Source organism: Streptomyces sp. WMMB 714 (assembly GCF_900090125.1).
Lineage (GTDB): Bacteria > Actinomycetota > Actinomycetes > Streptomycetales > Streptomycetaceae > Streptomyces > Streptomyces daqingensis.
This window is the reverse complement of the sequence record NZ_FMHJ01000005.1, coordinates 113374-170144: the sequence shown is the minus strand read 5'-3', so window position 1 is coordinate 170144 and position 56771 is coordinate 113374. Positions and strand designations below refer to the sequence as shown.

Here is a 56771-nt window from a genome sequence, read left to right as displayed (position 1 = left end):
CGTCGCCGAGCTCGGCCATCGCACCGAGCACCGCCCACGTCCGTTTCCCCTGCCCCATCGCGGCCAGCGCGCGGAGCGCTGCCCGAGTGGACTCGGGGTTGGCGTTGTAGGCGTCATTGACGACCGTGACCCCGTCGGCGCGCTCGGTGACCTCCATCCGCCAACGCGAGAGCGTGCTCGCGGCGGAGAGCGCGGTGGCGATGTCCCCGGCGGGCATGCCCAGTTCGTGGGCGACGGCCGCCGCGGCGAGCGCGTTCGACACGTGGTGCTCACCGTACAGGCGCATGGTCACGTCACCGCACCCGGTGGGTGTGTGAAGCGTGAAAGTGGGCTGTCCGCGCTCCGTGAGCCGGACATTCTCGGCGCGGACGTCCGCTTCCGGCGCCTCACCGAAGAGGAGGACCCGGGCCTCCGTGCGTGAACTCATCGCCCGCACAAGGGCGTCGTCGGCGTTGAGCACGGCGACGCCGCCCCCGTCACCCGCGAGCGGGAGCGACTCGACGAGTTCGCCCTTGGCCTCGGCGATCTGCTCACGTCCGCCGAACTCGCCGATGTGAGCGGACCCCACGTTCAGTACGACGCCGATGCGGGGCGGCGTGAGCTGGGCGAGGTAGCGGATGTGGTTCTTGCCGCGGGCCCCCATCTCCAGTACGAGATGGCGGGATTCGGCGTCGGCGCGCAGCGCGGTGAGCGGCAGCCCGATCTCGTTGTTGAGGGAGCCGGGCGTCCACACCGTCGGCCCGAGGCGCTCCAGAAGCTGCGCGATCAGGTCCTTGGTGCTGGTCTTCCCGGCGGAGCCCGTCAACGCGACGACCTGGGTGCCCAGGCGCTCGACGACGTGCCGCGCGAGGGCGCCGAGGGCGCGGGTGACGTCGTCCACGATGACGGCGGGCACTCCGACGGGGCGGGTGGCGAGCACCGCCACCGCTCCCGCTTCTACCGCGCTTCGGGCGAAGTCGTGCCCGTCTGCGCGTTCGCCCGCGAAGGCGGCGAAGAGGCTGCCCTCCGCGACCTCCCGCGAATCGATGACGACAGGGCCGCTGACGTGGGCATCCGGGTCCGGTATGTCGCTCTGCTGTCCGTCGACGACAGCGGCGATCTCGGCGAGAGAGAGGGGGATCATCGGTCTCAGGCGTCTGTCCCGTTGGTAGGGGTTCTCGGCGGCATGGCGGCAGCTGCCGCCGCGCCTGCCTCTTCCTGCTTCAGCCGGATGGCCTCACGCAGCACTGCGATGTCGTCGAAGGGGCGCACGACACCCGCGATGTCCTGGCCCAGCTCGTGCCCCTTGCCCAGGACGAGCACCGTGTCGCCGGGCTCGGCGCGGGCGACGGCGAGGCGGATCGCGGCGCCCCGGTCCTCCTCCATCAGCACGGTGCCGCGCTCGTAGGCGGGCACCTCGGCGGCGCCGGCCAGCATGGTGGCGAGGATCGCGAGGGGGTCCTCGGAACGGGGGTTGTCCGACGTCAGCACGGCGGTGTCGGCGAGCCGCGCCAGCGCGGAGCCCATGGCCGGGCGCTTGTGCGGGTCGCGGTCGCCGCCGCAGCCCAGGACGGCGTGGACGCGCCCGTCGGTGACCTTCCGCATCGCGTACAGCACGGACTCGACGGCGTCGGGCTTGTGCGCGTAGTCCACGATCGCGAGGTAGTCCTGGCCGGCGTCGACGCGCTCCAGCCGGCCCGGGACGCCCGGCACGGACGCGATGCCGTCGGCCGCCGTCTGCGGGTCGATGCCCGCGACGACGAGGGCCGTCAGCGCGGCGAGCGCATTCGCGACGTTGAACGGCCCCGCGATCGGTGCGGCCGCGCGCACCGACTCGTCCTTGGGGCCCACGGCCGTGAACGTGGAGCCGAGCGGCCCCACTTGGACGTCCTCGGCCCGCCAGTCGGCGTCGGGATGGCCCTCCGCGGAGAACGTGGTGACGGGCACCTCGGACTCGGTCAGCAGCCGCTGCCCGTACTCGTCGTCGAAGTTGACCACGCCCGCACGGGAGCGGGCCCGGGTGAACAGCTGCCGCTTCGCCCGGAAGTAGTCCTCCATGTCCGGGTGGAAGTCCAGGTGCTCGGGGCTGAGGTTGTTGAAGACGGCGACGTCGAAGACGCTTCCGTCCACGCGGCCCAGGACCAGCGCGTGGCTGGAGACCTCCATCGCCACGGACGTCACGCCGCGCTCCCGCATCACCGCGAAGAGGGCCTGCAGATCGGTCGCCTCGGGCGTCGTACGCTCCGACTTCAGCCGCTCGTCGCCGATGCGGGACTCCACGGTGCCGATCAGCCCCGTCAGCTCGCCCGCCTTCTCGGCGGCCTTACGGAGCCCGCCCTCCACGAGGTAGGCCGTCGTGGTCTTCCCGGAGGTGCCGGTGATGCCGATCTGCAGCAGGTCCTTGCCCGGCTCGCCGTAGATCGCGGCGGCCAGCGCACCCATGCGGCCGCGGGGGTCGGGCACCGTCAGGACCGGCAGGCCCGTCGCCGCGGAGCGCTCGGTGCCCGCGGGGTCGGTCAGCACGGCGACGGCGCCGAGGCTGGCGGCCTGCGAGGCGAAGTCGGCACCGTGGAACCGCGCGCCCGGGAGCGCCGCGTAGACGTCACCCGGCCGCACGGCGCGCGAGTCGTGGGTGATCCCGGTCGCCGCGGCCTCCTCCGTGCCCGCGGGGGCATCGGTCCTCAGCTGGAGGGCCAGCTCCGCGAGCGGCACAGGCCGGACGTGTGCGGGGCGGGGCGGGCCCGACGAGACGTCCGTCGCCGGCTTCGGGGCTGGCTCCGGGGTGGGAGCGACCGCGCGGCCCCCCGCCGAGGGCGAGAGGGAGTTCTGATCAGCTTGTGGCACGGCGGTGAGCGTACCGGGCGCGGAGGGCGTGCCGCGAAGCGAGGGGCTCCCCGGAGGGACTGCGTCCGGCCCGTCGTGCTGGTTCTGAGCGTCCGTTCCCACCTGATGTACGTCCCCTCTGCGCCCGGTCTCCGTGGCTCATCGGCCCTTTTTCTTCCTGCTGTCCTTCTCGGCGCTGACGGGCAGCGGATCGGCCTTTGCTCCGGTCGGGGGGATCTGCAGGCTTTTCAGGGCGAACTTCATGACCTGCTTGTAGACGGGCCCGCACACGTCGCTGCCGAAGTAGCTGCCCTTCTTCGGATTCTGCACCGCGCAGTAGACCGTCACCCGCGGCTTGTCGGCGGGGGCGAAACCCGCGAAGGACGACGTGTACCCGTCGTACCGGCCGGTCTCGGGATCGACCCGGTTGGCCGTACCCGTCTTGCCCGCGACCCGGTACCCGGGGATCTTGGCCGTGGTGCCCGTCCCCTCCATGTCGCTGACGACGGACTCCAGCATCCGGGCGAGCGTCCTGGCCGTTTTCTCGCTGACGACGCGGCGGCTGTCCGGCTTGCGCGCCGGGGTGTAGGCGCCGTCGGGGCCCGTCGTGCCGCGCACGAGCGACGGCACTTCGCGGACGCCGCCGTTGGCGATGGTGGAGTAGATCGAGGCCGCCTGGACGGCGTTGAGGGACAGGCCCTGGCCGAACGGGATCGTGTACTGCTGCGACGCGCTCCACTTCTCGGGACGCTCGAGGATGCCGGAGGTCGCCCCGGGCAGCCCGAGCCCGGTGGGCCTGCCGATGCCGAACTCGCTCAGATAGCGGTGGAGGACCTTGTTGGCCTCCTTCTGCGTCTCGCCCAGCTGCTCCGTGGCGAGGATGGTGCCGATGTTGCTGGACTTGGCGAGGACGCCGTTCAGCGTCAGCTTCCAGGTCTCGTGGTCGACGTCGTCGGCGAAGGCGCGGTCGGCGCGCTTGAGGCGGTTCGGGACGGTCACCTTCGTCAGCGGCGTGGCCCTGCCCTCCTCGAGGACCGCGGCCATCGACATCAGCTTGCTGGTCGAACCGGGTTCGTAGACGTCCTGCGCCGCGGCGTTGCCCAGGGCGGCCGGGTCCGCACGGGAGATGTCGTTGGGGTCGAATCCGGGGGCGCTCGCCATCGCGAGCAGTTCACCCGTCCGGGTGTCCTGCACGACCACGTAGCCGCTGTCCGCGTCGGACTCCTCGATCTGCTCCCCGATGGCCTGCTGGGCCGCCCACTGGATGTCGCGGTCGAGGGTGAGCTGCACGTCCGCACCGGCGCGGGCGGGGCGTTCCCGCTCGCCCGCCGTGGGGACCTGGCGGCCGCCGGACTGCGCGTAGGTGATCTTCCCGTTCCGGCCCGCCAGCTTCTTGTCGAGCATGGCCTCGACGCCCGCGCCGCCCTTGCCCTCGGAGTTGACGAACCCGAGCACGGCGGAGGCCAGTTCACGGTTGGGGTAGACGCGCTTCGGGTGCTTCTCGCGGTAGACGCCGGCCAGGACGTCGGCGGCATCCTCCCCGGCCTTCCCCGCCTTTCCGGCCTTGTCCGCCTTCCCGCTCGCCGCCGCCTCGGACGCCTCCGCCGCGACCTTCCGCTTCAGCTCCCTGATCTGCTGCCAGGTCCGCGGCGTCTGCTGCCGCGCGAGCAGCACGTAGCGGGTGTTCTTCCGGGACAGCTTCCTGGTCAGCTCCTGCTCGTCCTCGTGGAGCACGGGGGCGAGGAGCGCCGCGGCGCGTTCGGGGGCGTCGCTCACGCCGGTCTGCTTGGACGTGAACAGGTACGGGTCGGCTGTGACGTCGTAGGCGTCGACCGTGGTGGCGAGGGCGGCGCCGTCCCTGGAGGAGATCGTGCCGCGCTCGGCTGCGAGCGGCACCGTGATGTACCGGTTGACGGCGGCCTTGTCGGCGAACGCGCTGGCGTCGACGGCCTGCACCTGCAGCAGCCGCACGGTGAACGCCAGCATCACCACCGTCAGGCCGAACGCGATCAGCCGCAGACGCGGACGGGCACGCGCGAGACGCAGCCGGCCGCCCTGGGACGGCAGGGGCGCCTTGGCGCCGACGGGCTTCGTACGGCCTGCGGCCTTCCCGGCGCCCTTGCCCGGCGCGGGCCTGGCCGCAGCCGCCCTGCCCCCCGCTCCCCTGCCCTGACTCCCGGCCGACTTGGGCGAGTTGGCACCGCGCGCGGAGCGGCCAGGACGTGACGCCGGACGGCCGGTACGGCGCGGGTCACGCGGGCGTTCGCTCACCGCTCCTCCTGCTTCGGGTCGCCGGTGGCCTTCTCCGGCTTGCCCTTCACGGTGCCGTCCGGTTCGAGGAAGGCGGGAGTGCCGCCGGGCACGAGGCCGAGGTCGCGGGCGCGCTTCTCCAGCGCCCCGGGCGCCGAGTAGGAGTCGACCTCCTGCTGCAGTGCCTGCTGCTCGTCGGTCAGCTCGCCCGTCTGCTTCTCCAGCTTGCTCAGTTGGAAGGACCCCTGGTTGACGGCGGCGTTCAGCAGCAGCAGGCCCAGCAGACCGGCGCCCAGTATCACGACGACCAGCAGCACGAACGGTGTACGGGCCGCGCTCGCTCCGGCCGGTACGAGCCGGGCGAGCCGGGACAGCCGCTGTGCACTCATGCCGTGTGCTCCTCCCTGATGCGCTCGGCGCCCCGCAGCCGGGCGGGGGCGGCGCGGCGGTTCTCGGCGATCTCGTCCTCGGTGGGGAGTTCGGCACCGCGCGTCAGCAGCTTGAGCCGCGGCTGGTACTGCTCCGGCACGACAGGCAGGCCGGGCGGCGCCGTGCTGCTGGCTCCCGCCGTCAACACCCGCTTGACGAGCCGGTCTTCCAGCGAGTGGTACGACAGCACGGCGATGCGTCCGCCGACGGCCAGCGCCCCCACGGCGGCCGGAATCGCGCGCTCCAGCGATTCGAGCTCGCCGTTCACCTCGATCCGCAACGCCTGGAAGGTGCGCTTGGCCGGGTTGCCGCCGGTGCGCTTGGCCGCCTGCGGCAGGGCCTCGCGGATCAGTTCGACGAGTCGCGCGCTGCTCGTCAGGGGCCGCTCGGCGCGTTCACGCACGACTGCCTCGACGATGCGCTTGGCCTGCTTCTCCTCGCCGTACACGCGCAGCAGCCGGACGAGTTCGCCCGGAGGGTAGGTGTTGAGCACGTCGGCCGCGCTGCGGCCCCGCGTCTGGTCCATGCGCATGTCGAGCGGGGCGTCCTGGGAGTAGGCGAAACCGCGCTCGGGCTCGTCCAGCTGCATCGAGGAGACGCCGAGGTCGAACAGGACGCCCTGGACGCGCGGCACGCCGAGGCGCTCGAGGACCTCGGGCAGCTCGTCGTACACCGCATGCACGAGAGTGGCCCGGTCCGCGTAGGGGGCGAGCCGTTCGCCCGCGAGCCGCAGCGCATCCTGGTCGCGGTCCAGGGCGATGAGGCGGGCGGCGGGGAAGGTGCCCAGCAGTGCCTCGCTGTGGCCGCCGAGGCCAAGAGTGCAGTCGACGACCGTCGCGCCGGGCTCCGCGAGCGCGGGGGCGAGCATGTCGAGGCACCGCCGCAGCATCACCGGATTGTGGCGTTCCCGGATTGCGGATTCCTCGTTGGCGGGCTGTTCCTCGGTCGTCATGCGCCCTTTCCTGCCCACGTGCTGCTTGGTCCCCGCCCGCTCTGAGGGGAAGTGGCCCGCGGTACCGGGGAAGAGGGGTGCCGGGGGCCGGAGCGGGAGGAGGCCGAGCCGCACGTACGCCCAGCGCACGCGGGGAATTCAGCTCCCGGGAGCGTCTCGCCTCCCACTTCGCGCCACTTTAGTCCACTCGTCCCTTCGGTCAACAAGCGCGCAGGCGCGTTGGGAGGGCGCCCGGCGGGCTGTGGGGTGCCTCACAGAACGGCCGTCCGACCGATTCGTCCTCACCCGGATGAAGCCATACGGGCCGAGCCGGTCTAACGTCGTCCACATGTCGACCTACCAGCGGAAATCTCCGCCATCCTCAGAATCCACCGCCGACAGCAGGAACGGCGCCGGGACAGTGACCGACCGCCTCGTCGAGGCCAACGCCCGCTATGCCGAGGGCTTCACCGACCCCGGCATGGACGCCCGTCCCGTGCTCAACGTGGCCGTGGTGGCGTGCATGGACGCCCGTATCGACCTGCACGAGGCCCTGGGGCTCGAACTCGGCGACTGCCACACGATCCGGAACGCGGGCGGAGTCGTCACCGACGACATCATCCGCTCCCTGACGATCAGCCAGCGCGCTCTGGGCACCAAGACCGTCGTGCTGATACACCACACCGGCTGCGGAATGCTCAATCTGACGGAAGACTTCCGGCACGAACTGGAACTGGAGGTGGGTCAGCGGCCGTCCTGGGCCGTCGAGGCGTTCCAGGATCTCGACCAGGACGTGCGGCAGTCCATGCAGCGGGTGCGGACCTCGCCGTTCCTGCTGCACAGGGACGACGTACGCGGTTTTGTCTTCGACGTGAAGACCGGCCTGCTCCGCGAGATCGACCCAGAGATCCCCCGGGAACGGTGACGCGGGACGCCGCGGGCGTGAAGAATGCGTGTACGAGCAGCAGATGAGCGACGGGGATGGCCGAGGAGTGCCGGTGACGACGTATGACGAGCGAGCGGACCTCAGCGATCTGAGCAGCACGGCGGATCGGGTGCGCCGCTCGATGGAGTCGGTGATCGAGGGGAAACCCGAGGTCGTGCGGCTTTCGTTGACCGTGCTCATCGCCGAGGGCCATCTGCTGATCGAGGACGTTCCGGGCGTGGGGAAGACCATGCTGGCCAAGGCGCTCGCCCGGTCGGTGGACTGTTCGGTGCGGCGCATCCAGTTCACGCCGGACCTGCTGCCGTCCGACATCACGGGCGTGAGCATCTACGACCAGCAGCGCCAGGACTTCGAGTTCAAACCCGGTGCGATCTTCGCGCAGATCGTGATCGGGGACGAGATCAACCGCGCCTCCCCCAAGACCCAGTCCGCGCTGCTGGAGTCGATGGAGGAGCGCCATGTGACGATCGACGGCCACACGTACGAACTGCCCGCGCCCTTCATGGTGGTGGCGACGCAGAACCCGGTCGAGATGGAGGGCACCTACCCCCTGCCCGAAGCTCAGCGCGACCGGTTCATGGCGCGGGTCTCCATCGGCTACCCCAGCCCGGCGGCCGAACTGGAGATGCTCGACGTGCACGGCGGCGCCTCACCGCTGGAGGACCTCCAGCCGGTGGCGCACGCCCACGAGATCAGCAAGCTGATCGAAGCGGTGCGCGGTGTGCACGTCGCCGATCCGGTGCGCCGCTACGCGGTGGACCTGGTCGCGGCGACGCGCACGCACCAGGATCTGCGGCTCGGCGCCTCGCCGCGCGCCACGCTGCACCTGCTGCGCGCCGCCCGCGCAGGTGCGGCCCTGGCCGGCCGCGACTTCGTGCTGCCGGACGACGTGCAGGCGCTGGCAGTCCCCGTGCTGGCGCACCGCCTGCTGCCCACCGCGCAGGCGCAGTTGAGCAGACGTACGGCGGAGCAGGTGGTCACCGAGATCCTGCACCGCGTGCCCGTACCGAGCGCGACGCAGGGAGGCGCGGGCACCGCGCCGCCCCCCGACGGCTACGGACAGCAGTCGCCGCGAGGCTACTGATGTCGGAGCGTACGGCTGCCGGAGCGGACGCCGCCCGTCGCGGGCGCGGCCGGAGCAGGGTGCGCCGCGGCGAGGAGCCTCCGGACGACGGGTCGGTGCCCGGCCAGGAAGAGAAGCAGCGCGGGCAGCTGCGCACCGCCCTCTCCGGGCTGACGACCCGCGGCCGGTCGTTCCTCGCGGCGGGCGTGGCAGCAGCCGTGTGCGCCTACCTGCTCGGGCAGGCGGACCTGCTGCGCGTGGGCATGCTGCTGATGGCGCTGCCTCTGGTCTGCGTGCTCGTCCTCTACCGCACGCGCTACCGCGTGGCCGGGTCCCGCAGGCTCTCCCCCGCGCGCGTGCCCGCGCGTTCGGAGGCGCGGGTGCATCTGCGCGTCGACAACGTCTCCCGGCTGCCGACGGGGCTGCTGATGCTCCAGGACCGGGTGCCCTACGTGCTGGGGCCCAGGCCCCGCTTCGTACTGGACCGCCTGGAGCCGGGCGGGCAGCGGGAGGTCTCGTACCGGGTGCGGTCCGACATGCGCGGCAGCTACCCCCTCGGGCCCATGCAGCTCCGGCTGACCGATCCGTTCGGGCTGTGCGAACTCACCCGTTCCTTCACCACGTTCGACACGCTCACGGTGGTGCCGCAGGTCGAGGCGCTGCCGTCAGGGCGGCTGTCGGGCGACACGACCGGTTACGGGGACGGACGGCAGAGGTCGCTGGCGCTCGCCGGCGAGGACGACGTCATCCCGCGCGGCTACCGCCACGGCGACGACCTGCGCCGCGTCCACTGGCGCTCGACCGCCCGCTACGGCGAGCTGATGGTGCGGCGCGAGGAGCAGCCGCAGAAGGCGCGCTGCACGGTGCTGCTGGACACGCGCCGCGACGCCTACACGGGCACCGGCCCCGACTCGCCCTTCGAGTGGGCGGTCTCCGGTGCCGCGTCCGTCTGCCTGCATCTGCTGGAGAAGGGTTACGCGGTGCGGCTGCTGACCGACACCGGCACGATGGTGCCCGGCCCCGAGGGCGTCGGCTTCGCCGGGGACTCCTCCGACACGGCCGGACTGCTGCTGGACACCCTCGCGTTGGTGGAGCACTCCACCGAGCCGGGGATGTCGTACGCCTACGACATCCTGCGTGGCGGCACCGGCGGCCAGGAGGGGCTGCTGGTCGCCTTCCTCGGCGATCTCGACGAGGAGCAGGCGCTCACGGTGGGCCGGATGCGGCAGCGCACGAGCAGGGCGGTCGCCTTCGCCGCGCAGCCCGCCTGGGACGGGGAAGACGCCGGCTACGCCCCCGAAGGCGCCTTCGCCCCGCCGGGCGGACCGGGGAGCGGGACGCCGTACACCGGTGACGCGCCGGCCCCGCAGCCGCGTCCCGAGGAAGGCGGGGAGCCCGCGCTGCGCGTGCTGCGCGAGTCGGGCTGGACGGCGTTGCGCGGCGGCCCCGGCGTCGCCATGTCCGCCCTGTGGCAGGAGGCCGACGACTCGACGGTGAAGGGGCTGGAGCGATGAGCGGACGCGGACGGCTCGCCCTCTGCGCGGCGCTGGCCACGCTGGCCGCGGCCTGCGCGCTGCTGCCGCTGGTGGACCCGGCCACGTGGCTGCTGCAGGCCGCGCTGCTGCTGGGGGGACAGACGCTCGTGGGCGCGGCCGCCCGCCGCGTCCCGCTGGCACGTGTGCTGACCGTGGCGGTGCAGGTCCTGGTGTCGCTGCTGATGCTGACGCTCTTCTTCGCCCGCGACGAGGCGCTCGCCGGGATTATCCCCGGGCCCGCGGCCCTGGAGGAGTTCCAGCGCCTGCTCAGCCAGGGCGGCCACGACGTGGGCCGCTACGCCATACCGGCGCCGGTGACGGACGGCATACGCCTCATGCTCGTCGGCGGCGTCCTCGTGATCGGCCTGCTCGTCGACGCGCTGGCGGTGACGTTCCGCAGCGCCGCTCCGGCCGGGCTGCCGCTGCTGGCGCTGTACTCCGTCGCAGCCGGTCTGGCGCGGGACGGCGCGGCCTGGCCGTGGTTCCTCTGCGCCGCCGGCGGCTACCTGCTGCTGCTGCTCGCGGAAGGACGCGAGCGGCTGTCCCAGTGGGGGCTGGTCTTCACCGACCGGGGACGCCCCGGCGCTCCGCCCGCACAGCCCGGGTCGGTCGAGGGCCCGGCGATGGCGCCCGTACGGACGGGCCGCCGGATCGGTGCCCTCAGCCTCGGCCTCGCGCTCATCGTCCCGGCAGTGCTCCCGTCGATGGGCAGCGGGCTGCTGGACGCCGCCCGCAACGGCAGCGGCGGCGTCGGCGAGAACGGCGGCACGGTCTCGGCGGTGAACCCCCTGGTGGCGCTGCAGGACAGCCTCAACCAGCCCGAGGACCGCACGGCGCTGACGTACACGACCAACACCCGCGACACGCAGGAGATGTATCTGCGGATCGTCGCCCTGGACCAGTTCGACGGCTCTTCCTGGAAGCCTTCCGAACGCCGCATAGACGCGGTACCCGATCCGCTGCCGTCGCCCCCCGGTCTCTCCCCCGACGTGGCCACGGAGCGGGTCCGCAGCACTGTCGTGGCGGCCGACTGGTACGCGCAGAACTGGCTGCCCATGCCCTATCCGGCGAGCCGCGTGAACATCGGCGGGGCGTGGCGCTTCGAACCGGAGGGCCGCACCCTCGTCGGCGACCGCGGGGAGACGACCCGCGGAGCGCGCTACGTGGTCGAGAGCCTGATGGTGCAGCCGACCGAGCAGCAACTGCGGCGGGCGGCAGACCCTCCGGAGCCGGTCGCCGAGGAGTACACGAAGGTCCCCGAGTCACTGCCGACGGTCGTACGCAGCACCGCCCTGCGCATCACGAGCGGCGCGACGAACGCCTACGAGCGGGCGGTGCGCCTCCAGGACTGGTTCGCGTCCGAGGGCGGGTTCACCTACGACACCCAGGCGAAGGCCGGCAGCGGGTCGGCCGCGATCGCCAACTTCCTGAAGTCGAAGAAGGGCTTCTGCGTCCACTTCTCCTTCTCGATGGCGGCGATGGCACGCACCCTCGGGATCCCCGCCCGCGTCGCCGTCGGCTTCACGCCGGGGACCGCCGGGGCGAACGGTCAGATGGCGGTCGGGCTGAAGGACGCGCACGCCTGGCCCGAGCTGTACTTCGAAGGTGTGGGCTGGACCCGTTTCGAGCCGACCCCGACGCGGGGCACCCCTCCGGCGTACGCGCAGCCGGACACCCCCGACCCGAGCGAGAACCCCGCCGAGCAGCTGCCCGACCGCGGTCAGAGCGCGGAGCCGACCCCCACGCCGTCCGAGTCGGACGAGTGCACTTCCGAGGAGAAGCGGCTCGACCCCGAGTGCGGCCAGGCCGCCCCGCCCCCGGACAGCGGCGGGACGGACGACGGCGCCCCGGTCGGCAGAGCGGCGGGGGTGGCCGCACTCGTGCTGCTCGCCGTGGGCGTGCCCCTGCTGCCGCTGCTGTGGCGCAGACGCCTGCGGGCGCGGAGGCTGCGCGCACGTGCCGCCCCCGGAGCCGATCCCGGGGATGCCGTCCTCGCGGCCTGGCGTGAACTCGTCGACACCGGCTGGGACTACGGGGTGGTCCCGGAGGACTCGGCGACTCCGAGGAAGGCGGCGGAGCGTATCGCCCGCATCGGCGACCTGGAGCAGGGAGCGGCGGAGGCCGCGTACCGGGTGGCTCTCGTCGTGGAGCGGGTGCTGTACGCGCCCGGGCCCCAGGAAGGGGCGGAGGTGCGCGCGGACGTGCTCGAGGTGAGCCGTGCGCTGCGGGACGCCGCCCCCCGTGGCCTGCGGATCCGCGCACTGCTGCTGCCGCCCTCGTCCATTCGGGTGATATGGCGTCTGACGGGGCGGCTGACGCGGGTGCGCGAGCGGTGGACGTCGGCCCTGCGGGTGCGCTTCGCCAAGTAGGCCGGGGCCCGACGCCTGTCCCAGCCCTGTCCCGACGCCTGTCCCGGTCCCGCCCTCGGCTGCGGCCGCGGACGTGCGGACGTGCCGGGCGGGGGCCGTGGCCCGCAGCGTCCTGGGGCCCTGGGTCAGTCGGCCCGGGTCCCAGGGGGCTGTCCGCGGGCGGCGCACCTGTACGGTCCGCCCGTCAGCGGCGGGCAGACGCCACGACATGGCTGTGGGGCTTCCTTCCGCGGTACGGAAGGAAGCCCCACAGCCATGTCACGTAGGAAGACGTCGCTCTCGGCGCTGTACTCGCCGGCTCACCGGCCGTGTGCCCCAGGGGCTACTGGCCTTCGTCGCGGCGGCGCTGCCACCGCTCCTCGATACGGTTCATCATCGAACGCCGGGCGCGTGGCTGACGGCGGGTGGGGGCCCCGCTGCCTCCTTTGCTGCCTTGGGCAGCTCCCTGCTCCTGCTGCTCGCCGTTCTTGGGGGCTTTCCGCCAGCCGGTCACCGCGAGCACGGCGCAGCCGAGCATGACGAGGAAACCGACGACGCTGATCCAGATCTGCTGCGCGACCATACCGGCCATGAGCAGTGCGATGCCCACCAGAAAGCCTGCGACGGCTTGGTAGACCCGCCTGCGGGTGTACCTGCGCAGCTCACTTCCCTCGAGCGCTGTCGCGAACTTGGGATCTTCGGCGTACAGCGCTCGCTCCATCTGCTCGAGCATGCGCTGCTCGTGCTCAGAGAGCGGCACGGAGTCCTCCTACTCGTCGGTCGCGGGGGCGACCGGATGCGACCATTCAAGGATAGGCAGGGAATCGCCCCCGTGAAACCCGCCCCTCTGCGCCAATACCTCTCACCAGGGCCGAGACGGCGGACGTGAGCGCGGGACCGTTCAATTCGTGCATTCCCGCACCGCCTTTCCGCCATGCCGAACCGCGTGCACCGATCATACGGCGGTCAACAGCTGATCGGGTGAGCTCCGATGCACTGCTGCGCCTGCCCGGTGGTCCCCGCCCCGTGGCGCGAGGGGCCGTTCGCTGTTCACCCGCCGTGGTACCGCGTCTCGGCGAGGACATGCAGCTGACTCGCGACCGCCTGGAAGGCGGGAAGTTCGGACGCCGCCGCCTCGAGTTGCGACAGCGCCGCCTCCGCGTCCGGCTCGGTGTCGATCAGGGCTCCGGGGACCAGATCGGCGAAGACCCGCACCCCGTGCACCGCTCCGGCCGTCATGCCCGTGGCCTCGATCAGCTCCGTCAGCTGCTCCGCGGTGAACCGGCGGGGCATCGGGTCGCTCTCGCCCCAGCGTCCGTCCGGTGCCGTGAGCGCGTGCCTCGCCTCCGTGAAGTGGCCCGCGATGGCGCGCCCCAGCACCGCGCCGCCGAGGCCGGCCGCGAGGAGGCTGAGCGTGCCCGCGCCGGGGCGCAGCGCCGCGACGACGTTGCGCAGGCCCTCGGCGGGGTCGTCCATGTACTCCAGGACTCCGTGGCAGAGCACCACGTCGTAGCCGCCGCGCTCGACGACGTCGAAGAGACCGTGGGCGTCGCCCTGGACCCCCCGCACCCTGGCCGCGACGCCCGCCTCCGCCGCGCGGCGCTCCAGGCCGAAGAGGGCGTCGGGGCTCGGGTCGACAACGGTGAGCCGGTGGCCGAGCTCGGCGACGGGCACGGCGAAGTTGCCGGTGCCGCCGCCCGTGTCCAGTACGTCCAGGGACTCGCTGCCGGACGTCTTGACCCGCTGGTCGAGAGCGCCCCGCAGGACTTCCCAGACCACGGCGGTGCGGAGTGATGCGCTGGGGCGGGACATTGGACGGTGCTCCTCGGCGGCTCAGGGGCGTGCAGGCCCCACCCTATTGCCTCCGTCGACCTGCCGATCCCCCTGAGCACGCAGGCCCGTTGCCGCCCCGGCCCGTACGGACGGCGCGGCGGCCGCCACGGCACGGCAGCGCACCGCACGGCCGCGCGTGAGGGCCGGCCTGCCCGGTGGCCGGCCCATCGCTCCGCCGCGTCAGCCCGCCCGCTTCCGGGGGTGACCCGCGCGGCCGCTCCGGGCCCGTATTCGCCCCGGAGCGCGGCCTGACGGGGGCTGGGCGCGGCCTGCCGGGCCGTTCGGCGCGCCCGCTCCGCCCTGCTCGTCGTCGGCCGGGGCGACGCGCGGCTGCGGCAGCGCCGGCTGCGAGACGAGCATCCGCTCCACGAGCCGCAGGAAGACCTCGGTGTCGCGTACGAGGTCGTCGGCTTCGCGCTGACCGACCGCGCCCCGGATGCCGGCCTCCGCCCGCGCCCGCTTCGGGGCGCCGGAGGCGAACAGCAGGCACCACTCGGACAGTTCGGGAGCCGCCTCGGGAAGCACCTCCCAGGCGCTGCGAATGGCGCGCCTGCGCCTCTCGCTGCTCTCGGGCCGGCCGCGGACGGCGAGCACGGCCGCGGCGGTGCGCAGTGCCGCCAGGTGCGCGATGGCGTACCGCTCGTTCGGCGTCTCCATCGCCGCTGCCTCGTCCAGGCCGTGCTGCGCCTGGGCCAGCAGGTCGAGAGCGGCCGGCGGGGCGGCCGCGCGGCGCAGCACTGGATGGACGTCGCTCGCCGGTGTCGCCTGTGAGGAGTTCGGGGGTGCTCCCCGAGGATGTCGCCGCACGGGAACCAACCTCCTGTCGTCGTCTGGCACTTCGCCGGTTCGGCCGTATGTGCCCATCGTGGAGGACACCACTGACAATCGACCCTGACCTGCGCAAACACCCACCGCTCAGGCGTGACCTCCTAGCCCGGGTCAGCTCGGGTCAGCTCGGACCCCGGCCCTCCGGGGTGCCGCCCCGAGGCCGCTGCGGTTGCGGCTCGTGCCCGTCCCGTACCCGGGGCGCCCTTTCAAGGGGGTGCCCGCAGGGGAGCGTTGCATGGTCGGGCATACTTTTGAACTGACCAGTCAGTTCAAAAGCTGCCCGCCCGCGACCGTACGAGCGGGGCGCGCGGCGGAGAGAGGCGGAAGCCATGGGCGAAGCGCCGGAGGAGTCCCGGCCCGGCGGCGGCTCGGGCGGCCGCGCGGGGGCGGAGGTCCGTGCCGAGGGCCTCGGCCTGACCGGCGCCCGGGGAGAGGTCTTCGGGGACATCTGCTTCTCCGCGCCACCGGGCTCGCTCGTCGCCCTGGAGGGCCCGTCCGGCTCGGGGCGCACCTGCCTTCTGCTGGCGCTCACGGGGCGCATGAGGACCACCTCGGGCCACGCGGTCGTGGGCGGGCACCGCCTGCCAGGGGAGCTGGGCGCCGTGCGCCGCATCAGCGCTCTGGGAGCCGTACCGGGGGTGACCGACCTCGAGCCCGGCCTGTCCGTCGCCGAACAGCTACGCGAACAGGTGCTGCTGCGGCGGCGGTTCGACGGTTCGCTGCGTGCCCTGCTCACTCCGCCCGCCCGTCGCGCCGCGGCCTCCCGCGCACGCCTCGACGCCTCGCTGTCCGCCGCCGGCCTCGACCTGGACTCCCTGCCGAAGGGCCCGCGCACGCTCGTACGGGACCTGGAGCGGCTGGAGAGCCTGCGGCTGTCCGTCGCGATCGCGCTGCTGGGCGAACCGCGGCTGCTCGCAGTCGACGACGTCGGGCTGAAGCTCACGGACGACGAAGCCGGGCAGGCCTGGTCGCTGCTGCGCTCTGTCGCCGAGGCGGGGACGACGGTTCTCGCGGCCTGCAGCCAGGCTCCCGGCGACGCGCTCACCGTGTGCACGGGCCGCGAGAACCGGGGCCCGTCCCGGAACGAAGGGGCCGGGGACGAAGGAGCCGGGAACGAAGAGGGCCCGGCCCGCGAGCAGGCCACGATCACGGAGGGGGACGCGGCGCATGCGCTCGCCGAAGCTTGCCGCGCTTGAGCTCAAGCGCTTCGGGAGGGGCAGGCTGCCCCGTGCGGCGATGGCGGCGATGATGCTGCTGCCGCTGCTCTACGGCGCGCTCTACCTGTGGTCGTTCTGGGACCCGTACGAGCGCCTGGACAAGGTGCCGGTCGCGCTCGTCAACGACGACAGGGGCAGCGAGGCGGACGGCGAACGGCTGGACGCCGGCGATTCGATCGTCGCAGGGCTGCGCGAGAGCGACACGTTCGACTGGCGCGAGACCGACGCCGCAGACGCACGGAGAGGCGTCGAGGACGGGCGCTACTACCTGTCGCTGACCGTGCCCGCCGACTTCAGCGACCGCGTGGCCTCCAGCTCGGGAGGCGACCCGCGGACGGGCGCCCTGAAGGTGCGCACGAACGACGCCAGCAACTACGTCGTGGGGCAGATCTCCCGCACCGTCTTCTCGGAAGTCCGGGCCGCCGCCTCCAGCAAGGCGTCACGCGGCTTCTACGACAGGATCTTCGTCTCCTTCTCGACGCTTCACGACCAGACGGCGAAGGCCGCGAAGGGAGCCGACAAGCTCGGCGACGGCATCGGCCGGGCCAAGAAGGGCACCGGGGAGCTCGAGGACGGCCTCGACAGGGCGGAGAAGGGCAGCGGCACGCTCAAGAACGGCACGGAGCGGCTGCACGACGGCGCGGGTGAGCTGAAGAAGGGCTCGCGGCAGGTCGCCGACGGTACGCGGAAGCTCGCGACGAAGGTCGACGGTGTCGCGGGCAGGGTCCGCCCGTTCCTCGACGAGCACGGGGACGACATCGGCAAGGCCGCTCGCGACGTCGCACGCCTCAGCGGGGCGCTGCGGGAGAACCTGGACGGTCTCCCCGAGAGGACGGGCAAGGCGGCCGCCGACTCGCGGAAGGCCGCGGACACCCTCGCCGGCCTCCACCGGGCACGCTGCGGGGGGCCTGCCGAACTGGACACCTCCTGCCCGCAGTTGAAGAAGGCGGTCGCTGCGGCGCGTACCGCGGCCGACGTCGCGGAGGATGTCGACGGCGTCGTGCGCGAGCAGGCGCATCTGGACCGGCTCGACGCCCGTCTGGCGAAGCTCCAGAAGCAGGCGGACGCCCTGGCCGACCGGGCCCCGCACCTCGCCGAGGATGTGGACGCGGCGGTCGCGAAGATCCACAAGCTCGACCGGGGCGCCCGGAAGGTCTCCGCGGGAGCGGCCAAGCTGGACGCGGGGCTCGTACGCGCCCGGAACGGCGCGGCACAGCTCGACGCCGGCCTGGGACGGCTGTCGGAGGGCGCGAACACGCTGAACGGCGGGATGTACCGGCTCGCCGACGGCTCCTCGCAGCTGTCGCACGGACTGCACGACGGCGCGAAGAAGATCCCCGACTACGGCAAAAAGGAGCGCGACGAGCGTACGGACGTGATGTCCGACCCCGTCGGCCTCTCCTCCGCCAAGGCACATGCGGCGCCCAACTACGGCACAGGGTTCGCGCCGTACTTCATCCCGCTGGCGCTCTGGGTCGGTGCGATGATCGCGTACATGTTGCTCCAGCCGCTCAACAAGCGTGCGCTGGCCGCCGGCGCCCCGGCCAGGCGCATCACCCTGGCGGGCTGGCTGCCGGTCGCGGCGATAGGCGTCGCACAGACCGGCGCGCTGATCGCGGTGCTGCACTGGGGGCTCGGACTGCAGTTCGCGCGGCCGGCGGCCGCCGCCGGGTTCCTGGTACTGGTCACCGCATGCTTCACGGCCGTGGTGCAGCTGATCAACGCCCGCTTCGGGCCGGCCGGGCGCATCCTCGTCCTCGCCATGCTGATGCTGCAGCTGACGTCGGCCGGCGGAACGTATCCGATACAGACCAGCCCCGGGTTCTTCAACGCAGTTCACCCCTACCTTCCGATGAGCTACGTCGTCGACGGACTGCGTCACCTCGTCACGGGCGGCGATCCGTGGCCGGTCTGGCGAGCCTGCCTGGTGCTGCTGGCCTTCACCGTGAGCGCGCTCGTACTGACCGCGTGGACGGCGCGGAGCAAGCAGGTGTGGACGCTGGACCGGCTGCACCCGGAGATCGCCCTGTGAGCCGCACCGCGCGAGGAGGACCGGACCGATGACGAGCAGCACCCCGGACGGCGGGCCGGGGACGGGCGGCTCCCGCAACGCGCAGGGCGGGAGCGCGCAGGGCGGGAGCGGCGGGGCGCGCGTCCGCCGCAACCGCGGCTCGACGCGCCAGAAGCTGTTCGGCGCGGCGGTCACGCTCATCGCCGAACAGGGCTTCTCCGCCACGACGGTGGAGGAGATCGCCGACCGGGCAGGCGTCGCCAAGGGCACCGTCTACTACAACTTCGCCAGCAAGAACGAACTCTTCGAGGAACTGCTGCGGTACGGCGTGGAGTTGCTCACCGCCGATCTGCGCGAGGCCGCCGGGTCGACCGCGCGGGCCGGGGGCGGGCGGGTCGACGCGCTCGATGCCATGGTGCGTGCCGGGCTGGCCTTCATCGACCGCTACCCCGCCTTCACGCAGTTGTACGTGGCCGAGCTGTGGCGGACGAACAGGGCGTGGAACTCGACGCTGGCGGTGGTGCGTCAGGAGGCCGTCGCCGTGGTGGAGGAGCAGCTGCGGGGCGGAGTCGAGGAAGGCGAACTGAGCGGCGAGATCGACATCGCGCTCACCGCGTCCGCCCTCGTCGGCATGGTGCTCGTGGCGGCACTGGACTGGAAGGCGTTCCAGCCGGAACGCTCCCTCGACGACGTGCACGCGGCACTGTCTCTGCTGCTGCAGGGACGGGTCGGAGGGTGTGCGCGGCCCCGGTAGCCGAGGCGGTGCCCGCAGTGGCTGCGAGCGTCCCGCCCGGCGACCCGGTTCGAGGGGCCGCGCACGGTCTTCCCCCACTCCCCCGTTTCCCCGTTCCCCCGCGGGCCCCCGTGACCCGCGTTCCCCCGGCAAGGGGTGCTGCCCCGTTCCGCCACCCCGTGTCGGCGGTGCCGGGGCAACTCCCCTTGCTGTGCGCATCACTCTGCCCTCCCGGTACGGCGCCGCCCATCCGCTCGGATACTCAACTGCTCCACTAGGTAGCGCTACTCAGCAGTCCGTGCTCCCGCCCGGGCGGAGAACACCAGAGACGTCCGCACGGCCCGGTCGCCGCGGGCCGCGAACACCCGGCGGGACACCGCCCGAACCGCGCTCGGGGCGCCCGGCTAAAGTCCCTCGTCATGGCACGTATCGCGGTGATCGGCGCCGGCCTGGGCGCACTTGCGGCGTCCGCACGGCTCGCCGTCGCGGGACACGAGGTGACGGTCTACGAGCGCACCGGCACGTACGGCGGCGGGGTGCGCAGCTACGAACGGGACGGATTCCGCTTCGACACCGGCCCCGGGCTGCTGCACCTGCCCGCCGTCTACCGCGACCTGTTCGTCAAGACCGGACGCGAACCGCTGGAGGAGCGCGTCGGCCTCGTACAGCTCGACCCCGCCGTGCGGCACGTCTTCCCGGACGGCACCGCGGTGTCGCTGCCGCACGCCTCCCGGGCGGGCACCGTCCGGGCGCTGGACGCGGCGCTGGGCCCGGGGGCCGGCGCGCGCTGGGCGGACCTGCTCGGCCGGGCCCGTGAGGTCTGGGAAGCCACCAGGCGGCCCCTCCTGGAGGAGCCGCTCAGCGCCGTCGGACCGCGGACGCACGCCTCCGCCGGGGACCACGACCCGTATCCCGCGCTGCGCGGCAAGGGCCTGCTGCGCCGGCGCGCTCCCACCCTCGCGGAGGTCGCCGGCGACGAACTGCGCGACCCCCGGCTGAGCGCCATGCTGAACAGCTGCGCCGACGCCTACGGCCTCGACCCGCGCACCGCGCCTGCGAGCGCGACGGTGCTGCCCTACATCGAGCACACCTTCGGAAGCTGGTACGTACGCGGCGGGATACGCGCGCTCGCTCAGGCGTTGTACGAGCGCTGCGTCGAGCGCGGGGTGGGCTTCAGATTCGACACGGAGGTGTCGGCCGTACGGGAGGAGGGCGGACGGGTGACGGGGCTGAGCCTGGCCGCGTCGCCCGACGTCGACGCGGACGCCGTGGTCGCCGGCTGCTGGTGGCCGCCGGACCGGACCGGCGCGCCTGCCGGGGCGGCCGGAGCGGCCCTGCCCGCCGTCCCCGCCCGTGCACGCCTCACGGTGCTTCTCGCTCTGCACGGCGGACGTCCCCCGGAAACCGTGCACCGCACCGTCGTCCACCGGGCGGACGCCCCGGGGCAGCCCCTCACCGTGCTGCGGCCCGACGACGCCTCCCTCACACCGGACGCCGCGCACGAGACGGCCGTGCTGTCGGTCTCGGTCGGCCCGGAGGGCGTCCCCGGGCAGGCGGAGGCGGAGCGGCTGGCCGGAGAGTTGATCGTCGCGGCCGACGCGGCAGGGCTCGGGCTGGGACCGCGGACGCTCTGGCGCGAGGTCCGCACGCCCCATGACGTCGAGGCGGAGACGGGAGCCCCCGCCGGGCTCGTCCCCGCCCCCGCCCTCGCCGGATCCCCGGGCGGCCGACGAGGCGGGCGCGGCACGGAACGCCGACCGCCCAACAGGACGGCGACGAAGGGCTTCTACAGGGCCGGCGGCTGGGCGCACCCGGGCGGTGGGCTCGCTCACGCGGGCATGTCCGGCGCGCTCGTCGCGGGGCTGATCGTGGAGGGCGACGACTGGCGCGGCTCGCACTGACGGCTCCCGCGGCGCACTGCGACCGCGGCCGGGACGCCCAACGGTGCGGCCGTCGGCCCGTGCGGGACGAGCCCCGCTCGCACCGGACGCGTGGCCGCTCTCAGCCGCGGCTCTCACCGCGAAAGCCTCCTGCCCGGTCATGCGGACCGGCAGGAGGCTTCCGGGCGTAGCCGGCGCGGCGCGCGCGGCGCTCAGTAGTAGTAGCCGTTGCCCCCGGTGCCGTACCCGTTCGGGTCGTACGGGTAGGACTGCTGCGGCTCCGGCTCCATCTGCTCGTTGGGGTCCCGCTGCTGGGGCACCCACACGCCGCCCCCGCCGGTGGGCGCCTGTGGGAAGTACGACTGCTCGGTGTACGTGGCGCCGCCGCCGTAGGAGAGGCCGTAGCCGTCCGTCGCGAAGCCGTCCGAGCCGTACCCGTACGGCGACTGCTGGGGCGGCTGCTGGGCGCTGTAGTCCTGCTGCTCGGGGCCGGGGTACCCGTAGCCGTCGAACTGGACGCCGGAGTACCCGCCGTTGGCGTCGTAGCCGTAGTACGGGTCCGCGTAGGCGGCGTACTGCTGCTGGGGGACGTCCTGGCCCTGGCCCGGGTACATGCCCGGCTGCTCGGGGCTGGGGTATCCGTAGCCGCCGAGGGTGAACTCGCCCGTCTCGTCCGGCATGGGGCCGGGCTGGTAGACGGGGACGGGCTCCTCCCCGCCGAGCTGCTGGCCGTAGCCGTTGACCGCCTGGAACTGGCCCGTGTCGTAGGAGACGGTCTCGTAGCCCTGGCGCTCGTAGCCGTTCGTGGCGAAGGTGTCGGCCGCGGGGAAGCCCTGGGTCTCGAAGCCGTTCGCCCCGGCGGCGCCGTCGTAGCCGTTGGCCTGGAAGCCGCTGGTGTCGAAGCCGTTCGCCTCGTACCCGTTCGCCTCGAAGCCGTTCGCCTGGTACCCGTTCCCGTTGATCTGGCCGTTCCCGTCGTAGCGGTTCGAGCCGTAGTCGTCCCCGCCGAAGCCGCTCATGCTCATGGCGGCGGTGCTCTCGAGGGAGTCGCTGTCGTACCGGTTGGCGCGCAGTCCTCCGGTCGTCTCCATCGGACCGGCGTCGTACCGGCTCATGCTCAGCGCGCCGGTGTTCTCCATGCTGTCCGCGCCGTAGGCGCCCATGCCCATGCCCATGCCGCTGGGCTGGAAGGCGTCGGAACCCGGGCCGGGGAGGGCGGCCTGCTCCGGCCCGCCCAGTTCGTTCAGCGGCGGGGCGGCGGCCAGCTCGGGGCCGTCCTCTTCGTCGTCACGGCGGCGGAAGTTCGTCCCCGGCAGACCGTTGAGCGCCCAGCCTGCCGCGAAGCCGCGCCGGTAGGAGAGGGTGACGAAGGTCTGGCCGGTGGCGAAGGCGGCGATGCCCACCCCGATCACGATCACCGAGGGGATCAGCGCCCCCGCCACCACGCCGAGAAAGCCGGTGAAGGCGAGCACGCGCCAGCGGAGTCGCGCCTTGTACTGCAGCAGGACCTCGCCCAGTAGCCACAGCGCGACGATACCGAACGCGATGTAGAGGACTGTCCAGCCCATGTAAGCCCCCTCTTCTCACTGCTTCGGCCGGCTGCTCCGACTAGGACCGTTCGTGGAGACCAAGATTCTGATGGATTTCCAGGGTTGCCGTGGAGTTGTTGAGCGTAATGAAGTGAAGTCCGGGGACATCCTCGGCCAACAGCCTCGCACACAACTCCGTCGCGCACTCGATTCCGACCGAGCGTACCGCCGCGGGGTCGTCCTCGACCGAACGGAGCCGCTCCGCCATCTCCGTCGGGATGGTCGCGTTGCTCAGCTCAGCGAACCGCTCGATCTGCTTCACGTTGGTGACCGGCATGATCTCCGGGATGATCGGAGTCTCGCAACCGGCCGCGACCGCGCTGTCGCGCAGCCGAAGGTAGTCCTCCGCGCGGAAGAACATCTGCGTGATCGCGTAATCGGCCCCCGCGCGGCACTTGTTGACGAAGTGTCGCACGTCGGTGTCCCAGTCGTCAGACCGCGGGTGCATCTCGGGGAAGGCGGCGACGCCGACGCAGAAGTCGCCGGACTCCTTGATCAGCTCCACCAGCTCGGACGCGTAGGTGAGCCCCTCCGGGTGCTTGACCCAGTCCCCCATCGGGTCCCCGGGAGGGTCGCCCCGCACGGCGAGCACGTTGCGGATGCCCGCGTCCGCGTACTGGCCGATGACGTTGCGCAGTTCCGACCGCGAGTGGTTGACGGCGGTGAGGTGGGCGACGGGGGTGAGTGTGGTCTCGGTGGCGATCCGCTCGGTGTTGCGGACGGTGCCCTCGCGGGAGGAACCGCCCGCGCCGTAGGTCACGGAGACGAAGGTCGGCGAGACCGCCTCGATCCGGCGCAGCGCGTTCCACAGCGAGCGTTCGCCCTTCTCCGTCTTGGGGGCGAAGAACTCGAACGAGTAGGAGCACTGTCCGGTCGCGAGCAGGTCACGCACCGTGGTCGTACGGTCTGTCCTGGTAGCTGAGATACCGATGGCCATGCTTGAAGGCTATCGGCCTTGGCTAGAGGGCAACCCGCCGTCGCCTGCCGTAATCGCCTGTTCCGTCCTGCTCGGCGCCCACATGTCCGCGGAGCGGAACGTACGGGGGCGGGGCGGCTCGACTCCGACCGGGGAGCGGAGAAGCCGCAGCTCACCACCCGGACGCCGGCGTCCCGTCCCGCTGAGGCCCGGACGGGCGGCGCCCGTCGCCCCTATTCGCCGGACGGTCGCCGGCCGTCCGCTTCGACCCGTTCGCGCAGCCGCACGGACAGCGCCGCGGCAGCGGCCTCCGGGTCCTCGGCGCCCGTGAGGACCCGGACGACGACGACCCGCCTGGCGCCCGCATCGAGTACCTCGTCGAGGTTGGAAGCGTCGATGCCCCCGATCGCGAACCAGGGCCGCGCCGGTGCGAGGGAGGCCGTGTACCGCACGAGCGGCAGCCCGGGGGCGGGACGGCCCGGTTTGGTGGGCGTCGGCCAGCACGGGCCGGTGCAGAAGTAGTCCACGCCCGGTTCCTTGACCGCCGCGTCGACCTCGGACTCGGCGTGGGTGGAGCGGCCGATCAGCACGTCGTCGCCGACGAGGGCCCGTGCCGCCGGTACCGGGAGGTCCCCCTGGCCGAGGTGGAGCACTGCCGCGCCGGCGGCGTGTGCCACGTCCGCGCGGTCGTTGACGGCGAGCAGCTTGCCGTGGCGGCGGCAGGCGTCCGCGAAGACCTCCAGGTGCTCCAGCTCCTCCGCTGCCTCCAGCGACTTGTCCCGCAGCTGCACGATATCGACGCCGCCCCGCAGGACCGCGTCGAGGAACTGCGGGAGGTCGTCCTGCTCCTTGCGGGCGTCGGTGCACAGGTACAGCCGCGCGTCGGCGAGCTGCTGGCGTATGTCGGCGTCGGTGCTCATGGCGTACCCCTGGGGCGTACGGGCCGGACGGATCACCGGCCCGTACGCCCGTGGATCGGTTGACGGACGGACGGAGGGAGAGAGGACGGGTGCGGCCGCGGGGCCGCGGGACGTACCGCAGCGCATGGGCACTGCCGTGCGCCGCGCTGTGTCGCGCTACGCGGGCCCGGGGCGGTGGCGGGACCGCGGCCTGCCGGGGCGCCCGCTGCCCGGGCGCCCGGTCACACGGCCGTCCGGCGGCGGTTCACACGGCGAGGGCCTGGGCGCGGCGCTTCACCTCGGTCCCGCGGTTCTCACGGAGGGCCTGCGCCGGGGTGCCGGGCAGGCTCTCGTCCTCCGTGAACAGCCACTCCAGCATCTCCTCGTCGCTGAAGCCGTCGTCCTTGAGGAGGGTGATCGTGCCGACGAGGCCCTTCACGATGCGGCCCGCGCCGATGAAGTCGGCGGGGACCTGGAGGGTTCTCCCCTCTCCTCGGCGGACGGCGATCAGCTGGCCTTCCTTGACGAGCTGCCGGGCGCGGGTCACCGGTACGTCCAGCTTCTCCGCGACGTCCGGGAGGGTGAGCCAGGCGGGGACGAGAGCATCGGTTTTCGCATCAATCTCGGTCACGCCTTCCAGCGTGCCATCCCGGTGTGACAGTCACTACTGTGCGGCGGCCACTGCGCGGGCTTCTTCGTCTACTTGACGGCTTTCTTCAGCGGCGTTTCCGCGTCGGCCAGCACGTTTTCGTCGACCTTCAGCCCGCGTTCCATGATCTTTCTGCCCTGGGCGAGGTCGCGCGGGCGGCCCACTGCCAGCAGTGCGGTGAGAGATCCCTCACGCAGCCAGCAGACCGACCAGGCGGCCTCCGTCGGGTCGCCGCGGTAGACGGTCTCGTCCTCCGCCGCATGGTGTCCGGCGTACTGCACGAACCTGCCGAACTGCTCCGACCAGAAGTAGGGGACGGGGTCGTAGACGGACCGCTCCGCCGCACTGTCCGCGAAGCGTTCGGCCGTGATGTTCTCCGCAACCACGCGCGGCCCCTGCAGGGCGTTGTCCCAGTGGTGCACGAGCAACCGCTCGCCGTAGCGGGCGGAGGGGAAGGACGCGCAGTCGCCGACCGCGTAGACGTGCGGGGCGGAGGTCCGCAGCCACTCGTCCGCCCGGACAGCGCCGCGCTCGTCCAGTTCGACGGCGGAGTCGGTGAGCCAGCCGGTGGCGGGCCGTGAGCCGATGCCGACCAGCACGGCGTCGGCGTTCAGCCGCGTACCGTCGGCGAGCTGCACGGCACCGGGTTCGACTGCCCGCACGGCGACGCCTGTGCGCAGCTCCGCACCGCTCTGCGCGTACCAGTCGCGCATGTGCGACGCGACCTCCGCGGGCAGTGCGCCGGGCAGCGGCTGCCCTGCGGCTTCCACGACGGTGACGGCGCAGCCGGCTTCCCGTGCGGCGGTGGCGAACTCGGCGCCGATCCAGCCGGCTCCCACGACCAGGACGGTGCCCCGTGCGGCAAGCACGGGCCGGAGCCGGGCGGCGTCGTCCAGGGTGCGCAGCAGATGAACGCCCTCGACGCCATCGCTGCCGGGCAGTGTGCGCGGTGCGGCGCCGGTGGCGATGACGAGCTGGTCGTAGGGCACCTCGCCGGAGCCCGTCTCCACCAGCTGCTCGGACGTGCGCAGGCCGGTCACACCGCGCCCGAGTTCCAGTTCGACGTCGAGCGCGCCGAAGTCGATGCCGAAGGACGAGCCCTCCGCCTTGCCCAGCAGCACCGCCTTGGACAACGGCGGCCTGTCGTACGGCGGATGCGACTCGTCGCCGATCAGCCTGATCGCGCCGGGCCATCCACGCTCGCGCAGTTGGACGGCCGTCTGCGCTCCCGCCATTCCCGCACCGACGATGACGACCCGCTGGCTGCTCCGACTGTCGCTCACACGGCCAACTCTATTCCGCTGCGCGCACCCGGAGAGACGGCCACCGGGCGTCTGTCCGCACGGGGCAGCCCACAGTTGCGGGACGGCGCAGTACGCTGGCGGAGGTGCCTCCTGCGCGACGAGCAGGAGGCGGCCGAACAGAGACGACATACGCGGGAGTCCGGCGCACCGGGCTGAGAGGGAGGCGGGCGGCCTCCGACCGTACGAACCTGATCCGGGTCATTCCGGCGAAGGGAGACACAGCGTTTCCATGCGCCCCAGCAGCACACCGCAGACCGCCGGTTCCCCGCGTGACTCCGGCGCCGTCGCACGCCCAGAGGCCCGATCCACTGTCCGTGGCGAGGCGCACCCTGGTGGACGTCCCGACGTGGTGGTCGCCGGCGGCGGTCTCATCGGACTCGTCACCGCCTGGCGAGCGGCTCAGCGCGGCCTGGCGGTCGCTGTCGTGGACCCCGCACCGGGCGGCGGCGCCGCGCGTGTGGCGGCGGGCATGCTCGCCGCGGTCACCGAGCTGCATTACGGCGAGGAGGCGCTGCTCGGCCTCAATCTCGCCTCGGCCGCGCGCTATCCGGACTTCACCGCGGAACTCGAGGAGGCGAGCGGGGAGGAGACCGGGTACCGCGCCTGCGGCACCCTGGCCGCCGCCTTCGACGCCGACGACCGCGCCGCCCTGCGGGAACTGCACGCGCTGCAGCAGCGGTGCGGGCTGGAGTCGCAGTGGCTCTCCGGCAGGGAGTGCCGCCGGCTGGAGCCGATGCTCGCTCCGTCGGTGCGGGGCGGGCTGCGCGTGGACGGCGACCACCAGGTGGACCCGCGGCGGCTGGCTGCCGCGCTGCTGACAGCGTGCGAGCGGTCGGGGGTGCGCTTCGTCCGCGCGTCCGCCGCGCACCTGTCCGTCGAGCGCGACCGGGCGACCGGCGTGGTGCTGGAGGACGGCACTGTGGTGCGGGCCGCGCAGACAGTGCTCTCGCTCGGTTCGTACGCGGCGCGGCTGGAGGGGATGCCGCCGGACGTCGTTCCGCCGGTGCGGCCCGTCAAGGGGCAGGTGGTGCGGCTGCGCATGCCGCCGTCCGGTCACGGCCCGTTCCTCTCGCGCACCGTTCGCGCTGTCGTACGCGGCGGCCACGTCTACCTGGTGCCCCGCGCCACCGGCGAGCTGGTGATCGGTGCGACGAGCGAGGAGATGGGCTGGGACACGACCGTCACGGCGGGCGGCGTGTACGAGCTGCTGCGCGACGCCCACGAGCTCGTCCCCGGCCTGACCGAGCTGCCGCTGGAGGAGACCTGTGCCGGGCTGCGGCCCGCGTCGCCCGACAACGCGCCGCTGCTGGGGCCCACCGCACTGCCGGGCCTCCATCTGGCGGCCGGCCACTACCGCAACGGCGTCCTGCTCACGCCGGTCACGGGCGACGCCATGGGCGAGTTGCTCGCCACGGGCGAACTTCCCGAGCTGGTACGGCCGTTCAGTCCCACGAGGTTCACCCGGGAGCAACCGGACCACACACCGGGTTCCGTGCCCGCGCCCACCAGCAGCACGTGACAGGAGCTACCACCATGACGACCTCCGCGTCCCCCTCGGCGACCGTGACCGTGTCGGTGAACGGCGCGTCCCGCGACGTCGCCCGCGGTTGCACCCTCGGCGAGCTGGTCGCCTCGTTCACGGCGGCGCCCTCCGGAGTCGCCGCCGCCGTGAACGAGGCCGTCGTGCCGCGAGGAGAGTGGCCCGTCCGGGAGCTCGTACAGGGCGACCGCGTAGAAGTACTGACAGCCGTCCAGGGAGGCTGACCCGCCATGACAGACACCGCTTCCTTCACCCAGGCCGCGCCGGCCGCCCCCGCGCCCGCCGCACCCCCCGCCGGGGACCCGCTCGTCATAGGCGGCCGCTCGTTCACCTCCCGGCTGATCATGGGGACGGGCGGCGCGCCCAGCCTCGACGTGATGGAGCAGTCCCTGCTGGCGTCGGGCACCGAGCTGACGACGGTCGCGATGCGCCGCCTCGACCCGGGGGTCCAGGGCTCCGTCCTGTCCGTCCTGCAGAGGCACGGCATCCAGGTGCTGCCGAACACCGCGGGCTGCTACACGGCCGGGGACGCGGTCCTCACGGCCCGGCTCGCCCGTGAGGCGCTCGGCACCGACTGGGTCAAGCTCGAAGTGATCGCCGACGAGCGCACCCTGCTGCCCGACCCCGTCGAACTCCTGGACGCCGCCGAGACGTTGGTGGACGACGGTTTCACCGTGCTTCCGTACACCAACGACGACCCCGTGCTGGCCCGGAAGCTGGAGGACGCCGGCTGCGCGGCGGTCATGCCGCTGGGATCGCCGATCGGGTCGGGGCTCGGCATCCGCAATCCGCACAACTTCCAGCTGATCGCGGAGCGTGCCACTGTCCCCGTCGTCCTCGACGCGGGTGCCGGAACGGCGTCGGACGTCGCCTTCGCCATGGAGCTCGGCTGCGCGGCGGTGATGCTGGCCTCGGCGGTGACGCGGGCGCAGGAGCCCGTGGTGATGGCCGAGGCCATGAGGCACGCGGTGGCAGCCGGCCGGCTGGCCCGGCGGGCCGGACGGATCCCGCGCCGCCACTACGCCGAAGCGTCCTCACCCACGGAGGGCGTCGCCGCCTTCGACCCGGAGCGGCCCGCCTTCGGCGGCTGAGACCCGGGCAGACCTGGGGAAGGCCCGGGGAAGACCCGGGGAAGAGGGGCACGGGCGCCCGGGAGTCCCCGCCGTGCGGGAGGACACGGAATTCCATGCGGGATTCGGGACACACTTTCCGTATCTAAAACCCAAAAAGGGCAATACGGACTATTCGTGTCACCGTTCGGCTTCATTGCCCGTTCCGCGGCCCTCCACGGATTTTCGTCCGGTGCACGACTCGTAGACTCGTCCGCGATGGATACGAGCCTTCAGGACCACTCCTCCGGAGCGGCCGGGGAGACACCGCCGGTCGGCCAGGTGCTCGACGGCCGCTACCGCGTCGAGTCACGCGTCGCCGTCGGGGGCATGGCCACGGTCTACCGCGCCGTGGACCTGCGGCTCGACCGCGAGCTGGCCCTGAAGGTCATGCACCCCTCGCTCGCTGCCGACGCCTCCTTCGTGGACCGCTTCATCCGCGAGGCCAAGACCGTGGCCCGCCTCGCGCACCCCAACGTCGTCGGCGTCTACGACCAGGGCACGGACGGCACGTACGTCTACCTGGCCATGGAGTACGTGTCGGGCTGCACGCTCCGCGACGTACTGCGCGAGCGCGGCGCACTGCAGCCGCGCGTCGCCCTCGACATCCTCGAACCGATGCTGGCGGCTCTCGGCGCCGCCCACCACGCCGGCATGGTCCACCGCGACATGAAGCCGGAGAACGTGCTGATCGGCGACGACGGCCGCGTGAAGGTCGCCGACTTCGGTCTCGTGCGGGCAGTCGACAGTCAGACGTCCGTCGGGTCGGACTCCATCCTCGGCACCGTCTCCTACCTCGCCCCCGAGCAGATCGAGCAGGGCACGGCCGACACCCGTACCGACCTCTACGCGTGCGGCGTGATGCTCTACGAGATGCTCACGGGAGCGAAACCGCACGCGGGAGGAACGCCCGCCCAGGTGCTCTACCAGCACCTGCAGGAAGCGATGCCCGTCCCCTCGGCGTCCGTACCGGGACTGGCCCCGGGTCTGGACGCCCTGGTCGCACGGGCCACCGGGCGCGACCCCGACAGCCGCCCGTACGACGCGGGCGCGATGCTCTCCGAGACCCGCGCCATGCGGGCGCTGCTCACGGACGCCGAGCTGGACGCCGTCCCCCCGCAGGCCACGGGCGTCGGGACGGGCCACGCCGGGCCGGAGGAGCGTACGAGCGTGCTCCCCCGCCCCGCGGACCGGTACGGCTCCTACAGCCACGGCAACGACGACGACCTCAACCGCACCGCCCGCTTCGCCGCTCCCCCGCCGGACGACCCGCCCCACGCACACCAGGGCGGCCCCGGCGGACGGCGCGCCGGAGGGCGGGTCTTCCTCGTGACGCTCGCCGTGGTGCTGCTGATGCTGGTGGGAACGGGCGTCTGGTACATCAACTCCGGCCAGTTCACCCGCACTCCCGCCGTGCTGGACAAGACCGAGGCCGAGGCCCGGAAGGTCATGGACGGCTCCGGGCTCGACGTCAGGATCAGCCGCGACTACAGCGAGCGCGTCGACCGCGGGCACGTCATCGACACCAACCCGGATCCGGGCTCCCGCATCCGCAGGACGGGAACCGTCACGCTCGTCGTCTCGCGCGGCCCGGAGATCGTGAAGGTCCCCGACCTGGCCGGTACGCCGCTGGCCGAGGCGAAGAGCAAGCTCAAGCGGGCGGGCCTGGAGCCCGGCGTGGTGAAGCGCGAGTTCAGCGAGGACACCGCGCAGGGGGCCGTCGTCGGCACCCGGCCCGGCAGCGGCTCCGAACTGCGCCCCGGCAGCCCCGTGGCGCTGACCGTCTCCAACGGCACCCCGGTCGACGTGCCGGACGTGGTGGGGGACGACGAGGACAGCGCCCGCGAGGACCTCGAGGAAGAGGGGCTGAAGGTACGGGTCGCCGAGAAGCGCGTGTTCTCCGAGGAGGACGAGGGCGAGGTCGCCCGCCAGTCCCCGTCCGAGGGCAGCGAGGCGGCCGAGGGCGACACCGTCACGATCACGATCTCCAAGGGCCAGGACCTGGTGGAGGTCCCCGACGTGGAGGAGCTGGGCAAGGACAAGGCCCGCCGGAAGCTGCGGGAGGCGGGCTTCGACGTCACCGTGCGCCGCCTCTTCATCGGCGACAAGGTCTTCAACCAGTCCCCCGACGCCGGCGAGGAAGCTCCGCGCGGCTCCCGCGTGACCCTCTGGCTCCGCTGACCGAGCCCCCACGCGGGGAACGGAACGTACGAGCCCGCAGGGGAGGCACGCGCGAGACGCGGAAACGGGCGCGGAGCAGCAGCTTCCCGCCCCGTTCAGGCCCCGGGAGCAGCGGCCGGTTCCCGTCCGGGAGCCGGGAAAACCCCTCTCCGCATGTGACACCGGACATACGGCCCGGATCACGTACGAGGTCCTTTAGTGCCTCCGGAGCGCCCCATCTCGCGCGCGAAGCACGGGAAATGAGCTCCTTCCCCGCCCGGAACTCGTCCGGTGATAACGAGCCGGGATAGTACGTCACACCTTTGTGTTGTCTTTTACGAACCTCTAAGAATTGCCTTCGGTCGCATACGCCGGGGTCCCGAACCCGGCGTACACCGCCTTTCCCGGCCTCTGCGACGCACGCAATGTTGAAAGGTTCGCTCACAATGCCCAGCATTCTCGGCTACGTCCGCAACCCCAAGTTCACGCGTATCTCCGCCGCAGGTATATCGGCCGCCGGTGCGGCAGCTCTCGCGTTCACCGTCATTCCCGGCTCGGCGGACGCAGGCGACAAGTCCCAGTCGGCCGCCAAGAAGGTCACGGCCTCGCAGAATTCATCCAGTCCCGACTCGCCCCGGGACAGGGCCGAGCTGAAGGCCGCCAAGCAGGGCACCCTGGACTCCGACGTCCAGCGCTCGGGCGACGTCGTCGCGGCCCAGAAGGAGGGCGTGGCCAAGCAGAAGGCCGTGGCCTCCGAGCGCGCCGCCGCCGTCAAGGAGCAGGCCGACAAGAAGATCGCCGCCGCCGAGAAGGCGGAGAAGGAGCGCAAGGCCGAGGCGAAGGCCAAGGCCTCACGTGCCGCCAAGCGGGCCGCCGCCAAGCCGACCTACCCGAACAACCTGGACGGGTGGATCCGCGAGGCCATGGCCATCATGAAGAAGCACAACATCCCCGGCTCCTACGAAGGCATCAAGCGGAACATCATCCGCGAGTCCGGCGGCAACCCCAACGCCGTCAACAACTGGGACATCAACGCGCAGAACGGCACCCCGTCGAAGGGTCTGCTGCAGACCATCAAGCCGACCTTCGACGCCTACCACGTCGAGGGCACCTCCACCGACATGACCGACCCGGTGGCGAACATCGTGGCCGCCTGCAACTACGCGGCCGACCGCTACGGTTCGATGGACAACGTCAACTCGGCATACTGAGGGTGTGACGGACAAGCGACAGCGCAATCCCATTGGCGGCCACGTCCCCGTAGCAGGGGGGCTGGCCGCCTCTGGCATTTCCTATGCAGACGACATCGGCGCGGAAGCGGTTCAGGTATTCGTGGCCAACCCGCGCGGCTGGGCGACGACTTCCGGAAAGCCAGAACAGGACGAGAAATTCCGCGACGCGTGCGCCGACCGCGGGATCCCCGCATACGTCCACGCGCCCTATCTCATCAATTTCGGCTCGCACACCCAGGCGACCGCGGACAACTCCGTTTCCTCCCTTCGCCATTCACTGCGCCGCGGCCGGGAAATCGGAGCGCGGGGCGTCGTGGTGCACACGGGCGCGGCCACCGGCGGCCGGTCCCGCGAAACCGCCCTCGCCCAGGTGAAGTTGCTTCTCCGGCCGGTGCTCGACGACCTGACGGACGACGATCCGTGGCTGCTGCTCGAACCGACCGCGGGACAGGGATTCTCCCTCTGCTCCCAAGTCGGCGAGCTGGAACCGTACTTCGAGGCCCTCGGCCGCCATCCGCGGCTCGGTGTCTGCCTCGACACGTGCCACGTCTTCGCCGCCGGCCACGATCTGGCCGCTCCCGGCGGGGTGAAGCGGACGCTCGACGAGCTGGAGGCCGTGACGGGCCCCGGGCGTCTCAAGCTCATCCACGCGAACGACTCCAAGGACGTCGCGGGCGCGCACAAGGACCGGCACGCGAACATCGGCGCGGGCCACATCGGCACGGAGGCGTTCGCCGAGCTGATGGCCCACCCGGCCACCGAGGGCGTGCCTCTCGTCATCGAGACCCCCGGCCGCAAGGAGGGCCATGCGGCGGATGTGGCGCGGCTGAAGGAACTGCGGGAGGGCCGAGGATGACGCGGGAGCACACTCCGGCCCCCTGGGGGACGGCGGCACGGGCGACGCTGCACTGCCTCACCGGGTGCGCGGCCGGCGAGGTCGCCGGCATGGCCATCGGCACCGCGCTGCGCTGGCACGACGTGCCGACCATGGCGACGGCCATCGCTCTCGCCTTCGTCTTCGGCTACAGCCTCACCGTCTTCGCGGTGCTGCGTGCGGGACTCGGGCTGCGGGCCGCCGTCAAGGTGGCCCTGGCCGCGGACACCGTGTCGATCGTGGTCATGGAGGTCACCGACAACACGGTCCTCGCGCTCGTCCCCGGGGCGCTGGACGCCCACTTGGCGGACGGGCTCTTCTGGGCGTCCCTCGCGGCGTCCTTCGCGGTGGCCTTCGCCGTCACGACACCCGTGAACCGCTGGCTGATCGGGCGGGGCAGGGGCCACGCGGTGGTCCACGCCTACCACTGAGAGCCCTGTGCCCGGCCGCCGGTCCGCGCCGGCCGGGCACCCGCACCCGGGTGCCGCTCCCCGGAGGGCGGGCCCGGGCGCCTACAGCTCGGGGCCGTCGCCGGGTTCCTCCTGGTAGGAGTACCGCTGCTCCCGCCAGGGGTCGCCGATGTTGTGGTAGCCGCGCTCCTCCCAGAAGCCGCGGCGGTCGGTGGTCATGTACTCCACGCCGCGCACCCACTTGGGGCCCTTCCAGGCGTAGAGCTGCGGGACCACGAGCCGGAGCGGGAACCCGTGTTCGGCGGTGAGGAGTTCGCCCGCGCGGTGCGTGGCGAAGAGCGTGGTGCGCGCCTCGAAGTCCGCCAGGCGCAGGTTCGAGCTGAAGCCGTACTCCGCCCAGACCATGACGTGGGTGACGTCCTCCGCGGGCGGCGCCAGTTCCAGGACCTCGCGGGCGAGGACACCGCCCCACTCGACGCCGGTCATGCTGAACTTGGTCACGCAGTGCAGGTCGGCGACCACGGTCTCGTACGGCAGCGCCGACAACTGCTCGTGGTCCCAGGAGTGCTTCTCGCCGTCCGCCGTCGCTCCGAAGACCCGGAAGTCCCACTTCTCGGGCCTGAACTTCGGCACGGGGCCGTAGTGCGTGACCGGCCAGCCGCGCTGGAGGCGCTGACCCGGCGGAAGCGGTTGCCGCTCCCCCTCACGACTCTCCGGCTCGCCCATCTCCCCATGGTGACAGACCCTGCCGCAGCCGCTTTCCCGCACCCCGCCCGCGCGGTGTTCGATGCGCTTCCGCATGCCAATTCGGGCGAATTCGGTAAGCCTACTCTTACTGGACCAGTCCGCCGCACGGTGCGAGGATGCGCAGGCGCGCGCATGTCCGTGATCTTTCCGATCCCTGGAAGGAGCCCGCAGCTATGCAGGGCGATCCCGAGGTCATCGAATTCCTCAACGAGCAGCTGACCGCCGAGCTCACAGCCATCAACCAGTACTTCCTGCACGCCAAGATGCAGGAGCACAACGGCTGGACGAAGCTCGCGCGGTACACCAGGGCCGAGTCCTTCGACGAGATGCGTCACGCCGAGCGCCTCACGGACCGGATCCTGTTCCTCGACGGGCTGCCCAACTACCAACGGCTCTTCCATGTCAACGTCGGGCAGACGATCACCGAGATGTTCACAGCCGACCGGCAGATCGAGGTGGAGGCCATCGACCGGCTGAGGCGCGGCGTCGAAGTCATGCGCGCCAAGGGCGACATCACCTCCGCGAACATCTTCGAGGAGATCCTCGCCGACGAGGAGCACCACATCGACTACCTGGACACGCAGCTCGCGCTGATCGAGAAGCTGGGCGAGCCGCTCTACATCGCGCAGCTCATCGAGCAGGAGGCGCCTTCGGAAGGCTCCTCGGCAGGCTGAGGCGGGCACTCCGCCTCCACGGAAACGGCGGCCCCGTCCGCACGCACAAGCGTCCCGTGTCCTCATGGACACGGGACGCGCTGCTGAGTACGGCGGGCCGGGGCGAGAGGCCCTAAGCCGCTTCGGCGACGCCGGCCCTTTCGTCCTGACCGCGGAAGGCCTCGGCTGCGAGTGCGGCCGGCACGCTCACCGCCGGCTCGGTCTCCTCCAGCTGCCTGCGCGGGCAGCCGCCGCGTCCGAGGAGCCCCTGGATGCGGCGCACGCACGATCCGCAGTCGGTTCCGGCCTTGCTGGCCGAGGCGATCTGGCGCGGTGTACAGGCTCCGGCCTCCGCGTGCTCGCGGACCTGCCGCTCCGTGATGCCGAAGCAGGAGCAGACGTACACGCGCATCTCCTTCGCCCGGGGCCTGGCCGGGCGGGGTCGACTACCGCTCCGGCCTGATGAGGTTAACCTAACCTTACCTTCCACGGGCTGTCCAGAAACACGGGATGGGGCCCGCATCACAGCAGTGGTGCGGGCCCCGTCGCGCGGTGCCGCGTCACTGGTCCCGGTACATCTCCGCGACCAGGAAGGCCAGATCGAGCGACTGGCTGCGGTTGAGCCGCGGGTCGCAGGCCGTCTCGTAGCGCTGGTGCAGATCGCCGACGAAGATCTCGTCGCCGCCGCCCACGCACTCCGTGACGTCGTCGCCCGTCAGCTCGACATGGATGCCGCCGGGGTGGGTGCCCGAGCCCTTGTGCACCTCGAAGAAGCCCTTGACCTCGTCCAGTACGTCGTCGAACCGGCGGGTCTTGTGCCCACTCGCGGCCTCGAAGGTGTTGCCGTGCATGGGGTCGCAGACCCACACCACCTGCGCGCCGGAGGCGCTGACCTTCTCGACGAGGGTGGGCAGCCGGTCGCGGATCTTGTCCGCTCCCATGCGGGTGATGAAGGTGAGCCGTCCGGGCTCACGGTCCGGGTCGAGGCGGTCGATGAGCGTGAGCGCCTCCTCCGGAGTGGTGGCCGGACCGAGCTTCACCCCGACCGGGTTGCGCACCTGGGAGGCGAACTCGATGTGGGCGCCGTCCAGTTGGCGCGTGCGCTCACCGATCCACACCATGTGGCCCGAGACGTCGTACAGCTTGCCGCTGCGCGAGTCCGTACGGGTCATGGCCGACTCGTAGTCGAGCAGCAGCGCCTCGTGGGAGGAGAAGAACTCGACGGTCTTCAGCTCCTCCGGGTCCGTGCCGCAGGCGTGCATGAACTTCAGCGCCTGGTCGATCTCGCGCGCCAGCGCCTCGTACCGCTGCCCGGACGGGGAGCGCTTCACGAAGTCCTGGTTCCACGCGTGCACCTGGCGCAGGTCGGCGTAGCCACCGGTGGTGAAGGCGCGCACCAGGTTCAGCGTGGAGGCCGACGCCTGGTACATCCGCTTCAGCCGCTGCGGGTCCGGCCTGCGGGCCTCCTCGGTGAACTCGAAGCCGTTCACCGAGTCGCCGCGGTAGGACGGCAGCGTCACACCGTCACGCGTCTCGGTCGGCTTCGAACGCGGCTTGCTGTACTGCCCGGCGATCCGGCCGACCTTGACGACGGGCACGGCCCCGGCGTAGGTCAGGACGGCGCCCATCTGGAGCAGCGTCTTCAGCTTGTTGCGGATGTTGTCCGCGCTGACCTGGTCGAAGGCCTCCGCGCAGTCGCCGCCCTGGAGCAGGAACGCCTCTCCCCGGGCGACGGCACCCAGACGGGCGCGCAGCTGGTCGCACTCGCCCGCGAAGACGAGGGGCGGATAGGACTCGAGCTCGGCGACGGTCTCGCGCAGAGCCTCGTGGTCCGGCCAGTCGGGCTGCTGCGCCGCGGGAAGGTCTCGCCAGGTGCGGGCACCGGCGTCGGGGTTGGCGTTCACATTCACGCGCCCCAGGTTACGGGGTCACCCCGGCGGTCCCACCCGGCCGCCCGAGTGCTGAGACGGAGAGCACCCTCGCGGCCCGGCCTGCTGTAGGCTCCGCGCCATGCTCGCGCAGACCCGCCCCGTGCTTCCGGCGGAAGCACTCCCGACCAGCTGGTGGTGGACCGCTCATCCGGCGGCCCACTGACTGCGCGCGCACCACGACAGACCGACGACGCGATGGCCGCCCGAGGGGCGGCCATCGGCGTTTCCGCGGCCGTTCCTCCCTGCCTGACACCGCAGTGACCAGGAAGGAACGATCAGATGACCCATTCCGGCGAGAAGCCCGGCCCGGCCGTGGAAGGAGCCGAGAACGGAGCCGGCGGGGGCAGCCCGTGCGGGCCCGCCGCCGCTGCCGCGCTCGTCCGGCGCCTGCTGCACGAGGACGCTCCGCCCTTCGCGCTGCTGCGGAGACGTACTCCCGGACGTGACGCGGAGACCGTCGAGGTCCTCATCGGCCCGGTGCGGGAGGTGTCCACGCTCGCCGGGATCCCCGGCGGCCCGGGCGCCCTCGCGCTCGTGCCCTTCCGGCAGATCCGCGAGCGGGGCTTCGACGCGCGCGACGACGGCACACCCCTGGTCGTCCTCGTCCCGGAGGAGGTCCACGAGCTGCCGCTGGGGGACGTCGTGGCGGCGCTGCCCAGTGGCCCGGTGAAGGTGGAGGACGGCGGGTTCGACGTCAGCGACGAGGCATACGCGGAGACGGTCCGCCGCGTCGTCGAGGAGGAGATCGGCACGGGCGAGGGCGCCGACTTCGTCATCAGGCGCACGTACCGGGGCCGCATCGACGGGTTCGGGCGCGGCCACGCCCTCTCGCTGCTACGGCGCCTGCTGACCGAGGAGAGAGGCGCGTACTGGACGTTCGCCGTGCACACAGGGGAACGCGTCCTGGTCGGGGCGAGCCCCGAGGCCCACGTGCGGGTGAGCGGCGGCACCGTGGTGATGAACCCCATCAGCGGCACGTACCGGTACCCGCCGGAGGGCCCCTCGGTGGAGGGCCTGCTCCGCTTCCTCGCCGACCGCAAGGAGCGCGAGGAGCTGTCGATGGTCGTCGACGAGGAGCTGAAGATGATGTGCGCCGTCGGGGACATGGGCGGGGTGGTGGTCGGCCCGCGCCTGAGGGAGATGGCGCACCTGGCGCACACCGAGTACGAACTGCGGGGCCGCAGCACGCTGGACGTGCGCGAGGTGCTGCGCGAGACGATGTTCGCCGCGACGGTGACCGGCTCGCCCGTGGAGAACGCCTGCCGCGTCATCGGCCGCCACGAGCCGGACGGCAGGGGCTACTACGCGGGAGCACTCGCGCTGATCGGCCGGGACGCGGGAGGGTCCCGGACCCTCGACTCCCCCATCCTCATCAGGACGGCCGACATCGACGCCCGCAGCGGGCAGCTGCGGGTCCCCGTCGGCGCCACGCTGGTCCGCGCCTCCGACCCGGCCGGCGAGGTCGCCGAGACGCACGCGAAGGCGGCCGCGGTGCTGAGCGCGCTCGGCGTACGCGAAGCTCCGTCCGGGCGGCCCGGGGCCGTGCGGAGGGAAGCGCCGCGGCTGGCCGGCGATCCGCGCGTGCGTGCGGCGCTCCAGGCGCGCAGGGCCGACCTGGCGCCCTTCTGGCTGCGGATGCGGACGGGCGAGGAGCCCGGCCCCTCCGGCACCGGGCGGCCCGGCCACGTGAGCACAGGACGGGAGGGCGCCGCGAGCGCCGGCGTCCTGGTCGTGGACGGGGAGGACAGCTTCACCTCCATGCTCGCCCATCTGCTGCGCACCACCGGCGCCCGCGTCGAGGTGCGGCGCTACGACGAGCCGGGCCTGGACGGGGTCGCGCTCCGTCACGGCGGTCCGGTCGTGCTCGGGCCGGGCCCCGGCGACCCCCGGGAGGCGTCCGCGAAGATGCGCGTGCTGCGGGAGCTTGCGGCTCTGCTGCTGCGCGAGCACCGGCACGGGCTGCTGGGGGTCTGCCTGGGGCATGAACTGCTCGGCGCCGAACTGGGGTTGGAGATCGTCCGGAAGGCGCGGCCCTACCAGGGAGCGCAGGAGGAGATCGACCTCTTCGGGCGGCGGGAGACCGTGGGCTTCTACAACTCCTACGCCCTGCGCTGCGGCCCGCAAGGCGGCACCCCGGGTCCTGGTGCCGTACCGGCAGGGGTGGAGGTCAGCCGCGACGCGGCGAGCGGGGAGGTGCACGCACTGCGCGGGCCGGGCTTCGCCGGCGTGCAGTTCCACCCGGAGTCGGTGCTGACCCTCGACGGACCGGGGATCGTCTCGGAGCTGCTGGCCGGGCTCGTGCCGGCCGGCCGCACCGGCAGCCGCTGAAGGGGAGGCCGTCCCGCCGCCGCAGTGGTCTGCGGCGGCGGGACGGGGCGCCGAACCGGTCACCGGCGGCCGGCCGGGCTTCGTGCGGACCGGCCGGCGAGGGGCCGTGCGACGCCCCCGCCGCTCAGACGCCCCCGACCGCTCAGCCGAAGAAGACGCTTGCCTCCTCGTACAGCTCCGGGTCGACGGTCTTCAGCTGCGCCGTCGCCTCCGAGATCGGCACCCTGACGATCCTGGTGCCCTCGAGCGCGACCATCTTCCCCCAGTCCTGGTCCCGCACCGCGTCGATGGCGTGCAGCCCGAAGCGGGTGGCGAGCCAGCGGTCGAAGGGCGTCGGGGTCCCGCCGCGCTGGATGTGGCCCAGCACTGTCGTACGGGCCTCCTTGCCGGTCCGCTTCTCGATCTCCTTGGCCAGCCACTCGCCGACGCCGGAGAGCCGCACGTGGCCGAAGGAATCGTGGGAGTCGTCCTTGAGGACCATGTCGCCGTCCTTGGGCATGGCGCCCTCCGCGATGACGACGATGGGGGCGTAGCTCGCCTTGAACCGGGACTGGACGTAGCCGCAGACCTCGTCGACGTCGAAGCGCCGCTCGGGGATGAGGATGGAGTTGGCGCCGCCCGCGAGGCCGGAGTGCAGGGCGATCCAGCCCGCGTGCCGCCCCATCACCTCCACGACGAGCACCCGCATGTGGGACTCGGCCGTGGTGTGCAGCCTGTCGATCGCCTCCGTGGCGACGTTGACCGCGGTGTCGAAGCCGAACGTGTAGTCGGTGGCGGACAGGTCGTTGTCGATCGTCTTGGGCACGCCGATGCACTTGACGCCGAACTCGTCGGTGAGACGGGCCGCGACACCGAGGGTGTCCTCGCCGCCGATCGCGATGAGGGCGTCCACCTCGAACTTGGCGAGGTTGTCCTGGATACGGCGGACCCCGTTCTCCTCCTTGAAGGGGTTCGTACGGGAGGAGCCGAGGATCGTGCCGCCGCGCGGCAGGGTGCCGCGCACCGCGGGGATGTCCAGCCGGACGGTGTCCCCCTCCAGCGGGCCGCGCCAGCCGTCCCGGAAGCCGAGGAACTCGTAGTCGTACTCCTGGACGCCCTTACGGACGACGGCCCTCATGACGGCATTGAGCCCGGGGCAGTCGCCGCCACCGGTCAGCACTCCGACCCGCATGGGATCTCCCTTCTCACCGCCGCGCGACGCGCGACTCCGTACGCAACTGCGCACACGCTAGCGGTGATCCACATCACATGGGACGGTGCGGCGTGGATCTTTTGCGGGCGGGACGGTGCGGGACGCCGACACCGCTGATCAGCGGCCCTGCGCCCGCCCGCACCACCGGAACGCCGCCGGAGCCGTCCGCGCCGCACAGCGGCCACGGCGGGCGGCCGTCACTCCTCGTCGAGGCCCCGCTGGATCGCGTACCTCACCAGCTCCACGCGGTTGTGGAGCTGCAGCTTGCCCAGGGTGTTCTGCACGTGGTTCTGGACCGTGCGGTGCGAGATGACCAGGCGCTCGGCGATCTGCCGGTAGCTCAGCCCCTTCGCGACCAGCCGCAGAACCTCCGTCTCGCGGTCGGTCAGGTGCGGCACGGCGGGCTCGTCCGGCCCGGCCGGGGGCGCGGGGTCGGAGGCGAGCCTGCGGTACTCGCCGAGCACCAGCCCCGCGAGACCGGGCGTGAAGACGGGATCGCCCACGGCGGTACGGCGGACCGCGTCCTGCAACTCCTCCATGCTCGCCGACTTCACCAGGTAGCCCGTGGCGCCGGACTTCACCGCCTCCAGGACGTCCGCGTGCTCGCCGCTCGCCGACAGCACCAGCACCCGCAGTTCGCTGCCCGCGCCGACCAGCCTGCGGCAGACCTCGACTCCCGGCAGGCCCGGCAGGTTGAGGTCGAGGACGAGGACGTCGGGTGCCGCCGCCCGCGCGCGCCGCACGGCCTGCGGGCCGTCGCCCGCCGTGGCGACCACGTCGAAGCCCGCCTCGCCGAGGTCGCGGGCGACCGCGTCCCGCCACATCGGGTGGTCGTCGACGACCATCACCCTGACCGGGCGCTGCTCGGGGCGCTGCTTCTCGTCTTCCTGCGCCTTGTCCGTCTTCTCCATCGCGGTGTCCCCCGACGTCGTGGCATCCGTCATGATCGCGCGGACCTCCCGGCCGCCGTCTTCGGCAGCCTCAGCTCCACCTCCGTGCCCTGGCCGGGCACCGACAACAGCTCGGCACCGCCGCCCAGTTCGCGCATCCGCCCGCGGATGGACAGCGCGACGCCGAGCCTTCCCTCGGCCTCCGCGGCCGCCAGCCGCCCCTCTGACAGCCCCGGGCCGTCGTCCCGTACGGTCACGAGCACTCCGTCCGGTTCGTCCTCCAGCGAGATCCACGCGTGGGCGGGCCCGCCGGCCGGGCCCTTCGCATGCTGCCGCACATTGTCGAGGGCGGCGCTGACAGCGGCCGCCATCTCCCGCGCCGCGTGCTCCGGCAGCAGCACGGGCGCTCCCGGCTCGACGAAGGTGACGCCCGCCCCGGCATGCCGGGAGAGCAGCGGGCGCAGATCGCACTCCGGGCCGCCGGACGCGTCGCCGCTGCCCGAGCCGCCGGTGCCCGCGGCCGCGCCGGTACGCCCGTTCCCGCCGTCCTCCGCGCCGGCACCGCGCCCCGGCCGGCGTCTCACCGCCGGAAGGAGCCGCCTCCGTCCGCCGGAGCCGCCGCGCGCGGCCTCCGCCGCCGGCGGACCGTCCTGCTCCCGGGCGGGGGCGGAGCCCTGGGCGGGGACGAGGCCGCCGGAGACGAGCGTGCGCAGCGCGACCTCCTGCTCGCCGGCCATCCTGCCCAACTCGGCGGCCTCGCCGCCGAGCGCCGTCCCGCGGCGCTGCACCATGGCGAGGACCTGCAGGACGCTGTCGTGGATGTCGCGGGCCAGGCGTTCCCGCTCGCGTGTGGCGGCCTCGATCTGCAGCGCCTGGGCCAGGGTGCGCTCGCTGGCGCGGACGACCTCGACGACGTAGCCGATGCCGATGCTCGCGACGCAGACCAGCAGGACGTTGTGGAGGGTGGGCCGGGTCACGTCGCCCTGCTCGAGGATGTTGGCGATGCCGACGAGCACCGACGCCCCGGCCCCCCAGCGCCAGCCGCCCTTGAGCGCGAACGCCAGGACGGGCCCGGCGACCCAGATCGTGGGGATGGTGGGGTTCACGGCCCCCGCCCCGTCCACGTACACCGACAGCAGGATCCCGCCGACGGCGAGGGTGACGTCCACCGCGAGGAAGCGCTTGGTGCAGCGCCGCGCCGAGGAGACCCGGGAGAGGGTCGCCAGAGTCCAGACGGTGAGCACCGCCAGGTAGACGGCGCCGGGGACGGGGTGGCGGAACCGGTCGAGGGCCCACACGTAGATCGTGATCGCGTAGCCCACGGCGAGCAGCCGATAGCCCGTCAGCGCGTGCCACAACGGCTGTTCGACAGACATCTTGGTGACCAACTTCGCTGCCCCCGCCCCCTGATCGCCTTGCTCTGCCGTCGTCCACCGGTCCTGCGCGAGTGCCGGTGTGCTGTGTGCCGGTGTGCTGTGTGCCGGTGTGCTGTGCCGGTCTGCTGTGTGCCGGTGAGGTGTGCCCGGTGTGCTGTGCAGTGTGCCGTGTGCCCCGCGTCCTCGGCACGCGGTACCGCGAGCGGGACGGTGCGAGGGCTACGCGGCCCTGTCCTGCTCGTTCCGCGCGGGCCTCGCGGGCGGCGGTCCGCTGCTCGGCCCGTGCCCCGGCCCGGGATTCGTCGGGGGCTCGTCGTTGCCCGGTCCTCCCGGGCGGGGGCTCCTCCGCGGCCCCTTCTCCGCCGCCCCGGCCTTCTCCGCCTCGGCCTTCCGCTTGGCCTCCTCGGCCAGTTGCCGCTTGGCGGCGGTGGCGTACATGTCGACGTACTCCTGACCGGAGAGCCGCATGATCTCGTACATGACCTCGTCGGTCAGCGCCCGCTGGATGAAGCGGTCGTTCTCCATGCCCTGGTAGCGGCTGAAGTCGAGCGGCCGGCCGATGCGGATGCCCGGCCGCATCAGCCGGGGCACAACCTGGCCGGGTGGCTGGATCTTTTCCGTATCGATCATCGCGACGGGCAGTACGGGAGCCCCCGAACGCAGCGCGACACGGGCGAGCCCGCCGGGCTTTCCGCGGTACAGACGGCCGTCCGGGGAGCGCGTCCCCTCCGGATAGATGCCGAACAGCTCGCCGCGGGAGAGTACTTCGAGGCCGCTGCGGATGGCCGCCTCGCCCGCTCCCCGCGCACCGGAGCGGTCCACGGGCAGCTGCCCGACGCCCTTGAAGAAGGCCGCCGTGAGCTTGCCCTTCACGCCGGGTGAGGTGAAGTACTCGGCTTTCGCGATGAAGGTGACCTTGCGGTCCAGGACCGCGGGGAGGAAGAAGGAGTCCGAGAAGGACAGATGGTTGCTGGCGAGGATCGCCGGGCCGTGCTCCGGCACATGCTCAAGCCCCTCGACCCAGGGCCGGAAGGCAAGCTTGAGCCCGTTGCCGACCGACAGTTTCATCGCTCCGTAGAACAACCGAGGACCTCCTGTTTCCGACATGGCGACCCTATCTCGCCATCGAGGAAGCAGCGCTCCTCCGTCAGGCACAGCGGAACTACCCGGTCCCCCGCCCCCGCGCGTAGGCTTGCAGACCCGTCCCCCAGGGGCGGGGAGCCCTGCCCCAGCACCGCGGGGCCGTGCCGCAGCACCGCACCGAGACGCCGACCGATCCGAGACAGACCGGCTGGAGGCCGACGTGTCCATCCTTCCCGGAGCCGAGCCCATGCGACATGACGGATCGGAGACGGGCGTCCTGGTCTGCCACGGCTTCACAGGCTCCCCGCAGTCCGTGCGCCCGTGGGCCGACCATCTGGCGGCGCAGCGGCTGACGGTCTCGCTGCCGCTGCTGCCGGGGCACGGCACCCGCTGGGAGGACCTGGCCGTCACCGGCTGGCAGGACTGGTACGCGACGGTCGACCGCGAGCTGCGCGACCTCTCCCGCCGCTGCGAACAGGTCTTCGTCTGCGGACTCTCCATGGGCGGTGCGCTGGCCCTCCGCCTGGCCGCGCGGCACGGCGACGCAGTGAGCGGGGTCGCCGTGGTGAACCCGGCCGTCACCTTCCCGCGCCTCCAGGGGTACGCGCTGCCGCTGGGCCGCTTCGTGCTCCGGTCCGCGAAGGGCATCGCGAGCGACATCGCCAAACCCGGCTCGCAGGAGGTGGGTTACGAGCGGGTGCCGACCCACGCCGCGTACTCCGCGCGGGACTTCTTCCGCCGCGTGCTCGGCGAGCTGCCGCAGGTCACCCAGCCGCTGCTGGTCATGCACAGCCGCGTCGACCACGTCGTGCCCCCGTCGGACTCGGCACTCGTGCTCAGCAAGGTCTCCTCCGGCGACGTGACGGAGACCGTCCTCGAGGACAGCTTCCACGTGGCGACACTGGACCACGACGCGGAGCGCATCTTCGCCGACTCCTACGGATTCATCACCCGGCTCGCAGCGAGGAAGACAGCACGTGATGGAGCGTAATCCCGACGCGGAAGACCACAACTCCGGCGAGGATCCCGAGAGCGGACGGGACCCGGATCCCGCGCTGCCGCTGGACGAGGCTGCCGCCTGGGAGCAGATCGTCGCCGGATACGGCGAGGCGCCCCAGGCGGACGACCTGGCGCCCGCCGGCGAACCCGGCGGCGACGCGCGCACCGCGGCCCTGCCCACCTCCAACGCCGGCCCCGGCCCCGGCTCGGACGGCGAGGGCGAGGGCGACGAGGGCGGCAAGGCCGTCCGCAGCTTCACCGTCTACTCGGCCGGGGCGGGGCCGCGGGACTGGACGGCACCCGGGGCCGAGAGCGAGGACGGAGGCGAGAGCGACGAGGACGACGAGGGCCATTTCGTCCCGCCCGAGCCTCCGCCGCTGCCCCAGACGGACCCCACGACGAAGTTCGCGTGGCTCGGCGTCCTCGGCGGCCCCCTTCTGCTGATCTTCACGATCCTCTTCCAGCAGGACCTGACGTGGTGGATCACGACCCTCGGCGTCGGCGGCTTCCTGGGCGGATTCGCCACTCTGGTCGCCCGGATGAGGGACGGCAGCGACGAGGACGACTGGGACGACCCGGGCCGCGGCGCGGTCGTGTGACCCTCCCGGGGCGGTGTGATCCCCGGGGCGCGACGACAGGACGGTACGCACTTCCGCCGGGCCCGCGCGCCCGGCGCGGCAGTGCCGGCCATGTCGGCCGCCCCGGTGCGCCGCGCGGTGTTCAGGCCCCGGCGGCGGGCGGTACGCGCAGGGCGGCCAGTACGGGCAAGTGGTCCGTGGCGGCACGCAGATCGGATGCCGTGATCCCGTCGAGGCCGTCCGGCACACCGCAGCCGAGCACCTCCACGCCTCGGGAGGCGAGGACGGCGTCGATGCGCTGGTGCGGATCGCGCGGCGTCGAGGTGTACTCCCCGCCCCAGGGCTTCACGGCCCAGCAGTCCTGCAGATTCGACGCGAGAGCCCGGAACGTCTTCCCCCGGGGACGCTCGTTGAGGTCCCCCGCGGCGACGGTGTGCTCGGTCCCCAGAGCTCCCAACTCGTCGAGGAGCATGCGCCCTTGCGCCTGACGCTCGTCGGTCTGCAGGCTCAGATGGCAGCTCAGCACGCCGAGGCGCGCCGAAGTCCCGAAGCGCAGCACGGCCGTGGCGAAGCCCCGGCGGTGCAGCCCGGGTGTGTGCGGAAGCAGCACGTCCCGCGTGCTCTCCACGGTGGGGCGCAGCGTGGAGAGGATCATCGGTCCGGTGGCCGTGGCGCCGCCCGTGACGTGGACGAGCCCGCTCTCGCGGGCCAGCCACGCGGCGTGCTTGCGCCAGCGGAAGAAGCGCGGGGCCTCCTGGATGCACACGACGTCGGGGGCGCACGCCCGGATGACCCGGGCGAGCGCCCTCCTGTCGTCCCGCATGGAGCGGATGTTGTAACTGAGCAGACGGACGACGGCGGAACCGTCCGTCCCGGTCCGTCCTGCCGGCAGATCCGCGAGCGTCATCGGCGCGGTTCTCATCTCTCTTTCCGACCGGCCCACGGCGACCGCGCCGGGGCATCCCGGCCGTGCCGCTCAGCCAAGTACCTGCGTGCTACCCGTAGTTCAGCCTTGCCTGGCGAGGTCCGCCACGCCCACCATGCCCGCCTTGCCGCCGAGCCGGGCCGCGAGCACCTCGGCGTGCGGCCGCCAGCGGCTGCCGACGAGCCAGCGGCGGTACGACTTGCGGATCGGGTCCAGCACGAGGTCCCCCTCGTCGGAGACGCCGCCGCCGACGATGAACGCCCCCGGGTCGAAGAGGGACGCGAGGTCGGCCAGGCCCGCGCCCGCCCAACGGGCCAGCTCCCGGAAGGAGTCGACGGCAACGGGGCAGCCCTGCCTGGCGGCCTCGCTGATGTGCTTCCCCTCGACGCCCTCGGGAGTGCCGTCGCCCAGCCCCAGCAGGATCGTGGCGTTCTCCGGCGTCGCGGTGGCGCGCTGCCGCGCGTACCGCACGAGGGCGCTTCCGGAGGCGTACTGCTCCCAGCAGCCCTGGTTGCCGCAGCCGCACAGCAGCCCGTCCGGCACCATGCGGATGTGGCCGAACTCCGCGGCCACGCCGAAGCGTCCGCGGTGCAGCTTGCCCCCGATGATGACGCCGCCGCCCAGACCGGTGCCGATGGTGATGCAGACGACGTCCTCGTGGCCGGTGCCGATGCCGAACTTGTACTCGCCCCAGGCCGCGGCGTTCGCGTCGTTCTCGATGACGACCGGCAGGTCGATGCGCTGCTCGACCTTGTCCTTCAGCGCCTCGTGGCGCCAGGTCAGGTTCGGCGTGAACAGGACGGTCGCCCGCTTGTCGTCGACGTAGCCCGGCGCGCCGATGCCGACGGCGTCCACCTCGTACTCGGCGCTGGCGTCCCGCACCGCGTCGGCGATCGCGTCGATCACGTGGTCCGCCGTGGGCGGGGTGGGCACGGTGCTGGTTTCCAGAATCGTTCCGTGCTCATCGACCACGCCGGCTGCGATCTTGGTGCCGCCGATGTCGACGCCGATTGTGAGTCCCATGTGTCCCTCGGTCTTCCGGTCCTTCCCCGCCGCGGAACACCGTACCGGAGGCCGTGCGCCGCGATTTCGTGCCCGGTGGCACGGTGGTCACCCGTCGTCGCCCGGACCCCCGCCGGTCTCCGGCCCGGCGGGCCCGGGGCGCTCCGGAGACCCGGCCGGTCCGCGGTCCTGCGTGCGCGGCCCGTCATGGCCTTCGCCGGCCCCGGCCGTCTCGGCGTCCGCGTGCGTCCCGCCGCTGGCGGACGTGCCGGAGCGCCCGGACGTCCCGCGGTCCCCGGACGTCCCGCCGCCCGCGTCGGGCCCGGGGCCCGCGGAGTCCGACGGTCCCTTGTCCAGGTCGATCCGCTCCACCCCGGCCGGCCCGCCGGCGTCCGGGCCCGCGGCGGTGATCGCCGGGCCCGTCCCGTCCGGTTCGCCTCGCTCGCCCGCCGGGTCGCCGGTCTGCGGGGCCGCGCCGCCCGCTCCGGCCGTCCACCGCCCCTCGGCGTTCTGGACGGCGGCGCGGTAGGCGGCGAGCAGCTCGCCGCCCGCCGCCGCGATGTGGTCGAAGACCCCCGGATTGCGCTCGACGACCGGCTCGATGGCCGCCCTGGCCTGGGCGATCAGCTGCTGCGCCGCACCCTGCGCGGCGGCGGAGGCCACCGTGCCGCCGAACGGCCTGCCCAGTTCGGCGACCCTGTCGGAGACCGCGTCCGCGAGCCGGCGCAGCTCCTCGGCCGCGCTCAGGGGCGGCTGCCCGTACTCCTCGCGGCGCCGCGCCTTCTCGGCGGCCAGGTCTTCCTCGCAGGCCGTGGCCCAGGCGTCGGCCTCGGGCTCGCGGGGATCGGCGGCATCGCTCATGGCGGCGGCTCCTACGGAGGGAATTCGGAGGGAATCCGAAGGGAGGGGGTACGGGAAGGGGGCGAGCGCGGCGCTCCACTCCCGACGTTACCCGAACGGCCGGGGACCGTAGAGGGACTGCCGCACGCCGGTACGAGCGGAAGCACCGCATCCGCGCGGGCAGGCCGGGCGGACCGCGCGCTGGATACCGGCCGCGTCACCGCGCCGCCGGGACGTGCCGTCGCCGCCCCGTCGGACGCCCGTCAGCCCTTCGGCTCCTCCGGCCACAGCGCCGGGTCGGGCTCGCAGCGCACCCGCAGCACTCCCCGCTCCAGCGCGGCGCCCGCCACGCGGCACCTGCGCAGCGCGGAGGGCAGCGTGAGGACGCGCCGGTACGGGCCGACGCTGAGGATGAGCTCGTCGCCGCGCCGTACGAGGTCCAGCTCGTCCTTGCGCACGGCGGGCAGGGGAAGGTGCCACACCAGCAGCCCCTCGCTCGCGATCCGGTTCTCGACCTCGCCGGCGCCCTCGCGGCGGCCGCTCCCCGCGGCGTCCGCCGCCCCGCCGGGAAACCCGGCCGCACGGGCGATGCGGTCCAGGTCCTCCACGCCGAGCGGGTCGCGCCCCAGGTGCGGCACCTCGAGCAGCGGCACGTCCTGCGCCGCGCATTCCTCGCGCAACGCCGCCAGGACGTCCCGCTGCAGCCCGGACAGGCCTCTCAGCCACGGGTCCGAACTCTCCAGCGGCAGGAGGCGGTTGGCCACCACTGCCGCCAGCGGCAGCCCGTACAGGCCGGTTCCGGCACGCGCGAGGCGCAGCGCCTCCGCCGGCAGCGTCCCCGGTTCCGCGACGAGACGGACGGACGTCCCGGGCGACTCCAGCATCTCCTCGACGGCGGCGAGTTCACCGTCCCAGCGGGCCGTCGTCCCGTACAGCGCGGCCGTCGGCATCGGCACGCCCACGAGCTGGGCCAGAGCGGGGCGCAGGGCGCGTGCGGCCTGGCGCTCGGGCGGCAGCAGTCTGCGCAGGTACCGGCGCAACTGGCCTGGGAGAGCGAGCAGTTGGAGCGCCGCCGGAGTGGGCGGCAGGTCGACGACGAGGGTGTCCCACGCTTCGACCGCGTGCGCGGCCCGCAGCGTGCGCAGCAGGGCGAACGCCTCGGCGCCGGGGAGTTCGGTCAGTTCGTCCTCGTCCAGGGCTTCCGCGCCGACCATGCCGAGCGCCGGACGGATCCGCTCCTGGAGGGCCCTGCCGCCGCTGCGGAACTGCGCCCCCGCGTCGATCCGCGCGACCCACAACCGGCCCTCGGTGGCGGGCACTTCGGCCGGCCCCTCCTGGGCGGGCAGGGCACCGGAAGCGCCCGCGGTCGCCAGGGTCGCGGGCTGTGGCACGCCGAGCAACGGCGCGAGCACGGCGGGCGGTTCGCCGCTGAGCAGGAGCGTCCTCCTGCCGCCGCGGGCCTCCGCCAGCGCGCTCGCCGCGGCGACGGTGGTCCGGCCCGCGCCACCCGGCCCCGTGATCAGGAGCGTACGCACCGGAGAACTCCGGGACGGTCGGCCCGCCGCCTCCACCCGCTGCTCCCCCTCGTACCGGCCCTCGTACGGGCCCTCGTGCTCGTTCTCGTGCTCCCCGCCGGGCTCCGCCCGGAACGCGCCGGCTCCGTCGGCGCCGCCCGCCCCGGTGCCGTACGCGGTGGGCCGGGACACCCGCGCCTCAGCCTTTGGCGCCGCCCGGGCCGGCGGTCGCGCCGCCGCCCGACTCGACACGCTTCTTCAGACCTGACAGGGCGCGGTCGATGATGACCTTCTCCGCCTTGCGCTTGATCATCCCCAGCATCGGGATCTTGACGTCCACCGTCAGCTGGTAGGTCACCTCGGTGCGCTCGCCGCCCGCGAGCGGGGCGAGGCGGTAGACGCCGTCGAGGGAGCGCAGCATCTGCGACTTCACCAGGGACCACCGGACCTCGTGCTCCCCGTGCCACTCGTAGGCGAGGGTGTGCTCGTCCTTGATGGCTCCGGCGTCCAGCAGCAGCCGCACCTGCTCGGCACGGCCGGCCTCGTCCTCGGAGAGGACTTCGGCCTCCTTCACCTCGTCCGTCCACTCCGGGTAGCGCGCGAAGTCGGAGATCACCCCCATCACGGCAGACGGTGCTGCATCGATGGTGATGTTCGAACTGGTGTGTTCCGCCATCGCCGTGGCTCCTCCATTGCTGCGAGCTGGCCCCCGATTGCCGCTCGAAGGCTACCGCGCGTGCTCACCCGCCGACGCGGGGGTCCTTCCCGCTGCCGGCGGACCCGCGGCCCTTCACCACTCCAGCACCCAGGGAGTGCCCGTCGCGTTGAAGTGGCCGACGTTCACGCACTCCGTCTGCCCCACCCGCATCCGCTGAACCAGCGGCTGGTGAACGTGCCCGAAGAGGTGGTACCGGGGCCGTACCGCGTGCACCGCCTCCAGCAGCGCCTCGCTGCCCCGCTCGAACCGGCGGGCGACCGTGTCGTAGCACAACTCCGGGACGTCGGGCGGTATATGGGAGCAGAGCACGTCGACCGGGCCCAGCGCGGCCACCTTCGCGGCATACGTCTCGTCGTCGATCTCGAAGGGCGTGCGCATCGGCGTCCGCAGCCCCCCTCCCACGAACCCGAAGCGCAGCCCGCCGATGTCGGCCGTCTCGCCGTCCAGCACGGTGGTGCCCTCCCTCGCGTACTCGGGCCACAGAGGCGGCATGTCGACGTTCCCGTAGGTGGCGTACGTCGGGGCGGGGAAGGCGGCGAACATCTCGGTGTACTGCGCGCGGACGGCCGCCTCGGTGGCGGCGACGCGGTCGATGCCCTCCCAGAGCCGTGCCGAGAGCTCCCGCGCCTCCGCGAAGCGGCCCTCCGTGCGCAACTGGACGATGCGGTCGGCGTTTTCGACACCGAACAGGTCCGGAAAGATGCCGCGGGAGTGATCCGCGTAGTCGAGGAAGAGGATCAGGTCGCCAAGGCAGACGAGTGCGTCGGCACCGTCACCCGCCGTGGCCAGGTCGCGGCTGTTGCCGTGTACGTCACTGACTACGTGGACTCGCATGGGCCCCACCCTAGGCCGGAGTCCGCCCCGTACGGCACCCGATGACAAGGGCCCCGCCCCACCTGCGGTTACTTTTCCGTCGGCACCCTGAGGGATTAGGCTGCCGCCGACAGACCGGTGTCGTGTGACGCAGCAGACATCTCGGTGACAACCCCTATCCCGCCGCCCCTACCCGTGGGTAACGTCCGGGCCGTCATTCACTCGGGATCCCTCCGGAGATCCTGATCCGTGCCGCTGGAGGCCGCCCTCGGAGGCCACCGTGTCCGGCGCCGACGAGGAGCAACAGTCTTGCGCGAGTTCAGCCTTCCCGCCCTCTACGAGGTGCCGGCCGACGGAAACCTGACGGATCTCATCCGCCGCAACGCGGCTCAGCATCCCGAAGTGCCCGTCGTCGCCCGCAAGCGGGAGGGGCAGTGGACGGACGTCACCGCCACCGAATTCCTCGCCGAGGTGCAGGCTGCCGCCAAGGGTCTGATCGCGGCGGGCGTCGAGCCGGGCGACCGCGTGGCCCTGATGTCCCGCACGCGCTACGAGTGGACGCTGCTGGACTTCGCCGTCTGGAGCGCCGGGGCCGTCACCGTCCCCGTGTACGAGACGAGTTCGCCGGAGCAGATCGCCTGGATCCTCGGCGACTCCGGTGCGGTGGCCTGCCTCGTGGAGACGGCCGCGCACTCCGCGGCCGTCGAGTCCGTACGCGACCGGCTCCCCGCCCTGGAGCACATCTGGCAGATCGAACCGCCGCGGTCCGGCGACCAGTCGGAGGGTGCGGTGGCACGGCTGGCGGAGGACGGCGCCCGCGTCCCCGACGCGGAGCTCAAGGCCCGCGGCGCCACCGCGAACGCCGACTCCCCCGCGACCATCGTCTACACGTCCGGCACCACGGGACGTCCCAAGGGCTGCGTACTCACGCACCGCAGCTTCTTCGCGGAGTGCGGGAACGTCGTCGAGCGGCTCCGCCCCATGTTCCGCACGGGAGAGTCCTCCGTGCTCCTCTTCCTGCCCACGGCCCACGTGTTCGGGCGGCTCGTGCAGGTGGCGGCCGTCATGGCACCCATCAAACTGGGGCACGTCTCCGACGTGAAGACGCTGACCGACGAACTCGGCGCGTTCCGCCCGACGATGGTGCTGGGCGTCCCCCGCGTCTTCGAGAAGGTCTTCAACTCCGCCCGCGCACACGCCCATTCAGGCGGCAAGGGCAAGATCTTCGACAAGGCGGCCGAGACCGCGATCGCCTACAGCCGCGCGCTGGACGACCCTTCGGGCCCGTCCCTCCAACTCAAGCTCCGCCACAAGCTGTTCGACCTGCTGGTCTACGACAAGCTGCGGGAGGTGCTGGGCGGGCGCGCGACGCACGCGATCTCGGGCGGTGCTCCCCTGGGCGAACGCCTCGGGCACTTCTACCGCGGCATCGGATTCACCGTGCTGGAGGGCTACGGCCTCACGGAGTCCTGCGCGGCCACGTCGTTCAACCCCTACGACCGGCAGAAGATCGGCACGGTCGGGCAGCCGCTCCCCGGATCCGTGATCCGCATCGCCGACGACGGCGAGGTGCTGCTGCACGGCGAGCACCTCTTCACCGGCTACTGGAACAACGAGGAGGCAACGCGCGAGGCCCTCTCGGACGGCTGGTTCCACACCGGTGACCTCGGCACCCTCGACGCGGACGGCTACCTCACCATCACCGGACGCAAGAAGGAGATCCTGGTGACGGCGGGCGGCAAGAACATCGCACCGTCCGTCATCGAGGACCACATCCGCGGGCACGCCCTCGTCGCCGAGTGCATGGTCGTCGGCGACGGACGCCCGTTCGTCGGCGCGCTGCTCACCCTCGACGAGGAGTTCCTGCCGCGGTGGGCGGAGGAGAACGGCAAGTCGGACCTCAGCCGTGCCGCTCTGCTGCAGGACGGCGATCTGCTGGCCGAACTCCAGAAGGCGGTGGACGGAGGCAACGCGCTGGTCTCCCGGGCCGAGTCCGTGCGCAAGTTCCGGGTGCTGGACACCCAGTTCACCGAGGAGTCGGGGCACATCACGCCGTCGCTGAAGCTCAAGCGGGGCGTGGTCGCGAAGGACTTCGCGGACGACATCGAGACGCTGTACGCCTGAGCCCCGCCCCCGCCCCCGCGCCGGGCGCGGGGGCGGGGGCGGGGCTCACAGCAGGGTCTTGAGCTGCTCCGCGAGCGCGTCCCACCGCCAGCGCTCCGCCACCCAATCCCTGCCCCGTTCGCCCATCCGGGCCCGCAGGGCGGGGTCCTTCAGCAGCGTGCTCACACGCTCGGCCGCCTCCTCCGGCGCGCCGCCCCGTACGACCCAGCCCGTCTCCCCGTCGAGTACGGCGTCGGGGGCGCCGCCCGAGTCGCCGGCGACGACGGGCAGTCCGGTCGCGGAGGCCTCGAGGTAGACGATGCCGAGCCCTTCGACGTCGAGCCCCTTCCTGCGGGTGCGGCACGGCATCGCGAAGACGTCGCCGGCGCCGAAGTGCGCGGGGAGCTCCTCCCAGGGCACGGGGCCGGTGAAGCGCACCGCGTCCGCCACGCCCGTGGCCTCCGCGAGCTTCTCCAGCTCCTCCCGGTAGGGGCCGCCACCGACGATCAGCAGTACGGCGCCGGGTACTTCGGCGAGGACACGGGGCATCGCACGGATCAGCGTGTCCTGCCCCTTGCGCGGCACCAGGCGGGAGACGCACACGACCACCGGCCGTTCTGCCAGGCCGAGCCGGGCCCGTACGGCCTCACCGCCGGAGCCGGGGTGGAAGCTCTTCTCGTCGACGCCGGGCGGCAGTTGGACCATGCGGGCGGCGGCCTCGGGCGTCAGGGCCCGTGCGATACGGGAGCGGGTGTACTCGCCGAGGTAGGTGAGCGTGTCCGTGCCCTCCCCGATACGGCGCAACAAGCGGCGTGCGACGGGCAGTTGGGCCCAGGCGGCCTCATGCCCGTGCGTCGTGGCGACGAGCCGCCTCGCCCCCGCCGCGCGCAGCGCGGGCGCCATGAGGCCCAGCGGGGCCGCGGCGCCGAACCATACGGAGCCGCAGCCGTGTTCACGCAGCAGCGCGGCGGCACGGCGGGTGACCTTCGGCGTCGGCAGCAGCACAGCCGTACGGTCCCGCACGACGGTGAAGGGCTGTTCCGCGTCGAACCGCGCCGTCTCCGCCGCCCCTTCCGGGCCTCGCTTCGAGGTGGAGGCGTACACGACGACCTGTGAGGGGTCCAGCCGCAGCGCCATGCTGTGCAGGAACGCCTCGATACCGCCCGCCCGGGGCGGGAAGTCGTTGGTGACGATCAGCGTCTTTCGCATCGCCGCCGACAGTACCGTCCGGGTGACGCCCGCCGCCCCGCCCCCTGAGCGCGGCATGAACAGCCGTACCCGCACGGCATGATGTCGCGGGCAGCGAGCAGGCACATATGAGCGAAGGCGGCGTGAGCCGCGTGAGGGAGACGACAGGGCGGACATGACGGACAGCACGACAGCGAGCACCCCGCAGCCGGCGGACGACGACGCGGCCGCCACGGGGGCGCACGTGACCGGCGGCGCACGCCGCTCCCCCGGCGGCAGAGGCGGCGCGGGCGCACACCGGAGAGGGGACGGCCGGTCCGGCCGGGACGGGAGCGACCGGAGCGGTTCCGGGCTCCTCGCACGGCCCTTCCGCCCCACCCACCCCCTCGTCGCGCCCCTCGCGGTGTGGGCCGCGACCCGCACGGTGCTGCTGCTGTGCGCCTTCAAGGTGTTCACGCTGCCCGGCCCGGACTTCACGAACGACGTCGAGGCGATCTACCAGGGCTGGTTCGACGTGCTGCGGGCCGGTACCTTCCCGCACGACGACGTCACCTGGCAGTACCCGCCGGCCGCGGCCCTCGCGGTGCTCTCCCCCGCGCTCCTGCCCTTCCTCGACTACCCGTCCGCCTTCTACCTGCTGGCGTGCGCAGCGGACGCCGTCGTACTGGCCGTGCTGGTGCGTTCCTCATCGCGCCCGGGCAGGCGCCGGGCCGGGGTGTGGGGCTGGGTCGCCGGGGTCGCGCTCCTCGGCCCCACCTCGTACGCCCGCTACGACCTGATGGTCACCGCGGTGGCCGTGGCGGCGCTGTTCGCGGCGGCCCGGCATCCGAGGACCGCCGGAGCACTGACGGCGTTCGGGGCGCTGCTGAAGGTGTGGCCGGCCCTGCTGCTGCTCGGCACCCCGCGCGGCCGCGCGTCGCGCGCGACGTGGACGAGCGCGCTCGTCACCGGCACGCTCGTCCTCGGCGTCTTCGCCTGGTCGATGCCGGGCTCACTCGCCTTCCTCGACTTCCAGCAGGACCGGGGCACCGAGGTGGAGTCGCTGGGCGCCCTCGTCTTCCACGTGGCACGGCAGTTCGGATGGGAGGGGCAGGTCCTGCTCAACTACGGCTCGATGGAGTTCATCGGCCCCCACGTGAACCTCGTCAGCGACGCCGCGCTGCTCCTCACCGGCGCGGCCTTCGCCTGGCTCCTGCTGTGGCGGCTCCGCGCCGTGAAGTGGACCCCCTCCACGCCCGCCGACGCCGCGCTGACCGCGGTACTGCTCTTCACGACGACAAGCCGCGTCATCAGCCCTCAGTACATGATCTGGCTGGTGGGCCTGGCCGCGGTCTGCCTGACGCTGCGCGCCAGCCGCCAGGTGCTGCCGTCCGTGCTGGTGCTGGCCGCCACGGGTGTGACGCTGCTGGAGTTCCCGCTGGGCTTCGGCCACGTCGTCGCCAGCGACTGGCAGGGCGTCGCGCTGCTGGTGGTGCGCAACGGCCTGCTGGTGGCCGCCTCGCTGCTCGCGTGCCTGCGCCTGTGGCGCACGACGCGGCCCGGAACGGCACAGGACACGGCCCGTGAGGGCGCCGGAGCCGGGACCGGGGGCGTCACGACAGTTCGGCGCGCACGTACGAGCGCCACCGCTCAGTGAAATCGTCCAGCGTCAGGCCCAGTTCAGCCCGCATGGCCTTGTCCGCGGCGGCGCGCTCCTCCTCCGGCGAGGGGCTGCCGGAACTGCCGGAGTCGCCGGCATCCCCCACACGAAGGTAGAAGTCCAGCAGCTTCTCCTCGCCCCACTCCTCCGCGATGAACAGACACGCGAGCCAGCCGCTCTCGTAGGCCCGTCCCAGCCTCTCCGGGTCGTTGCCGAACTTGAAGTCGCGGTCCGAGGGCAGCTCCTGCGGCAGCTCGCCCGCCTCCGCGGCGCGTACGAGCTCCGCGGCGGCGCTCCTCGGCGTACGGCCGGTCCCGCGGTAGCCGATCCAGTCGGCGAGCCCCTCGGAGAGCCACATGGGCGTGAGGCGGCCCGTGTGGGTCCGGGAGGCGACGTGCACCGTCTCGTGGGTGACGACGACCTGGCGTCCCTCCTCGCTCAGTTCGCCGTACGCCTCGGGGTTGACCACGATGCGGTCCGCGGGGGCGTTCTGGGACTCGCCCGCGTCCCCCGTGGTGACCGCCGCGATGCCCTCGTACGACGAGGCGGGCGCGTCGAGCAGCTGGGCCATGCGCCGCAGCGACGCCGGAGCCTCCACCACGACGCGGTCCGGCCAGGGGCGCGGCCACACCTCCTCGACCCGGGAGACCGCGCGGTCCGCGTCCTGGGCCAGCCGGCGCAGGTCCTCCTTGGAGCGGCCGACTCCGAGCACCGAGCTGCGGTCCCCCCGCACCACGGACAGCTCGCCCTGCTCCCACAACTGC

At 72.7% G+C, this 56771-nt stretch carries 48 protein-coding genes, 1 pseudogene and 1 riboswitch (2 of these 50 only partly in view); of the genes and pseudogenes, 21 read left to right on the top strand and 28 right to left on the bottom strand.

Going from position 1 to position 56771, the window contains the following annotated elements; all coding sequences use genetic code 11:
* The 5 genes in view from murF to rsmH are tightly spaced (at most 36 nt apart) and all read right to left on the bottom strand, a layout consistent with a single transcriptional unit that may run on beyond the window.
* On the bottom strand, positions 1 to 1123 hold the 5' portion of the coding sequence (gene murF, locus H181DRAFT_RS10890) for a UDP-N-acetylmuramoyl-tripeptide--D-alanyl-D-alanine ligase (RefSeq protein WP_045864146.1). 305 nt of this gene lie to the left of the window's left edge; the window shows 1123 of its 1428 coding nt (coding positions 1–1123); it begins with the start codon at positions 1121 to 1123; its stop codon lies off the left edge, out of view.
* 5 nt (positions 1124 to 1128) lie between these two features.
* The gene (locus H181DRAFT_RS10885; protein ID WP_045864145.1) at positions 1129 to 2925 is read right to left on the bottom strand and encodes a UDP-N-acetylmuramoyl-L-alanyl-D-glutamate--2,6-diaminopimelate ligase; all 1797 of its coding nucleotides are present in this window, start codon (positions 2923 to 2925) and stop codon (positions 1129 to 1131) included.
* A gap of 36 nt (positions 2926 to 2961) precedes the next feature.
* Positions 2962 to 5073, bottom strand: a complete 2112-nt coding sequence (locus tag H181DRAFT_RS10880; protein WP_045864144.1) for a peptidoglycan D,D-transpeptidase FtsI family protein — start codon at positions 5071 to 5073, stop codon at positions 2962 to 2964.
* The gene (locus tag H181DRAFT_RS28785; RefSeq protein WP_045864143.1) at positions 5070 to 5441 is read right to left on the bottom strand and encodes a cell division protein FtsL; all 372 of its coding nucleotides are present in this window, start codon (positions 5439 to 5441) and stop codon (positions 5070 to 5072) included. Before H181DRAFT_RS28785 ends, H181DRAFT_RS10880 begins: the two co-directional genes overlap by 4 nt.
* Positions 5438 to 6433, bottom strand: coding sequence for a 16S rRNA (cytosine(1402)-N(4))-methyltransferase RsmH (rsmH, locus tag H181DRAFT_RS10870; protein WP_045864142.1), 996 nt, complete (start codon positions 6431 to 6433; stop codon positions 5438 to 5440). The genes H181DRAFT_RS28785 and rsmH overlap by 4 nt, the downstream gene beginning before the upstream one ends.
* A 328-nt stretch (positions 6434 to 6761) precedes the next feature.
* Between rsmH and H181DRAFT_RS10865 the strand changes: the two genes are divergently transcribed.
* The 4 genes from H181DRAFT_RS10865 (at position 6762) to H181DRAFT_RS10850 (ending at position 12325) form a co-directional block, all read left to right on the top strand.
* On the top strand, positions 6762 to 7337 hold the full coding sequence (locus H181DRAFT_RS10865) for a beta-class carbonic anhydrase (protein WP_045864141.1): 576 nt from the start codon (positions 6762 to 6764) through the stop codon (positions 7335 to 7337).
* Positions 7338 to 7410: 73 nt separating this feature from the next.
* Complete coding sequence (locus H181DRAFT_RS10860) at positions 7411 to 8442, top strand: AAA family ATPase (protein WP_045864140.1); 1032 nt, start codon at positions 7411 to 7413, stop codon at positions 8440 to 8442.
* Complete coding sequence (locus H181DRAFT_RS10855) at positions 8442 to 9935, top strand: DUF58 domain-containing protein (RefSeq protein WP_078895655.1); 1494 nt, start codon at positions 8442 to 8444, stop codon at positions 9933 to 9935. The genes H181DRAFT_RS10860 and H181DRAFT_RS10855 overlap by 1 nt, the downstream gene beginning before the upstream one ends.
* Complete coding sequence (locus H181DRAFT_RS10850; protein ID WP_045864139.1) at positions 9932 to 12325, top strand: transglutaminase TgpA family protein; 2394 nt, start codon at positions 9932 to 9934, stop codon at positions 12323 to 12325. The genes H181DRAFT_RS10855 and H181DRAFT_RS10850 overlap by 4 nt, the downstream gene beginning before the upstream one ends.
* A gap of 322 nt (positions 12326 to 12647) precedes the next feature.
* Here H181DRAFT_RS10850 and H181DRAFT_RS10845 read toward each other — a convergent pair whose 3' ends face one another.
* From H181DRAFT_RS10845 to H181DRAFT_RS10835, 3 genes are all read right to left on the bottom strand, one after another.
* Positions 12648 to 13064, bottom strand: a complete 417-nt coding sequence (locus tag H181DRAFT_RS10845) for a DUF3040 domain-containing protein (RefSeq protein WP_045864138.1) — start codon at positions 13062 to 13064, stop codon at positions 12648 to 12650.
* A gap of 290 nt (positions 13065 to 13354) precedes the next feature.
* Positions 13355 to 14116, bottom strand: coding sequence for a methyltransferase (locus H181DRAFT_RS10840; protein WP_045864137.1), 762 nt, complete (start codon positions 14114 to 14116; stop codon positions 13355 to 13357).
* Positions 14117 to 14317: 201 nt separating this feature from the next.
* A complete protein-coding gene (locus H181DRAFT_RS10835) occupies positions 14318 to 14944 on the bottom strand; it encodes an SAV_6107 family HEPN domain-containing protein (RefSeq protein ID WP_368073262.1) in 627 nt (208 codons plus the stop codon).
* Positions 14945 to 15294: 350 nt separating this feature from the next.
* Between H181DRAFT_RS10835 and H181DRAFT_RS10830 the strand changes: the two genes are divergently transcribed.
* From H181DRAFT_RS10830 to H181DRAFT_RS10815, 4 genes are all read left to right on the top strand, one after another.
* Positions 15295 to 16161, top strand: a complete 867-nt coding sequence (locus tag H181DRAFT_RS10830; RefSeq protein WP_045864136.1) for an ATP-binding cassette domain-containing protein — start codon at positions 15295 to 15297, stop codon at positions 16159 to 16161.
* A complete protein-coding gene (locus H181DRAFT_RS10825) occupies positions 16133 to 18214 on the top strand; it encodes a YhgE/Pip family protein (protein WP_045864135.1) in 2082 nt (693 codons plus the stop codon). The genes H181DRAFT_RS10830 and H181DRAFT_RS10825 overlap by 29 nt, the downstream gene beginning before the upstream one ends.
* 28 nt (positions 18215 to 18242) lie before the next feature.
* Positions 18243 to 18947, top strand: a complete 705-nt coding sequence (locus H181DRAFT_RS10820) for a TetR/AcrR family transcriptional regulator (protein ID WP_074467807.1) — start codon at positions 18243 to 18245, stop codon at positions 18945 to 18947.
* Positions 18948 to 19345: 398 nt separating this feature from the next.
* Positions 19346 to 20827, top strand: coding sequence for a phytoene desaturase family protein (locus tag H181DRAFT_RS10815; protein ID WP_045864134.1), 1482 nt, complete (start codon positions 19346 to 19348; stop codon positions 20825 to 20827).
* A gap of 191 nt (positions 20828 to 21018) precedes the next feature.
* On the opposite strand, the gene H181DRAFT_RS29890 is transcribed toward H181DRAFT_RS10815, so the two are convergent.
* From H181DRAFT_RS29890 to H181DRAFT_RS10790, 5 genes are all read right to left on the bottom strand, one after another.
* Positions 21019 to 22374 carry a hypothetical protein gene (locus H181DRAFT_RS29890; protein WP_052708544.1) on the bottom strand — a complete coding sequence of 452 codons (1356 nt, stop codon included), beginning with the start codon at positions 22372 to 22374 and terminating at the stop codon, positions 21019 to 21021.
* A gap of 40 nt (positions 22375 to 22414) precedes the next feature.
* Positions 22415 to 23332, bottom strand: coding sequence for a methylenetetrahydrofolate reductase [NAD(P)H] (gene metF / locus H181DRAFT_RS10805; protein ID WP_074467806.1), 918 nt, complete (start codon positions 23330 to 23332; stop codon positions 22415 to 22417).
* Between the two features lie 212 nt (positions 23333 to 23544).
* Positions 23545 to 24231: a thiamine phosphate synthase gene (thiE, locus tag H181DRAFT_RS10800; protein WP_045864132.1), complete on the bottom strand. Its 687-nt coding sequence runs from the start codon at positions 24229 to 24231 to the stop codon at positions 23545 to 23547.
* Positions 24232 to 24475: 244 nt separating this feature from the next.
* Complete coding sequence (locus H181DRAFT_RS10795) at positions 24476 to 24841, bottom strand: Rv2175c family DNA-binding protein (protein WP_045864131.1); 366 nt, start codon at positions 24839 to 24841, stop codon at positions 24476 to 24478.
* Positions 24842 to 24909: 68 nt separating this feature from the next.
* Positions 24910 to 26094 carry an NAD(P)/FAD-dependent oxidoreductase gene (locus H181DRAFT_RS10790; protein WP_045864388.1) on the bottom strand — a complete coding sequence of 395 codons (1185 nt, stop codon included), beginning with the start codon at positions 26092 to 26094 and terminating at the stop codon, positions 24910 to 24912.
* Positions 26095 to 26284: 190 nt separating this feature from the next.
* A riboswitch (TPP riboswitch) is annotated at positions 26285 to 26395 on the top strand.
* Here H181DRAFT_RS10790 and thiO point away from each other — a divergent pair.
* The 7 genes from thiO (at position 26393) to H181DRAFT_RS10755 (ending at position 33509) form a co-directional block, all read left to right on the top strand.
* Positions 26393 to 27682 carry a glycine oxidase ThiO gene (gene thiO, locus H181DRAFT_RS10785; RefSeq protein ID WP_078895652.1) on the top strand — a complete coding sequence of 430 codons (1290 nt, stop codon included), beginning with the start codon at positions 26393 to 26395 and terminating at the stop codon, positions 27680 to 27682. Its footprint overlaps the riboswitch before it by 3 nt.
* A 14-nt stretch (positions 27683 to 27696) precedes the next feature.
* Entirely contained in the window at positions 27697 to 27927 is a 231-nt protein-coding gene (thiS, locus tag H181DRAFT_RS10780; protein WP_045864129.1) for a sulfur carrier protein ThiS, read from the top strand.
* Between the two features lie 6 nt (positions 27928 to 27933).
* The gene (locus tag H181DRAFT_RS10775) at positions 27934 to 28794 is read left to right on the top strand and encodes a thiazole synthase (RefSeq protein ID WP_074467804.1); all 861 of its coding nucleotides are present in this window, start codon (positions 27934 to 27936) and stop codon (positions 28792 to 28794) included.
* 237 nt (positions 28795 to 29031) lie between these two features.
* Entirely contained in the window at positions 29032 to 30993 is a 1962-nt protein-coding gene (gene pknB, locus H181DRAFT_RS10770; RefSeq protein WP_045864128.1) for a Stk1 family PASTA domain-containing Ser/Thr kinase, read from the top strand.
* Positions 30994 to 31418: 425 nt separating this feature from the next.
* Entirely contained in the window at positions 31419 to 32183 is a 765-nt protein-coding gene (locus H181DRAFT_RS10765; protein WP_045864127.1) for a transglycosylase SLT domain-containing protein, read from the top strand.
* A 4-nt stretch (positions 32184 to 32187) separates the two neighbouring features.
* Positions 32188 to 33060 (top strand): deoxyribonuclease IV, encoded by an 873-nt coding sequence (locus H181DRAFT_RS10760; RefSeq protein WP_045864126.1) that lies wholly within the window; start codon positions 32188 to 32190, stop codon positions 33058 to 33060.
* The gene (locus H181DRAFT_RS10755; RefSeq protein WP_045864125.1) at positions 33057 to 33509 is read left to right on the top strand and encodes a DUF4396 domain-containing protein; all 453 of its coding nucleotides are present in this window, start codon (positions 33057 to 33059) and stop codon (positions 33507 to 33509) included. Before H181DRAFT_RS10760 ends, H181DRAFT_RS10755 begins: the two co-directional genes overlap by 4 nt.
* Before the next feature lie 81 nt (positions 33510 to 33590).
* Here H181DRAFT_RS10755 and H181DRAFT_RS10750 read toward each other — a convergent pair whose 3' ends face one another.
* Positions 33591 to 34214: a sulfite oxidase-like oxidoreductase gene (locus H181DRAFT_RS10750; RefSeq protein ID WP_045864124.1), complete on the bottom strand. Its 624-nt coding sequence runs from the start codon at positions 34212 to 34214 to the stop codon at positions 33591 to 33593.
* 194 nt (positions 34215 to 34408) lie between these two features.
* On the opposite strand from H181DRAFT_RS10750, the gene bfr reads away from it, so the two are divergent.
* Positions 34409 to 34909, top strand: coding sequence for a bacterioferritin (gene bfr, locus H181DRAFT_RS10745; RefSeq protein WP_045864123.1), 501 nt, complete (start codon positions 34409 to 34411; stop codon positions 34907 to 34909).
* 112 nt (positions 34910 to 35021) lie between these two features.
* Here the strand turns inward: bfr and H181DRAFT_RS10740 are convergent, their stop codons facing one another.
* Together H181DRAFT_RS10740 and H181DRAFT_RS10735 are read right to left on the bottom strand one after the other, a co-directional pair.
* Entirely contained in the window at positions 35022 to 35294 is a 273-nt protein-coding gene (locus H181DRAFT_RS10740) for a (2Fe-2S)-binding protein (protein ID WP_078895680.1), read from the bottom strand.
* Positions 35295 to 35448: 154 nt separating this feature from the next.
* Complete coding sequence (locus H181DRAFT_RS10735) at positions 35449 to 36798, bottom strand: class II 3-deoxy-7-phosphoheptulonate synthase (protein WP_045864121.1); 1350 nt, start codon at positions 36796 to 36798, stop codon at positions 35449 to 35451.
* A gap of 300 nt (positions 36799 to 37098) precedes the next feature.
* Between H181DRAFT_RS10735 and H181DRAFT_RS10730 the strand changes: the two genes are divergently transcribed.
* Positions 37099 to 39147, top strand: coding sequence for an anthranilate synthase family protein (locus H181DRAFT_RS10730; RefSeq protein WP_078895651.1), 2049 nt, complete (start codon positions 37099 to 37101; stop codon positions 39145 to 39147).
* A 142-nt stretch (positions 39148 to 39289) separates the two neighbouring features.
* On the opposite strand, the gene H181DRAFT_RS10725 is transcribed toward H181DRAFT_RS10730, so the two are convergent.
* The 4 genes from H181DRAFT_RS10725 to H181DRAFT_RS10710 form a co-directional block, all read right to left on the bottom strand.
* On the bottom strand, positions 39290 to 40318 hold the full coding sequence (locus tag H181DRAFT_RS10725; RefSeq protein ID WP_045864120.1) for a 6-phosphofructokinase: 1029 nt from the start codon (positions 40316 to 40318) through the stop codon (positions 39290 to 39292).
* 218 nt (positions 40319 to 40536) lie between these two features.
* Entirely contained in the window at positions 40537 to 41250 is a 714-nt protein-coding gene (locus tag H181DRAFT_RS10720; RefSeq protein WP_045864385.1) for a response regulator, read from the bottom strand.
* Between the two features lie 29 nt (positions 41251 to 41279).
* The gene (locus H181DRAFT_RS10715; RefSeq protein ID WP_045864384.1) at positions 41280 to 42605 is read right to left on the bottom strand and encodes a MacS family sensor histidine kinase; all 1326 of its coding nucleotides are present in this window, start codon (positions 42603 to 42605) and stop codon (positions 41280 to 41282) included.
* A 219-nt stretch (positions 42606 to 42824) separates the two neighbouring features.
* On the bottom strand, positions 42825 to 43688 hold the full coding sequence (locus H181DRAFT_RS10710) for a lysophospholipid acyltransferase family protein (protein ID WP_078895650.1): 864 nt from the start codon (positions 43686 to 43688) through the stop codon (positions 42825 to 42827).
* A 220-nt stretch (positions 43689 to 43908) separates the two neighbouring features.
* On the opposite strand from H181DRAFT_RS10710, the gene H181DRAFT_RS10705 reads away from it, so the two are divergent.
* Together H181DRAFT_RS10705 and H181DRAFT_RS10700 are read left to right on the top strand one after the other, a co-directional pair.
* Complete coding sequence (locus tag H181DRAFT_RS10705; RefSeq protein ID WP_045864119.1) at positions 43909 to 44679, top strand: alpha/beta hydrolase; 771 nt, start codon at positions 43909 to 43911, stop codon at positions 44677 to 44679.
* A complete protein-coding gene (locus H181DRAFT_RS10700) occupies positions 44669 to 45286 on the top strand; it encodes a hypothetical protein (protein ID WP_045864118.1) in 618 nt (205 codons plus the stop codon). Before H181DRAFT_RS10705 ends, H181DRAFT_RS10700 begins: the two co-directional genes overlap by 11 nt.
* A 121-nt stretch (positions 45287 to 45407) precedes the next feature.
* On the opposite strand, the gene H181DRAFT_RS10695 is transcribed toward H181DRAFT_RS10700, so the two are convergent.
* From H181DRAFT_RS10695 to H181DRAFT_RS10670, 6 genes and pseudogenes are all read right to left on the bottom strand, one after another.
* On the bottom strand, positions 45408 to 46187 hold the full coding sequence (locus H181DRAFT_RS10695; RefSeq protein WP_045864117.1) for an endonuclease/exonuclease/phosphatase family protein: 780 nt from the start codon (positions 46185 to 46187) through the stop codon (positions 45408 to 45410).
* Between the two features lie 84 nt (positions 46188 to 46271).
* Positions 46272 to 47213 (bottom strand): ROK family glucokinase, encoded by a 942-nt coding sequence (locus tag H181DRAFT_RS10690; protein WP_045864116.1) that lies wholly within the window; start codon positions 47211 to 47213, stop codon positions 46272 to 46274.
* A gap of 330 nt (positions 47214 to 47543) precedes the next feature.
* Positions 47544 to 48053, bottom strand: a pseudogene (locus H181DRAFT_RS29885) (DUF5304 family protein); the annotation flags it as partial.
* 242 nt (positions 48054 to 48295) lie between these two features.
* Positions 48296 to 49738, bottom strand: a complete 1443-nt coding sequence (locus H181DRAFT_RS10680) for an ArsA family ATPase (protein ID WP_368073261.1) — start codon at positions 49736 to 49738, stop codon at positions 48296 to 48298.
* Positions 49739 to 49745: 7 nt separating this feature from the next.
* The gene (locus tag H181DRAFT_RS10675) at positions 49746 to 50222 is read right to left on the bottom strand and encodes an SRPBCC family protein (protein WP_045864114.1); all 477 of its coding nucleotides are present in this window, start codon (positions 50220 to 50222) and stop codon (positions 49746 to 49748) included.
* Between the two features lie 114 nt (positions 50223 to 50336).
* Complete coding sequence (locus tag H181DRAFT_RS10670) at positions 50337 to 51098, bottom strand: metallophosphoesterase family protein (RefSeq protein ID WP_045864113.1); 762 nt, start codon at positions 51096 to 51098, stop codon at positions 50337 to 50339.
* Between the two features lie 288 nt (positions 51099 to 51386).
* Between H181DRAFT_RS10670 and H181DRAFT_RS10665 the strand changes: the two genes are divergently transcribed.
* On the top strand, positions 51387 to 53201 hold the full coding sequence (locus tag H181DRAFT_RS10665) for an AMP-dependent synthetase/ligase (RefSeq protein WP_045864112.1): 1815 nt from the start codon (positions 51387 to 51389) through the stop codon (positions 53199 to 53201).
* Between the two features lie 45 nt (positions 53202 to 53246).
* Here the strand turns inward: H181DRAFT_RS10665 and H181DRAFT_RS10660 are convergent, their stop codons facing one another.
* Entirely contained in the window at positions 53247 to 54389 is a 1143-nt protein-coding gene (locus H181DRAFT_RS10660) for a glycosyltransferase family 4 protein (RefSeq protein ID WP_045864381.1), read from the bottom strand.
* A gap of 154 nt (positions 54390 to 54543) precedes the next feature.
* Between H181DRAFT_RS10660 and H181DRAFT_RS10655 the strand changes: the two genes are divergently transcribed.
* Complete coding sequence (locus H181DRAFT_RS10655) at positions 54544 to 56004, top strand: glycosyltransferase family 87 protein (protein WP_078895648.1); 1461 nt, start codon at positions 54544 to 54546, stop codon at positions 56002 to 56004.
* Here H181DRAFT_RS10655 and H181DRAFT_RS10650 read toward each other — a convergent pair.
* A protein-coding gene (locus H181DRAFT_RS10650; protein ID WP_139131697.1) for a hypothetical protein crosses the window boundary here: on the bottom strand, positions 55961 to 56771 show its 3' portion. 575 nt of this gene lie beyond the right edge of the window; the window shows 811 of its 1386 coding nt (coding positions 576–1386); its start codon lies off the right edge, out of view; it ends in the stop codon at positions 55961 to 55963. The genes H181DRAFT_RS10655 and H181DRAFT_RS10650 overlap by 44 nt on opposite strands.

Coding starts and splice junctions, on each gene's coding strand:
- H181DRAFT_RS10755 (WP_045864125.1), top strand. CDS start 33,057: ATGACGCGGGAGCACACTCCGGCCCCCTGGGGGACGGCGGCACGGGCG.
- H181DRAFT_RS10675 (WP_045864114.1), bottom strand. CDS start 50,222: ATGGCGGAACACACCAGTTCGAACATCACCATCGATGCAGCACCGTCT.
- rsmH (WP_045864142.1), bottom strand. CDS start 6,433: ATGACGACCGAGGAACAGCCCGCCAACGAGGAATCCGCAATCCGGGAA.
- thiE (WP_045864132.1), bottom strand. CDS start 24,231: ATGAGCACCGACGCCGACATACGCCAGCAGCTCGCCGACGCGCGGCTG.
- H181DRAFT_RS10660 (WP_045864381.1), bottom strand. CDS start 54,389: ATGCGAAAGACGCTGATCGTCACCAACGACTTCCCGCCCCGGGCGGGC.
- H181DRAFT_RS10775 (WP_074467804.1), top strand. CDS start 27,934: ATGACAGACACCGCTTCCTTCACCCAGGCCGCGCCGGCCGCCCCCGCG.
- H181DRAFT_RS10750 (WP_045864124.1), bottom strand. CDS start 34,214: ATGGGCGAGCCGGAGAGTCGTGAGGGGGAGCGGCAACCGCTTCCGCCG.
- H181DRAFT_RS10695 (WP_045864117.1), bottom strand. CDS start 46,187: ATGAGAACCGCGCCGATGACGCTCGCGGATCTGCCGGCAGGACGGACC.
- H181DRAFT_RS10815 (WP_045864134.1), top strand. CDS start 19,346: ATGGCACGTATCGCGGTGATCGGCGCCGGCCTGGGCGCACTTGCGGCG.
- H181DRAFT_RS10655 (WP_078895648.1), top strand. CDS start 54,544: ATGACGGACAGCACGACAGCGAGCACCCCGCAGCCGGCGGACGACGAC.
- H181DRAFT_RS10730 (WP_078895651.1), top strand. CDS start 37,099: ATGACCCATTCCGGCGAGAAGCCCGGCCCGGCCGTGGAAGGAGCCGAG.
- thiS (WP_045864129.1), top strand. CDS start 27,697: ATGACGACCTCCGCGTCCCCCTCGGCGACCGTGACCGTGTCGGTGAAC.
- metF (WP_074467806.1), bottom strand. CDS start 23,332: ATGGCCATCGGTATCTCAGCTACCAGGACAGACCGTACGACCACGGTG.
- H181DRAFT_RS10670 (WP_045864113.1), bottom strand. CDS start 51,098: ATGCGAGTCCACGTAGTCAGTGACGTACACGGCAACAGCCGCGACCTG.
- H181DRAFT_RS10840 (WP_045864137.1), bottom strand. CDS start 14,116: ATGTCCCGCCCCAGCGCATCACTCCGCACCGCCGTGGTCTGGGAAGTC.
- H181DRAFT_RS29890 (WP_052708544.1), bottom strand. CDS start 22,374: ATGGGCTGGACAGTCCTCTACATCGCGTTCGGTATCGTCGCGCTGTGG.
- thiO (WP_078895652.1), top strand. CDS start 26,393: ATGCGCCCCAGCAGCACACCGCAGACCGCCGGTTCCCCGCGTGACTCC.
- H181DRAFT_RS10830 (WP_045864136.1), top strand. CDS start 15,295: ATGGGCGAAGCGCCGGAGGAGTCCCGGCCCGGCGGCGGCTCGGGCGGC.
- H181DRAFT_RS10825 (WP_045864135.1), top strand. CDS start 16,133: ATGCGCTCGCCGAAGCTTGCCGCGCTTGAGCTCAAGCGCTTCGGGAGG.
- H181DRAFT_RS10700 (WP_045864118.1), top strand. CDS start 44,669: ATGGAGCGTAATCCCGACGCGGAAGACCACAACTCCGGCGAGGATCCC.
- H181DRAFT_RS28785 (WP_045864143.1), bottom strand. CDS start 5,441: ATGAGTGCACAGCGGCTGTCCCGGCTCGCCCGGCTCGTACCGGCCGGA.
- H181DRAFT_RS10720 (WP_045864385.1), bottom strand. CDS start 41,250: ATGGAGAAGACGGACAAGGCGCAGGAAGACGAGAAGCAGCGCCCCGAG.
- H181DRAFT_RS10765 (WP_045864127.1), top strand. CDS start 31,419: ATGCCCAGCATTCTCGGCTACGTCCGCAACCCCAAGTTCACGCGTATC.
- H181DRAFT_RS10820 (WP_074467807.1), top strand. CDS start 18,243: ATGACGAGCAGCACCCCGGACGGCGGGCCGGGGACGGGCGGCTCCCGC.
- H181DRAFT_RS10855 (WP_078895655.1), top strand. CDS start 8,442: ATGTCGGAGCGTACGGCTGCCGGAGCGGACGCCGCCCGTCGCGGGCGC.
- H181DRAFT_RS10715 (WP_045864384.1), bottom strand. CDS start 42,605: ATGTCTGTCGAACAGCCGTTGTGGCACGCGCTGACGGGCTATCGGCTG.
- H181DRAFT_RS10690 (WP_045864116.1), bottom strand. CDS start 47,213: ATGGGACTCACAATCGGCGTCGACATCGGCGGCACCAAGATCGCAGCC.
- bfr (WP_045864123.1), top strand. CDS start 34,409: ATGCAGGGCGATCCCGAGGTCATCGAATTCCTCAACGAGCAGCTGACC.
- pknB (WP_045864128.1), top strand. CDS start 29,032: ATGGATACGAGCCTTCAGGACCACTCCTCCGGAGCGGCCGGGGAGACA.
- H181DRAFT_RS10790 (WP_045864388.1), bottom strand. CDS start 26,094: ATGGCGGGAGCGCAGACGGCCGTCCAACTGCGCGAGCGTGGATGGCCC.
- H181DRAFT_RS10725 (WP_045864120.1), bottom strand. CDS start 40,318: ATGCGGGTCGGAGTGCTGACCGGTGGCGGCGACTGCCCCGGGCTCAAT.
- H181DRAFT_RS10865 (WP_045864141.1), top strand. CDS start 6,762: ATGTCGACCTACCAGCGGAAATCTCCGCCATCCTCAGAATCCACCGCC.
- H181DRAFT_RS10850 (WP_045864139.1), top strand. CDS start 9,932: ATGAGCGGACGCGGACGGCTCGCCCTCTGCGCGGCGCTGGCCACGCTG.